55 protein-coding genes, 5 tRNA genes and 2 pseudogenes (1 of these 62 running past the window's edge) are annotated in these 57,671 nt (G+C 42.5%); 17 read left to right on the top strand and 45 right to left on the bottom strand.

The genetic code is table 11. The annotated features are described in order from the left end of the window. The 3 genes from LIZ66_RS07495 to LIZ66_RS07485 form a co-directional block, all read right to left on the bottom strand. A protein-coding gene (locus LIZ66_RS07495) for a HipA domain-containing protein (protein WP_195408913.1) crosses the window boundary here: on the bottom strand, positions 1-630 show its 5' portion. It extends 576 nt beyond the left edge of the window; the window shows 630 of its 1,206 coding nt (coding positions 1-630); its start codon is at positions 628-630; the stop codon falls past the left edge of the window. Between the two features lie 156 nt (positions 631-786). Beyond that, the gene (locus LIZ66_RS07490) at positions 787-1,500 is read right to left on the bottom strand and encodes a LytR/AlgR family response regulator transcription factor (RefSeq protein ID WP_195408914.1); all 714 of its coding nucleotides are present in this window, start codon (positions 1,498-1,500) and stop codon (positions 787-789) included. A gap of 13 nt (positions 1,501-1,513) precedes the next feature. Continuing rightward, complete coding sequence (locus LIZ66_RS07485; RefSeq protein ID WP_227200799.1) at positions 1,514-2,845, bottom strand: sensor histidine kinase; 1,332 nt, start codon at positions 2,843-2,845, stop codon at positions 1,514-1,516. A gap of 231 nt (positions 2,846-3,076) precedes the next feature. Between LIZ66_RS07485 and LIZ66_RS07480 the strand changes: the two genes are divergently transcribed. Together LIZ66_RS07480 and LIZ66_RS07475 are read left to right on the top strand one after the other, a co-directional pair. Next, positions 3,077-3,943: a hypothetical protein gene (locus tag LIZ66_RS07480; protein ID WP_226837850.1), complete on the top strand. Its 867-nt coding sequence runs from the start codon at positions 3,077-3,079 to the stop codon at positions 3,941-3,943. A 3-nt stretch (positions 3,944-3,946) separates the two neighbouring features. Continuing rightward, positions 3,947-4,756 (top strand): zinc metallopeptidase, encoded by an 810-nt coding sequence (locus tag LIZ66_RS07475; RefSeq protein ID WP_195408917.1) that lies wholly within the window; start codon positions 3,947-3,949, stop codon positions 4,754-4,756. Between the two features lie 103 nt (positions 4,757-4,859). On the opposite strand, the gene LIZ66_RS07470 is transcribed toward LIZ66_RS07475, so the two are convergent. The 4 genes from LIZ66_RS07470 to LIZ66_RS07455 form a co-directional block, all read right to left on the bottom strand. Then, positions 4,860-5,873, bottom strand: coding sequence for a glycoside hydrolase family 3 N-terminal domain-containing protein (locus LIZ66_RS07470; RefSeq protein ID WP_226837849.1), 1,014 nt, complete (start codon positions 5,871-5,873; stop codon positions 4,860-4,862). A 147-nt stretch (positions 5,874-6,020) separates the two neighbouring features. Beyond that, positions 6,021-7,193 (bottom strand): ATP-binding protein, encoded by a 1,173-nt coding sequence (locus tag LIZ66_RS07465; RefSeq protein WP_195408918.1) that lies wholly within the window; start codon positions 7,191-7,193, stop codon positions 6,021-6,023. Further along, positions 7,187-7,777, bottom strand: coding sequence for a LytR/AlgR family response regulator transcription factor (locus tag LIZ66_RS07460; RefSeq protein ID WP_195408919.1), 591 nt, complete (start codon positions 7,775-7,777; stop codon positions 7,187-7,189). Before LIZ66_RS07460 ends, LIZ66_RS07465 begins: the two co-directional genes overlap by 7 nt. Positions 7,778-7,868: 91 nt before the next feature. Then, positions 7,869-9,344, bottom strand: a complete 1,476-nt coding sequence (locus tag LIZ66_RS07455; protein ID WP_195408920.1) for a nicotinate phosphoribosyltransferase — start codon at positions 9,342-9,344, stop codon at positions 7,869-7,871. Between the two features lie 435 nt (positions 9,345-9,779). Here LIZ66_RS07455 and LIZ66_RS07450 point away from each other — a divergent pair. Then, positions 9,780-9,851, top strand: a tRNA-Gln gene (locus tag LIZ66_RS07450). A 471-nt stretch (positions 9,852-10,322) separates the two neighbouring features. Here LIZ66_RS07450 and LIZ66_RS07445 read toward each other — a convergent pair. The 3 genes from LIZ66_RS07445 to LIZ66_RS07435 form a co-directional block, all read right to left on the bottom strand. Beyond that, positions 10,323-10,640, bottom strand: a complete 318-nt coding sequence (locus LIZ66_RS07445) for a type II toxin-antitoxin system RelE/ParE family toxin (RefSeq protein ID WP_173716955.1) — start codon at positions 10,638-10,640, stop codon at positions 10,323-10,325. Between the two features lie 2 nt (positions 10,641-10,642). Continuing rightward, complete coding sequence (locus LIZ66_RS07440) at positions 10,643-10,921, bottom strand: type II toxin-antitoxin system Phd/YefM family antitoxin (RefSeq protein ID WP_173719200.1); 279 nt, start codon at positions 10,919-10,921, stop codon at positions 10,643-10,645. Positions 10,922-11,115: 194 nt separating this feature from the next. After that, positions 11,116-11,280, bottom strand: coding sequence for a hypothetical protein (locus LIZ66_RS07435; protein WP_195409987.1), 165 nt, complete (start codon positions 11,278-11,280; stop codon positions 11,116-11,118). Between the two features lie 181 nt (positions 11,281-11,461). On the opposite strand from LIZ66_RS07435, the pseudogene LIZ66_RS07430 reads away from it, so the two are divergent. Then, a pseudogene (locus LIZ66_RS07430) lies at positions 11,462-12,103 on the top strand (transposase); the annotation flags it as partial. A gap of 157 nt (positions 12,104-12,260) precedes the next feature. Here LIZ66_RS07430 and LIZ66_RS07425 read toward each other — a convergent pair. The 7 genes from LIZ66_RS07425 to LIZ66_RS19905 all read right to left on the bottom strand — a co-directional run bounded on the left by LIZ66_RS07425 (position 12,261) and on the right by LIZ66_RS19905 (position 21,307). Further along, a complete protein-coding gene (locus tag LIZ66_RS07425) occupies positions 12,261-14,447 on the bottom strand; it encodes a glycoside hydrolase family 2 protein (protein WP_148463459.1) in 2,187 nt (728 codons plus the stop codon). Positions 14,448-14,461: 14 nt separating this feature from the next. Next, complete coding sequence (locus LIZ66_RS07420; protein ID WP_148463458.1) at positions 14,462-15,304, bottom strand: carbohydrate ABC transporter permease; 843 nt, start codon at positions 15,302-15,304, stop codon at positions 14,462-14,464. Positions 15,305-15,317: 13 nt separating this feature from the next. Then, the gene (locus LIZ66_RS07415; RefSeq protein WP_148463457.1) at positions 15,318-16,184 is read right to left on the bottom strand and encodes a carbohydrate ABC transporter permease; all 867 of its coding nucleotides are present in this window, start codon (positions 16,182-16,184) and stop codon (positions 15,318-15,320) included. A 66-nt stretch (positions 16,185-16,250) separates the two neighbouring features. Beyond that, positions 16,251-17,531, bottom strand: coding sequence for an extracellular solute-binding protein (locus LIZ66_RS07410; protein WP_148463456.1), 1,281 nt, complete (start codon positions 17,529-17,531; stop codon positions 16,251-16,253). A 145-nt stretch (positions 17,532-17,676) separates the two neighbouring features. Then, on the bottom strand, positions 17,677-19,299 hold the full coding sequence (locus LIZ66_RS07405) for a response regulator transcription factor (RefSeq protein WP_148463455.1): 1,623 nt from the start codon (positions 19,297-19,299) through the stop codon (positions 17,677-17,679). Then, complete coding sequence (locus LIZ66_RS07400; RefSeq protein WP_173770242.1) at positions 19,277-21,148, bottom strand: sensor histidine kinase; 1,872 nt, start codon at positions 21,146-21,148, stop codon at positions 19,277-19,279. The genes LIZ66_RS07405 and LIZ66_RS07400 overlap by 23 nt, the downstream gene beginning before the upstream one ends. Positions 21,149-21,217: 69 nt before the next feature. Then, positions 21,218-21,307, bottom strand: a complete 90-nt coding sequence (locus tag LIZ66_RS19905) for a DUF6783 domain-containing protein (RefSeq protein WP_368072576.1) — start codon at positions 21,305-21,307, stop codon at positions 21,218-21,220. Between the two features lie 54 nt (positions 21,308-21,361). Here LIZ66_RS19905 and LIZ66_RS07395 point away from each other — a divergent pair, with 54 nt between their 5' ends. Further along, complete coding sequence (locus LIZ66_RS07395; RefSeq protein ID WP_226822672.1) at positions 21,362-21,616, top strand: hypothetical protein; 255 nt, start codon at positions 21,362-21,364, stop codon at positions 21,614-21,616. A 37-nt stretch (positions 21,617-21,653) separates the two neighbouring features. Here the strand turns inward: LIZ66_RS07395 and LIZ66_RS19165 are convergent. The 6 genes and pseudogenes from LIZ66_RS19165 to LIZ66_RS07365 all read right to left on the bottom strand — a co-directional run. Beyond that, a pseudogene (locus LIZ66_RS19165) lies at positions 21,654-21,863 on the bottom strand (HEPN domain-containing protein); the annotation flags it as partial. 28 nt (positions 21,864-21,891) lie between these two features. Next, positions 21,892-22,227, bottom strand: a complete 336-nt coding sequence (locus LIZ66_RS07385; RefSeq protein ID WP_148463452.1) for a nucleotidyltransferase domain-containing protein — start codon at positions 22,225-22,227, stop codon at positions 21,892-21,894. Positions 22,228-22,778: 551 nt separating this feature from the next. Continuing rightward, entirely contained in the window at positions 22,779-23,393 is a 615-nt protein-coding gene (locus LIZ66_RS07380; RefSeq protein ID WP_148463451.1) for a sugar O-acetyltransferase, read from the bottom strand. 11 nt (positions 23,394-23,404) lie between these two features. After that, positions 23,405-24,007 carry an HDOD domain-containing protein gene (locus tag LIZ66_RS07375; RefSeq protein ID WP_148463450.1) on the bottom strand — a complete coding sequence of 201 codons (603 nt, stop codon included), beginning with the start codon at positions 24,005-24,007 and terminating at the stop codon, positions 23,405-23,407. Positions 24,008-24,095: 88 nt separating this feature from the next. Continuing rightward, positions 24,096-25,007 carry an AraC family transcriptional regulator gene (locus LIZ66_RS07370; RefSeq protein WP_173774279.1) on the bottom strand — a complete coding sequence of 304 codons (912 nt, stop codon included), beginning with the start codon at positions 25,005-25,007 and terminating at the stop codon, positions 24,096-24,098. A gap of 153 nt (positions 25,008-25,160) precedes the next feature. Then, positions 25,161-26,117 (bottom strand): ketopantoate reductase family protein, encoded by a 957-nt coding sequence (locus LIZ66_RS07365; protein WP_227200798.1) that lies wholly within the window; start codon positions 26,115-26,117, stop codon positions 25,161-25,163. 199 nt (positions 26,118-26,316) lie between these two features. Here LIZ66_RS07365 and LIZ66_RS07360 point away from each other — a divergent pair, with 199 nt between their 5' ends. Then, positions 26,317-27,444 carry a glycerate kinase family protein gene (locus LIZ66_RS07360; protein WP_227200797.1) on the top strand — a complete coding sequence of 376 codons (1,128 nt, stop codon included), beginning with the start codon at positions 26,317-26,319 and terminating at the stop codon, positions 27,442-27,444. Between the two features lie 62 nt (positions 27,445-27,506). Here the strand turns inward: LIZ66_RS07360 and LIZ66_RS07355 are convergent, their stop codons facing one another. The 12 genes from LIZ66_RS07355 to nadA form a co-directional block, all read right to left on the bottom strand. After that, positions 27,507-29,192: an AAA family ATPase gene (locus tag LIZ66_RS07355; protein WP_227200796.1), complete on the bottom strand. Its 1,686-nt coding sequence runs from the start codon at positions 29,190-29,192 to the stop codon at positions 27,507-27,509. A gap of 201 nt (positions 29,193-29,393) precedes the next feature. Beyond that, positions 29,394-29,774, bottom strand: a complete 381-nt coding sequence (locus LIZ66_RS07350; RefSeq protein ID WP_195992628.1) for a GGDEF domain-containing protein — start codon at positions 29,772-29,774, stop codon at positions 29,394-29,396. A gap of 189 nt (positions 29,775-29,963) precedes the next feature. Beyond that, a complete protein-coding gene (locus tag LIZ66_RS07345) occupies positions 29,964-31,103 on the bottom strand; it encodes an aminotransferase class V-fold PLP-dependent enzyme (RefSeq protein ID WP_173736469.1) in 1,140 nt (379 codons plus the stop codon). A gap of 2 nt (positions 31,104-31,105) precedes the next feature. Then, complete coding sequence (locus LIZ66_RS07340) at positions 31,106-32,695, bottom strand: N-acyl-D-amino-acid deacylase family protein (protein ID WP_227200795.1); 1,590 nt, start codon at positions 32,693-32,695, stop codon at positions 31,106-31,108. A gap of 36 nt (positions 32,696-32,731) precedes the next feature. Further along, a complete protein-coding gene (locus LIZ66_RS07335; RefSeq protein WP_173736467.1) occupies positions 32,732-33,196 on the bottom strand; it encodes a RidA family protein in 465 nt (154 codons plus the stop codon). A 118-nt stretch (positions 33,197-33,314) separates the two neighbouring features. Continuing rightward, a complete protein-coding gene (locus tag LIZ66_RS07330; protein WP_173736466.1) occupies positions 33,315-34,529 on the bottom strand; it encodes an enolase C-terminal domain-like protein in 1,215 nt (404 codons plus the stop codon). Positions 34,530-34,551: 22 nt separating this feature from the next. Further along, positions 34,552-35,391, bottom strand: coding sequence for a carbohydrate ABC transporter permease (locus LIZ66_RS07325; protein WP_173736465.1), 840 nt, complete (start codon positions 35,389-35,391; stop codon positions 34,552-34,554). Next, entirely contained in the window at positions 35,384-36,277 is an 894-nt protein-coding gene (locus LIZ66_RS07320) for a carbohydrate ABC transporter permease (protein ID WP_195478386.1), read from the bottom strand. Before LIZ66_RS07320 ends, LIZ66_RS07325 begins: the two co-directional genes overlap by 8 nt. Positions 36,278-36,411: 134 nt before the next feature. Then, a complete protein-coding gene (locus LIZ66_RS07315) occupies positions 36,412-37,704 on the bottom strand; it encodes an ABC transporter substrate-binding protein (RefSeq protein WP_173736464.1) in 1,293 nt (430 codons plus the stop codon). A 196-nt stretch (positions 37,705-37,900) separates the two neighbouring features. Then, positions 37,901-38,830 (bottom strand): AraC family transcriptional regulator, encoded by a 930-nt coding sequence (locus tag LIZ66_RS07310; protein ID WP_195992630.1) that lies wholly within the window; start codon positions 38,828-38,830, stop codon positions 37,901-37,903. Beyond that, positions 38,818-39,753 carry an AraC family transcriptional regulator gene (locus LIZ66_RS07305; protein WP_173736462.1) on the bottom strand — a complete coding sequence of 312 codons (936 nt, stop codon included), beginning with the start codon at positions 39,751-39,753 and terminating at the stop codon, positions 38,818-38,820. Before LIZ66_RS07305 ends, LIZ66_RS07310 begins: the two co-directional genes overlap by 13 nt. Positions 39,754-40,203: 450 nt before the next feature. Continuing rightward, entirely contained in the window at positions 40,204-41,124 is a 921-nt protein-coding gene (gene nadA, locus LIZ66_RS07300; RefSeq protein ID WP_173719528.1) for a quinolinate synthase NadA, read from the bottom strand. Between the two features lie 354 nt (positions 41,125-41,478). Between nadA and LIZ66_RS07295 the strand changes: the two genes are divergently transcribed. From LIZ66_RS07295 to LIZ66_RS07285, 3 genes are all read left to right on the top strand, one after another. Continuing rightward, entirely contained in the window at positions 41,479-42,816 is a 1,338-nt protein-coding gene (locus LIZ66_RS07295; protein WP_227201129.1) for an L-aspartate oxidase, read from the top strand. Further along, a complete protein-coding gene (gene nadC / locus LIZ66_RS07290) occupies positions 42,809-43,666 on the top strand; it encodes a carboxylating nicotinate-nucleotide diphosphorylase (protein ID WP_227201130.1) in 858 nt (285 codons plus the stop codon). Before LIZ66_RS07295 ends, nadC begins: the two co-directional genes overlap by 8 nt. 151 nt (positions 43,667-43,817) lie before the next feature. Beyond that, positions 43,818-44,366 carry a transcription repressor NadR gene (locus tag LIZ66_RS07285; RefSeq protein ID WP_227201131.1) on the top strand — a complete coding sequence of 183 codons (549 nt, stop codon included), beginning with the start codon at positions 43,818-43,820 and terminating at the stop codon, positions 44,364-44,366. A 124-nt stretch (positions 44,367-44,490) separates the two neighbouring features. On the opposite strand, the gene LIZ66_RS07280 is transcribed toward LIZ66_RS07285, so the two are convergent. Beyond that, positions 44,491-45,915, bottom strand: coding sequence for a GGDEF domain-containing protein (locus LIZ66_RS07280; RefSeq protein WP_227201132.1), 1,425 nt, complete (start codon positions 45,913-45,915; stop codon positions 44,491-44,493). 582 nt (positions 45,916-46,497) lie between these two features. Here LIZ66_RS07280 and spoVT point away from each other — a divergent pair. Then, positions 46,498-47,046, top strand: coding sequence for a stage V sporulation protein T (gene spoVT / locus LIZ66_RS07275; RefSeq protein WP_173772838.1), 549 nt, complete (start codon positions 46,498-46,500; stop codon positions 47,044-47,046). A 153-nt stretch (positions 47,047-47,199) separates the two neighbouring features. Here the strand turns inward: spoVT and LIZ66_RS07270 are convergent, their stop codons facing one another. After that, positions 47,200-47,607, bottom strand: a complete 408-nt coding sequence (locus tag LIZ66_RS07270) for a hypothetical protein (RefSeq protein ID WP_226837975.1) — start codon at positions 47,605-47,607, stop codon at positions 47,200-47,202. A 192-nt stretch (positions 47,608-47,799) separates the two neighbouring features. Between LIZ66_RS07270 and LIZ66_RS07265 the strand changes: the two genes are divergently transcribed. Continuing rightward, positions 47,800-48,657 (top strand): M23 family metallopeptidase, encoded by an 858-nt coding sequence (locus tag LIZ66_RS07265; RefSeq protein ID WP_118583191.1) that lies wholly within the window; start codon positions 47,800-47,802, stop codon positions 48,655-48,657. A gap of 535 nt (positions 48,658-49,192) precedes the next feature. Beyond that, entirely contained in the window at positions 49,193-49,435 is a 243-nt protein-coding gene (locus LIZ66_RS07260; protein ID WP_148463437.1) for a GIY-YIG nuclease family protein, read from the top strand. A 74-nt stretch (positions 49,436-49,509) separates the two neighbouring features. On the opposite strand, the gene trhA is transcribed toward LIZ66_RS07260, so the two are convergent. Continuing rightward, entirely contained in the window at positions 49,510-50,172 is a 663-nt protein-coding gene (gene trhA, locus LIZ66_RS07255) for a PAQR family membrane homeostasis protein TrhA (protein WP_118583187.1), read from the bottom strand. Positions 50,173-50,379: 207 nt separating this feature from the next. Then, the gene (locus LIZ66_RS07250; protein ID WP_226837976.1) at positions 50,380-51,345 is read right to left on the bottom strand and encodes a SpoIID/LytB domain-containing protein; all 966 of its coding nucleotides are present in this window, start codon (positions 51,343-51,345) and stop codon (positions 50,380-50,382) included. Between the two features lie 238 nt (positions 51,346-51,583). On the opposite strand from LIZ66_RS07250, the gene LIZ66_RS07245 reads away from it, so the two are divergent. After that, positions 51,584-52,774: a metallophosphoesterase gene (locus LIZ66_RS07245; RefSeq protein WP_226837977.1), complete on the top strand. Its 1,191-nt coding sequence runs from the start codon at positions 51,584-51,586 to the stop codon at positions 52,772-52,774. 82 nt (positions 52,775-52,856) lie between these two features. On the opposite strand, the gene LIZ66_RS07240 is transcribed toward LIZ66_RS07245, so the two are convergent. Continuing rightward, on the bottom strand, positions 52,857-53,282 hold the full coding sequence (locus LIZ66_RS07240; RefSeq protein ID WP_173736484.1) for a hypothetical protein: 426 nt from the start codon (positions 53,280-53,282) through the stop codon (positions 52,857-52,859). A 45-nt stretch (positions 53,283-53,327) separates the two neighbouring features. Next, positions 53,328-53,597: a DUF6783 domain-containing protein gene (locus LIZ66_RS19160; RefSeq protein ID WP_308768452.1), complete on the bottom strand. Its 270-nt coding sequence runs from the start codon at positions 53,595-53,597 to the stop codon at positions 53,328-53,330. Between LIZ66_RS19160 and LIZ66_RS19155 the strand changes: the two genes are divergently transcribed. From LIZ66_RS19155 to yedF, 4 genes are all read left to right on the top strand, one after another. Next, positions 53,529-53,681, top strand: coding sequence for a DUF6783 domain-containing protein (locus tag LIZ66_RS19155; protein ID WP_308768453.1), 153 nt, complete (start codon positions 53,529-53,531; stop codon positions 53,679-53,681). The two genes, LIZ66_RS19160 and LIZ66_RS19155, sit on opposite strands and share 69 nt — an antisense overlap. A 113-nt stretch (positions 53,682-53,794) precedes the next feature. Beyond that, positions 53,795-55,738 carry a serine hydrolase domain-containing protein gene (locus tag LIZ66_RS07235; RefSeq protein WP_227201133.1) on the top strand — a complete coding sequence of 648 codons (1,944 nt, stop codon included), beginning with the start codon at positions 53,795-53,797 and terminating at the stop codon, positions 55,736-55,738. Between the two features lie 72 nt (positions 55,739-55,810). After that, the gene (locus LIZ66_RS07230) at positions 55,811-56,047 is read left to right on the top strand and encodes a putative Se/S carrier protein (RefSeq protein WP_118583176.1); all 237 of its coding nucleotides are present in this window, start codon (positions 55,811-55,813) and stop codon (positions 56,045-56,047) included. A gap of 169 nt (positions 56,048-56,216) precedes the next feature. Beyond that, complete coding sequence (gene yedF / locus LIZ66_RS07225; protein WP_148463431.1) at positions 56,217-56,843, top strand: sulfurtransferase-like selenium metabolism protein YedF; 627 nt, start codon at positions 56,217-56,219, stop codon at positions 56,841-56,843. Positions 56,844-57,185: 342 nt separating this feature from the next. Here yedF and LIZ66_RS07220 read toward each other — a convergent pair. From LIZ66_RS07220 to LIZ66_RS07205, 4 genes are all read right to left on the bottom strand, one after another. Next, a tRNA-Lys gene (locus LIZ66_RS07220) sits at positions 57,186-57,258 on the bottom strand. Positions 57,259-57,329: 71 nt separating this feature from the next. Next, positions 57,330-57,402: transfer RNA gene (locus LIZ66_RS07215), tRNA-Phe, on the bottom strand. Between the two features lie 5 nt (positions 57,403-57,407). Then, a tRNA-Met gene (locus LIZ66_RS07210) sits at positions 57,408-57,481 on the bottom strand. 21 nt (positions 57,482-57,502) lie between these two features. Further along, positions 57,503-57,575: transfer RNA gene (locus tag LIZ66_RS07205), tRNA-Thr, on the bottom strand. Positions 57,576-57,671: the final 96 nt, after the last annotated feature.

Genomic DNA, 57,671 nt, shown 5'->3' with positions numbered 1-57,671 from the left:
ACTGCCTGGAACCTGCAGCCCATCAATCCGTGTCATCTCAATTTCATATGGAACATAGTTCTTCCAGCCCAGTCTTTCATGGAGTCTGCACGCAATTTTCTCGTTTACAGCCTGCTGCCCATAATTATTTGTATTAATCTTCATAAGAAAACGGGTATGATCTCGAATCACCCATTTCTTTTTCATCTCGCCATTTACAGAAGACGCCGGGGAAAAGCAGGAAATATGACCTTCCACATCAATCTTGCCTGTATCGGTCAGTAAATTTCCAAGTTCATCGGAGAATTCATTTTCAAAGAAATTTATGTTCTTCCAGTATAATTCCTTCGAAACAGGCTGCATCCAATAATGATCCGTCAAACTCAGACCGTACGCCGCCAGCATAAGGGACTGGCTTGTCTCTTCCCCCAATAGTTTAAGCTGCTGCTGAATTCCTTTTCTTGTATCCGGAACAGCACGCATATTCCACCACTGGGCAAGCCCGGATCCCTCCTCCGCACATCCTACTGGCAATTCCTCTGGCATGTACACTTCAAGGACATATTCGATCCTTCCCGAAAAAGGATTTATTTTCACCATCGCAACATCTAAATCCTTATGTTTCAATATATATATTTCGTCTCTGCCCATAGTTTACACGCTCCCTAAATAAAAAGTCCCATGATATCAACTAATTTTGCTAAAATTAATGATACCATGGAACTTTTGGGGACTCAAGTGGGTTTTACTGCTGATTATTAGTCCTTTACGCTAGAACATCTTTAAAAAACCTCTAAACTTTTCCCCTCAAAACCATTTCGCCGCATACTGCTGCAATTGTTCCTGTACCTCTTTATAACTGTACTTGCTGACCGGAATGGTTTCGTGGTTTTTCAGGGTGATCTCGAAGCGTTTGATGGAGCGGACTGCATATAGGGAAACGATATAGCATCTGTGACACTGTACAAATATATCCTTAGGCAAGATTTCTTTCATAGAAGAAAGGGTTTTATAGATTCTCGTGACAGTTCCGTCCTGGAGATGGATCAACAGCTCTTTATTAATTACCTCAATAAACGTAATATCCCGAATATGAAATGACACCGTAGCAGATGGAGTATCTACCACGATCGATTTTGGTGTCAGATGCCGAATTGCTCGGTTCAGGGCTTCTGCCAGCTTTTGCCTGCTGACCGGTTTCAGAATATAGCCAACCGGCTCAGCGGAATATGCATCAAATACAAATTTTTCGCTGCTTGAAATAAATATGACAGGAACACAGTTTCCGTGATCCCGAAGATATTCCATAAAACTGACTCCGTTAATCTCCCCAAGCATAATATCAAGGATCAGAATATCATAAGCACCAGAATCCTCCTGCAACGCACTCTCCAATCCCAAAGCGGAAGTATACTTCCAGATTTCACAGGATTCTCCTATGGATGATAAAATGTCAACTGTCATTTCTGAAATATATTTTAAAAAAATCGGTTCATCCTCGCAGACCGCGATACGGTACATAATAAAAATTCTCCTATTCTTCGTTTTTTTCATCAAGGCAAAGAGTTGTTGTTACAGAAAAGAGGCCATTGTGAACCTGCACGCTGAGAATGCCATTATATTTTTCCACAATCTCTCCCATGATCTTAAGACCATAGCCATGTTTGCTAATATCACGCTTCGTAGATCTATACTTTCCATTTGCAACTCTCAGGCTTCCCTCATCACAGCCATTCTCACATTTCACAAACAGAAAGTTCTCTTTTGAATGAAGATTCAGCCTGATAAACCGCCGTTCGCCTGAAACCTTTTTGCATCCCTCTACTGCATTTTCCAATATATTGTTCAGCATCCGGCACAGATCAATATCTTCCATATTCAATTGACTGCCGATAATAATGCTGTAATCCACTTTCACCTTACATCTCTTCGCCTTTTCGGAAAACTCCGAAAGAATAGAATTAACCAGCGTATTCGCCGTATATGTAACAAATGGAAGCTGTCCTGCGTCATCTGCAAACTTGTGAATATATTCCTCCGCTCCCATATAGTCCCTTTCCTTAAGATAAGCGGACAAAGCATTCATATGATGCCGGATCTCATGATGCGCTTCAAGGATATATTCGTTGTTTTCCGCCTGCTTCCGGTATCCTTCCAGCATACACTCAGAAACCCGCTCTTCCTCTTTTTTACGGCAAATGTACCCCATAACGCCAAAAAACACGCCATACACAATAAATGCAAATATAGCAAAAAGAACGAACAGCATATGGACAATAACATTCCGGTCAATATCTATTGTAGTTAAAAACTGTGCAATGCTGGCGATCAGCATAAACAATGCAGGAAGTGAACAAAGGATCCCCCAGATACGTGTTTCCAGATCTATTTCGATCATAACACGAATCCTTTCCATCAGCAAGAGAAAAGGCTTTGCCAGAACCAGATTGATTCCAAGCGTTAAAGCAAGGGCAACTGGCGGATACATAAAATCATCTGATTCAAATTTAAAGCTGCGAAACAAAAAAGTCACCGAACTTGTGACAAAAAATCCGTAACTCATAACCACAAAAAATATAAACAATTTCTCGGGTATTTTCGCCCGAACCACCAGACAGTACATCACCCCGAACAACAGCAATGCAATATAAAAAATAATATTCCAGATAGTTTCTTTATAAGCACCGCCCACATTCAGCTGCGCCACAGTGCAAAACGGGATAACCATCAAGGCGAAAATAGAAAGTGCAATAAACACAGCCCTTTTCCTGCTTCCCCGAAAACGGTCCCGGAATGGAAACATACAGAAAAACGCATATGGAAAAATCTGAAGAAAAAAGCCGCAGAAATAACGCAATGCTATCATAAAAAGCCCCCTTCTGACATGTCAAAATCAAAGAAAAACAGCTCCGAATACTTGATAAAAAGTATATCATTTATAGATGTTGAAATCAAATTTCCCCCATGTCTTTTTGCGCCGTATTTTGTCCACTCACGCAAAAATATAGACAATAAAATCAATTTCAAATAGCATAGATATAAAGACAAGGGCGCTGTTTTTTACAATGTAAATTTTAAATTTAAGGAGGATAACAACATGAAAAAAATTCACTCAATACTTTTAGGAATGGGACTAATTACAGGAGGCCTGATGCTTGCTGGCTGGACCAGCGGGGAAACCGTCACGCTTGAAGAAATCGATACGGCGACGCAGACAGAACAGCTGCTGAAAAACCATTCTTCTTTTCAGATTACTTCGGTCTATGTTGACGATGACTTTACCTATTCGCAGTATGTGGACAAGGATCTGCTGTTAGTCTCATATCCCGACAGCACTGAACTGTATCTGGATGGACAACTGAACTATCTTTCTGAAGAGGATTCCCTTAGCGGAATCTTGTACATTTTACAGGATCCTGTAGCATATCCCGCAACGGATAATGTGATTTTTTCCTCGAGCGCCGCTGAAACCATAACAAGCTGTGAAGAAAAAGATGGCAAAATTTACGTCTCCAGCGATGCTTCCCCGGAAGATACCGAAAAACAGGTAACAGGAGAAGGCTTCCCCTATAACGAAGGCGAGTATTTTATCACTGACTACGTTCTGGATGCAGAAACCTTCACACTTCTGTCCCTTGATGAAACCTTAGTCGCACCGGACGGCTCAACACGTCCCTATGTAACTGCTACTATTGAATATGATGTGGAAAGACCAGAGCTGGCACAGACAATGTACGAACACAGCACAGCCATAGAGAATCTTCGCCAGGTAACCCTCACAACAGATCCGGATACTGAAAACGAAGAGACCTTTTCCGTACAGGTACCCAAAGGGGATGGCGTAGTTATTTACTTACCAGAAGGTTATGATGGCATCTTTACAGACCGGGCTTGTACCAAGGAAGAAGAATCCCCTATAGACCGCAATGCAGACGCTACATTATATATGGCAAAGGGAAAGTAGAAGATGCAAAATATAAGAGACTTATTAACTGAACTTACAGACATCAATATGAACAATGTTTCAGATCAGATTGTTGTAACAATGGCGATCATTGTGGGGCTCCTGGTCGTTGCGTCCTTTTTTTCCCTTTTTGTATCCATCTACCTCGCTATTGCATACGCCAAATACAACCGCACGAAAAACACCTGCGGAAAAAACGGCGAAGAAGCAGCACGACTGGTTCTTGACAATAACGAGCTAGAGCACATTAAAGTTTCCAAAAACGGCTCCATCCTGTTTGGAAACAGCTACAGCCACTTTTTCAAGAAAGTACGTCTCAGAAGACTTACCTGGAAAAAGGACAGCATAACTTCTCTTTCAATAGCTGTGCAGAAGGCTTCCCTTGCCATTCTTGACAAAGAGGGGGATCCAGACATGGCAGCAAGAATCCGGATGACTCCTGTCATTTATTTCGGACCACTGGCTTTCATACCACTGATACTCATCGGACTTCTGCTTGACCTTTTTGTTTTCAGAAATGTAACTGGTCTGGGATTAATGTTTTTTACTCTCCTTGGTCTTATTATTTACATTATTTCCTTTGTCATGTCTGTTAAAGTGCTGAAAACCGAGAAAAAAGCCCAGGAAATGACTCTGAAGATAATGAAAAAAGAACATCTTGCGACAGCTGAAGAAATCGAAATGAGTAAAAAACTTTTCCAGCTTTACAACATTGAATATATAAACAATATGATTATTGCTCTTTTGGAGCTGGTTTACAGAGTTCTTCAGATCATCGCATACTTTGAGAGCAGTCTTCCGTCGAAAGACTGAGTTACTTTGCTTGGCTCCGGAGAAATATCAGCAGCTTCAGCGTAAACCCAAAAGGCACTGGCAGATGTGATTTTACACACATCTGCCAGTGCCCTTTTATGATTTACGCCTCTTCAGCCACATTCTTCTTTCTCTTCTTAAAGAATCTCACCAGCACAATCGCCATCACAGCTACCAGTACCACACCACTTGTAATGTCGATCTCCAGGAACAGTTTTGTCATGTTGGACATTTTGCCTGCGTCTGGATCCGGAACGGTGTAGTTGCCGCTGTTTACGGTAGTGTACAGAATATTCTTGCAAGCCTGGCGCATCGCTTTTACCAGAGTTGCGGAGGAAGTATTAGTGATCTTGTTGGACTCTTTGCTTGCAAAGCCAAGCATTGCGTCATTGCCGTTTCTTACCGCATCATCTGTATTCTGATAGCCATAGGAACCGTTCCAGTCAGTAAGAACCATTCCACGGAAGCCCCACTCGTCACGGAGAACATTGTTCAGAAGGTTCGGGTTTGCGCCGGTCCATCTGTCTCCAACGAAGTTGAAGGAGCTCATAACTGCCAGTGACTGTCCTTCAAAATTCTTTACACAGATTTCGAAAGGTTTCAGGTAAATCTCACGGATCGCCTGCTCATCAGAGTAGGTGAGGAGCATAGTACAACGGTTTGTTTCCTGATCGTTCATTACGAAATGCTTGATATACGGATAAACACCCTTTGTGGAAAGTCCGTTGATGGTATTCAGTGCGATCATACCGCCAAGAACACCGTCCTCAGAATAGTACTCAAAGTTACGTCCGGTAAATGCACTTCTGTGAATATTCATAGCCGGGGAATAGGTTCCGAAAATACGGCAGTCCGCATACTCAGCACCCTCAGCCTCACCAACTTTTTCCGCCAGCTCCTTATTCCAGGTCTGTGCGATCAGAAGCTCGGTGGGATAAGCAGTACCATAAACACCAATGTACCAGTCATTCAGTCCGGAAGTACCGTCGGAATCCTGTGTGCCAACTTTTCCAATAGAATCAACGCCAACCGTTTGGAAACCGCCAAGGTTTACCATGTTGATCATATCATCCACGGAAAGCTGATCCAGAAGGTCCTCCCACATTGCAAAATTCACAAACAGACTCGTCAATTGCCAAACGCTCGTACCAATACAGATTTTGGCTTATTTTGCGAAAAAAACAGCCAGCACTTATGAGTTCTTCAAATGCTGACTGTCTCCTTATTAGAATATGCAAATTGCAGGAATGATTAAGGGCACCCTCTAATTACTAATCTGAGAACTTCTCGAAAACATAATATCCAGCAGATACTTCCCGTCCTCCGCCTTCATAAACACCTGTCCATCATATTTTTCCGCAATATACACAATGCTTCTCACGCCAAAACCATGGCGGGTTTTATCTTTTTTATGGGTAACCGGGAGCCCGTCCTGAAACTGGACTTCCCGGCTGCAGCGGTTCTCCACATGCACGATCACCATCTCGCCCCGTCTTGTAAGATGAAGGCTGATAAACCGCTCTTCCTCTTTTTCCTCCTGCACGCACTCCAATGCATTGTCCAGCGCATTTCCAAACAGCGCATACACATCTGCTGCAGTCATGAAATCAATGCACTCTCCCTCTGCCATACAGCTGAATTCCACCTGGTATTCATTGAACAGAAGGGATTTTTCCCTCAACACATAGTCCAGCGGGCGGCAGCCTGTATTGTAAGTGGCATCGTAAATGGAGATGGCTCCTGTAATCTCTTTCAGATAACCAGACCTGGTTTCCTCATCCTCCACCCGCTCCAGGGCGCGGAGCTGGTGCTTCAGGTCGTGGCATTTGATGTTGATAATGTCAATGGCCTCCTTGGAGCTCTTCTGCTGAATATCCGCCATCCGCAGCATTTCCTCCATTTTTTCATGCTCACGCTTCATGCTGTTTTCCCAAAGTACCCGGTAAAACAGAACCAGAACAAAGGCACTGCAAATGAAACTGTAAGCCGGGCAGATCATTCCTCCAATTTTCGTTCCATCCAGGCTATGGTCATAAGACCAGTACACGCTTATGGTGATGGCAGTTAACATAAGTATGGCTGCCAGTGCTGCGATCCGCAGATCCCCATTGCCAAATTCCGTTTTCTTTTTGTTTCCTTTTACCGCCAGGAAATAAATTGCCAGAGCTGCCAGCGGGAAAATACCGAATCTGGTGACCAGCGCATGTCCCAGATGCTCCGGCGAAGTTTCATATGGAAGATTCAGCAGATAAAGTCCCATTCTGGACAACGCGAAACACATATGCTCGGTAGCATAACCTGCCGCTACAACAAACACAATTTCCAGCCACGCCGCGTCAAAAGCCAGCCAGATTGCCAGCCCCACAGCCAGCGCATATCCTATATAAACAAACACATAGGGCAGCATAAACGTTTCATTGCCATAAGGCGTCAGCAATCTGCACCATCCCCAGGACAAAAGCAGCTGTACCAGTACCGCCGCCGCACGCAGCGGAAAATACTGCCCCGCATCTGGAAATCCCCCTGCACCGTGTGAAACAGCAGGTCATCCCTGGACTTTTCTATATAATACACATAGGCTGCTGCAATGCGGTGGATTCCATCTTTCCCGTTGATCAGAATTTCCTTGGTCTGACGTTTCCGGAAAAACTGGATGGCTTTTTCCAGTTTTACCGCAAAATTGTAATAGCCCACAGGCTTTACAATGAAATCAATGGCGTGGACGGCATAGCCCTCCACTGCATATTTCGCCATTCCGGTGACAAAGATGATTCCAACAGCTTCATCCTTGGTTCGGATTTCTCTGGCAACCTCCAGGCCGTCGCTTCCCGGCATCTCGATATCCAGAAAAATAACATCGTAGTTGCCGTGATATTTTTCCAGAAATTCAAAGCTGGCGTTGTACACGTCCATTTTGATCTCCATATTGTGCTCCCTCTGGAACTGCTCCAGATAATCCGCCAGCCGCTGGGAGTCCTCGGTGAGATCATCCACGATTGCTACTCTTAAACTCTTTTCCATAAAAACCTTCCCATATCAAGAAACAACACTACCCTCTAACAAAACGATAGAGGGTATGCCGCTTTATTTATATTTTGTTGTTCTTACTAATTTATTCTTCCTCAAACTCCAGATCCTTACGGCTCATCTCCTCGATCAGCTCTTTTTTCACCTGATAAAGCTTCGGGGAAAGATCCACGTAAACCTTCTGCGGGTTGGAGAATCGTCTGGACTCATCCCAGAGAGTGCTCTGCTCCTGCTGGCAGATTGCGCGAAGCTCCATGACGGATGGAGATGTGTAGACACGTTTTCCTTCTTTAATAACTGGAACCAGAAGTTCACGAACCTCATAGGTACCACCCAGGATCTTGGTCTTCTTCCAGGTGTCAACCGGGTCAAATACTACCATAGTTTCATCTGGGTTCAGCTTCTCGTCAGCAAGACAGATCAAATCAGCTTTAATCTTGCCTGTGGACTTGCTGTAAATACGATATACTGTCTTATTTCCAGGGTTTGTTACCTTAGCTGTGTTCTCAGAAAGCTTGATCTTCGGAACAAATTCACCTGTCTCAGGATTTTTCACTGCCGCCAGCTTGTATACACCACCAAATGCCGGATTATCATTGGAAGTGATCAGACGTGTTCCAACGCCCCAGGAATTAATCTTAGCATCCTGTGCTTTCAGGCTCTCGATGAGATACTCATCAAGGTCACTGGAAGCGGAAATGGTAGCGTCATCAAATCCGGCTGCAGCCAGCATCTTATATGCTTCCTTGGAAAGATAAGCAAGGTCACCGCTGTCAATACGGATACCATATTTTTTCAGCTGGATTCCCTCCTCACGCATTTCCTCAAATACGCGGATTGCATTGGGAACACCAGATTTCAGCACATCATAAGTATCTACCAGAAGGATGCATGCCTCAGGATACATTCTTGCATATGTCTTAAACGCAGTATACTCATCCGGGAAGCTCATGATCCAGGAATGTGCATGGGTTCCAAGTACCGGCACGTCAAACATCTGACCGGTCAGCACACAGGAGGTTCCGACACAACCACCGATCACAGCTGCACGAGCTCCAAAAATACCGGCATCCGGTCCCTGGGCACGACGAAGACCGAACTCCATGATTCCATCTCCCTTCGCTGCATAGCAGACACGGGCCGCCTTAGTAGCGATCAGGCTCTGATGGTTCATAATGTTCAAAATCGCAGTTTCCACAAGCTGAGCTTCCATAATCGGTGCTACCACTTTCACCATTGGCTCTCTTGGGAAAATAACAGTCCCCTCCGGGATGGCATAAATATCTCCGGTGAAATGGAAAGAACTGAGATATTCCAGGAAATCCTCTTCAAATATGGAAAGGCTGCGCAGATACTCAATATCTGCGTCTGTAAATCTCAGATTCTCAATATATTCAATTACCTGCTCCAGTCCTGCACAGATAGCAAAACCGCCTCCGCATGGGTTATCACGGTAAAACATGTCGAATACGACAGTCTGGTCAGTTGGGTTCTTAAAATACCCCTGCATCATGGTAAGTTCATAGAGATCCGTGAGCAGAGTCAGGTTATTTGCTCTCATGTTTATTCTCCTTATTAATGAGGCCAGTCTGAGACTCAATTACCTGAATAATTTTAAACAGGCTCCAGACAGGCTGTTTAATTATAAAAATTTTATACGGTAACCATAAATTCACAGGAACAAAGCGAAGTAATTTCCTATAAAGTAAAAAAGTTTCTGGCACTACTACCTTAGAGTGTGTCTGAAAAAAAACTCCAAAAGCTTCCCGCCAGCGACCTATGCGATTCCGTATATTTTGCTTGATTATAACACATTCATCCAGAAATGCACAGGGAAAAGGCACTGGAAATCTTAATTTTTTCCAGTAAAATCAAGGCTTTGCACGAATTGAATAAATTTTTTTAAAAAATTTGAAAAAAGGGGGTTGACTTTTATATGGGTGTTGATATATAATACAACATGTCGCAAGCGAGAAAACAACTTGCTAAAGCGCATAGGGCTATCGCCAAATGGTAAGGCAACGGACTCTGACTCCGTCATTTCAAGGTTCGAATCCTTGTAGCCCTGCTAAGTGGAGCACCTCAGATGAGGTGCTTTTTTCGTATTATGAAATTTCCGGAAGCCGCGTATTTACTGGCTTTGCGGGACTTTTAAAATTTTTTCTGAAACGCTTTTTCGTGGCTCTGAAAGGTGATTTTTTCCTTATTTGGCTTACTGATTTTTACTACATTTTCGGTGGTTTTCAGATGTGATAGGTCAATTTGGGATCGATTATAGGTCAATTTAAAATGACGTTGCTGCCAAAAGGTACTGAAAACAGGAAAAATGAAGAAAATCGGCTAAAAATCGACAAAATTCTACTTTTTCTACCTTTTGCACAAAAAATTATGTTTACTTTTGTGATATTTTCGCCTCATAATCAAGACAGTTTCCACGCTTCAAGTGCACAAATCCATTTTAGTACTCCCACCGCTTATTCTTCTGTCCGAAGGCGAACCTTAATTGACTTACTTGGTCAGTTATATTTCGGCGTTTGCCTCACAGCCCTCGGATAATGTTCAAATAATCCTGTCTCTGGTCTACGACAGCATATATAATAACTTCCTTTCGGGCTTCATTAACTTTATAAAATACAAGGTCTTTTTCAAGAATCAATACCTTATAGCCCTGACGCTTTAATACCAGGTATCTTGGATCAATTCCAAGATCTGGATTTTCTCCCAGCTGTCGTATACGATCTTCTATTTCGTCTAACTTTTTCAATGCCACATCATTGCCGAAATTTTGTGCAATATATAATACAATCTTTCGCAGACCAGCATCTGCGGTATCAGTACGAACAACATTGTATTTCAAACTCAGCCCTCCTGCAGCATAGCACGTAAATCATCAAAGGTTTCACTGATCGGCGCAACACGACCATTCTTTACATCGTCTTCAGCTTCAGCAAGGACTTCAAGCAATTCGATTCTTGATTTCATATTCTTATACTCTTCATAGGACAAAGACACCGTATCACCTCTTCCATTTACAGTTATGATAACAGCTTCTTTTCCCTCACGGCACTGCTTTGAGATTTCATTATAATGATTTCTTAAATCCGCCGATGGTCTGATAGTTTCCTGCATAGCAAACATAATACGCACCTCCTGTTGTTATATATGAAAATTATATCATTTAATGTCTATACTTTCAACTTCTTAGTCAATTCCATTCATAAATTTTAGAATTCTTCATTTGTTCTAGCACCCCAAAAGGGGATGTCGATTAATACCTCATTTCGACATCCCCAGTAGTAATTGAACATAACTTCTCTTGATCTGTAATTAACTTAACTAATCGTATAGCCTTTCACATTCCTTAACAAGCAATTGTCTAGTTCCTCCTCGAACTCTTTGTCTGCCTTACTATTTTTCCTCTTTTCCAATATATCTATTATCTCTTTAACTTCAATTTCATCTCCATTTTTAAGATGCACTTCTGCATCTTCTTCCAATCCAGAAATATCAATACATTCTATTTCGTAATACTCCCCTCCCCATTATACACAGCCTGAAAATTTGCCTCTTCTGTGTCATCTTCTATTAGATCACCTATTCCTTGTTCATCCAAATCTCTTTGCAAATCCGCAGTCTCTTTATTATCTTTGTACCATTCCGCAGCTTCCCTTGTTTCAAATGGATTGTTTCGTTCCTTTGATGGAGCACTTCAAACAAACTTATGGATTCTATCCCAAATATCCTGTGGCAGATGCTGGATATGGCTCATACAACAATTATATTTTCTGTGAACAGAACGGAATTGAAAAGTACATGAAATTTCCAATGTTTAAAAAGGAAACTAAAGATGAGAAATATCATGAAGATCCATTTCGTGCAGTTAACTTCAGAATTGATGAGCAAGGTGTCATGAGATGTCCTAACGATAAAGCATTCCATTTTTTATACAGAAAAAATGTGAGGGGAAATCAATACGGACGTAAGGAAGAATTGTATGAATGCGAAGACTGTAGTGGATGTCCATATGCAGAGAAATGTAAGAAGACAGATAAGAATCGAACCGTTCGGATCAATCAGGAATTAACTTCCATGCATCAGGAAGTAATCGAAAACCTAGAAAGTATCCACGGTGCATTATTACGAATGAACCGTTCGATACAAGCAGAAGGCACTTTCGGAATTATGAAAAACGACCGTTGGTACAAGAGAATTGTCCGAAGAGGTATTCATTCAGTCAAACTGGAAGTTTTACTTGTGGCGATAGGCCACAATCTATATAAATATCAGAAAAAAAAGATGAGAAACAGAACTGCCGCATAGATTCAAAAAAAGAATTTCTATGGGGTAGGGGAAGTGCGCTTTCTTTGCGCATGATTTCAATCATTTATACACAACAGGTACAAAAAGGGAGATGCGAAAAAACTCAATCGAGTTTTTTCACATCCCCTTTTTCCCTATACCACGTTACGTTCCATCATTACGCCCAGTAAATTCTGCATCCAGTTTCATGGCTCATATGAACCGGATGGCCAGGTGTATGCTCTGGCATATAAAATACATCATGGTATTCGTTTCTGGCCAGAAGCTTTCCATCCTGCTCTATCCACAGTGCAACATTATAGACGTTTCCACTGTGAATCGTTCCGTCAAAATCCCAGAGCTTTGTGAGAGAATCCTCTGCTATGACAATGCTTTTCACATCCTCAGCTACTACTTTGCCTGTTTCGTCAGTAATGCTGTAGCCTACCTGGCAGGTTCCAAGCGGATAACTGTAATCGTTTACTGCATAAATTGCATCCAGCTTGTCTTTAAATTTTAAAAATATTCCAATTGGCATATTGCTTTCCAGCACAGCCTGCAGACCCTTTTTCGGAAGCCCCCAGTAATCATAAATTCCGTAAAATGTTTGCGGACACATATCATTAAATAAGAACTGTACATAGCCTGCGTTTGGTTTATACTTCTGCATACGGTAATGTTCAATAAAATATTTCAGTAAATAATATTGATACTGTCCGATTGAATCCAAATTTTCCAGTATTGGCTGTAAACGGCGGTAAACGGGTGGCATTTTTTTCAGGTTATCGATACATGGCGGTGCATCAAAGCCGAACTCTGTATTCATTTTTTCTGTTGTTCCATAGATATCACTGTAATGCCCCTCTGCACCGTCCAGTGAACCGGTATAGTTATGACTGTCTCCGCTGTCTGGATCATTTACGCAGAAGGAACCTTTAATGACCGGACGACTTGGATCATGCTCGCATACTGCTGCAAACAGCTTTGGACCTGGGCTTACCTTCATTGCATCACAGTCAGCCCGATCCATATCCGGAGTTGGATTTAATGTAAGATTACCTGGTTCATTCATGCAGATCCAGCAAAACAGAGAAGGATGTTTTTTTAGCATATCGACAGTTTCCAGGTAAATATGGATAAAACGGTCTGCAAATGCTTCGTCCACCGGATGCATCCAGTTATATTCAGAATCATGCATAATTCCAAGGCCAAGTTCATCACATAGCTCATAGAAAACTGGAAGGTCTACGTGTACGTGTACACGAAGCATATTAAAGCCGCTGTTTTTTATTTGCAGCAAGTCTCTGCGATAACGTTCTTCGTTCATTGCAGAAACATATGCATCTGGAAAATAGGCTGTTCCTCTCATGTAGAAATCTTTTCCATTTAAAATAAATTTTGTCATTTCCGGTGTGCGATGCATCTCAATTTTCCGGAAACCAGTTGTCTCCTCGTAAGATTCCATTACTGAGCCATCTTTTGCACAGAGAGCAACTTTTACCCGGTAGACAAAAGGCGTTCCTTTATCCCATGTATTCCAGAGACGGACATGAGAGAGTATTCCATCCAGGCTGGCAACGGTCGGTTCAGGGTCATTGCATGACTGTGTGCCGACCAGATCCTCATTCTTTAAAAAGACTACTGCTCCGGTAAAGCAGTCTGTAATACTCCACTTCAAAGACGCAGTTTCCAGATTCTTTATCTTAACTTTCAAATGCAGACTGGCATTCTCCAGCGTATCATCCAGCTGATAAGAAAATTCCGGGTTTTCTGCAAAGCCAGCTCCCTTTTGTATTTTCAGGCTGACGCTTCCATAAATGCCGACCGGATTTACATCTCTTTGAATGAACGTGTCAGAATGCTCATAAGTACCTTTTACCATATTTCGGTAGATTAAAAAGGTACGCCGTTCCTGTCGGTTTGCTGCAACCTCGTCATCCCATGGTGACCAGACTTTTACGATCAGTCGGTTCTTTCCGTTTCTCTGTACTGCCTCGTCTAGTGAAAAAGAAAATGGAGCTGAATATCCTTCATGACTACCAAGGTATACACCATTCAGCCAAACTTTGCAGTAATAATCCACATTTGTAAAACAAAGTTCTATATGTTCTTCTGCTCCAAGTGCCAGTTCAAACTCTTTTTTATACCACCATGGGGCATCATTAAAATATCGCAGTTCTCTTCCCCAGTACGGATGCTCCGAAAAAAGGAGCTGTAGGTGCTTTAATTCTGGCAGTGGCTCCCATTCTGAAATTTGTGGCCCCTGCAGTGTCATAAAATCCTCACGTTCTGGCAGGCCAAGCTGCTCACACGTATCATGTACATCCTGTAAAATATTCCAGTTCTTTGATAAATCCAGTTTCATATATCCTCCTGTATTCAGCTCTTGACAGCACCTGCTGCCATGCCCTCCATTACCTGTTTATTTAAAAAGAAATATACTATAATTGTCGGAAGAATTGCAATTACGATTGCTGAAAAGGTAGCACCCCAGTCTCTGCGTCCCATTTCACCAACAAAAGCGTTTAGTCCGATTGGAAGAGTTTTCATCTCGTCTTTTGTCATAAACGTATTTGCATAAGTAAACTCATTCCAGATTGACACAAAGTTATAGATAACCACTGTGACAGTGGAATTTTTTGCCATTGGAAATACTATCTGCCTGAAAATCCTAAAATTACCTGCTCCGTCAATTGCTCCCGCCTCCAGCAGTTCATTCGGTATGTATTTCATGAATCCAACATACAGGAAAATACACATTGGCAGACTGAAGCCTATCTGTGGCAGAATAACGGCAGCATAGGTATTACGCAATCCCAACGTATTATAAGTCTGGAACATTGGGATCAGACATGAAAATGTGGGAATCATCATGCCAAGTAAAAAAAAGGTTAATACCTTTTCGCTCTGTTTGAAGCGAATTTTGCTGATCGCATAGGCCGCCGGTGCACTTAGTACTACGATACCAAACAGTGTACATATAGCTACAACCACACTGTTAAGAAAATAGCGCACGAGACTGGACTGCGTAAACGCTTTGATATAATTTCCAAGATAAAAGCTACCAGGAAGCGCATATGGCGCAGAACCGGCAATTTCCTCTGGTGTTTTTAAGCTCGCTATAAGAACCCAAAATACCGGGTAACTTTGCAGCACTACAAAAAAGATAATGAAGATTAGAAATATTATTTTTGTTTTCTTACCTGCCTGTAACGTTTCCATCTAATCCCCCCCATCAATCACTGAATTTTTTCTGAATCAGTTTAACGATTCCTACGGCTATTAATGATTCAATCAAAATAAATACCGCAAGCGTACTTCCATAGCCGAAGTTTGACATACTGAATGCCGTTTTATACATATAGGTTGCCACAAGTTCTGTTGCATTACCAGGACCACCTCCGGTCAGGATGTAAGATACATCAAATCCCTTCAGACAGCCGTTTACAAGAATGACCAGAACCACAAAAAACATATTTTTAATTGCCGGAAGTTTGACAAAGAAATATGCCTGTATCCAGTTGCATCCATCAATATACGCAGCCTCTATGGTGTCTTTGGAAACATTCATCAGTGCGGCATAAAAAATAACCATATATAATCCACAGAATTTGTATCCATCAATCAGAGTCACCCATGTTAGTGCATATTTAAAATCAGATAAAAAAGCTATTGGTTTGAGATGCATCAGCTTCATCAGTGCCGGTATTACACCGAGTGGCTGAACTGACAGCAGTTTTTCAAAGATCTTGCAGACCGCCATAGATGAAATAATACAGGGAATGAAGTACAATACCCGGAATAGATTGGACCCCTTTTTAATTCCGGAAAGAAGGGTAGCCATTAAAAGTCCCATAAACATCTGAAAGACTGTGCCGAGCAACAGGAAAAACATATTATTCAAAAAAGCAGTTCGCAAATTTTTATCTGACAGCATTCGGCTGTAATTTTTCAAGCCTGCAAATGTTTTTTCTCCGATTCCATTCCAGTCCATAAAGCTGTAGCCAATAGTTTGAAGCATTGGGAAAAGAACAATCGACACATAAACCACAAGTGCGGGCAATAAAAAAAGCCATGGTTCTATTTTTCTTTTTGGCTTCATATTTGTCTTCCTTTCTGATATCCAGGGCTTTTGATTTTCAAAAGCCCCGAATGCTGTTTCTCTGTCTTATTTCTGATTTTTTACATATTCATCCATATTTGCAGCCCACTCTTCAGGAGTTTCCTGACCAAGTGCAAGGATGACGGTCTCTTTTTCCAGCGGCTCTACAAGTGCAGAATCAATAACTACATCCCAGCATTTTGCATACTCCTTCACATTGGACACATCCTCAATGATCTGCTGATATACCTTTGGAAGACTCTGCATTGTTTCTTCATCTGGCATTACGGATGGAAGCTGATTGTAAGAAAGACTTGCATCTGCATAATGTTCAAGAAGGTATTTCATCCACGCTTTCATCTCGTCATCCACAGCATCGGTGCGAATCGCAGTTCCAATACCGGAGTTTGCAAAGAAGTCGGTTGCTGTTGTCACATCTGCATCTGAATATGTTGGCATAGTGAAGTATCCAATATTATCTTTAATGTTTTCGTCCTCACCAATCATATCTGCCTGATCAAGTGCCCATGTACCATTATACATAATTGCTGCCTGTCCGGAAGCAAAGAGATCAATCATTGTATCGTAATCTGCACTGCTCCAGCCTTCCTGGAAGTACTGTGCAATATCCTGAATAAACTGTGCTCCTTTCAGTCCTGCTTCTTCACCAAAAGATCCTTCTCCGGATACTGCATTTTCAATATATTCATTTCCTGTCAGTCGGAATGGAACCTGTGCAAAGTAGCGGAGGATTGGCCAGTCACCACCCATTGCAATCGGAATAATTTCCTGATCCTGTAACAGCTTGCAATCTGCAAGTAACTCATCAAATGTTTTGGGAGTTTCCGTAATTCCAGCCTGCTCAAACAGATCTTTGTTGTAGAAGAAATATTCGGTGTTGCACTGCAGCGTCATCAGATTCAGACTGCCATCTGAAAGTCTTGCGTATTCCTTCGAGATTGGGAAAATCTGGTCATACATTCCAAGCTCTTTGTACAAATCTTCAAAGGAATAGGCTTTTCCGTCTGCAACAATATCTGCGAACCAGGTATCCGGATCGGAGTCAAACCACTCAGGCAATTCATCGCTTGCTGCCAGAATTTTCAGTTTCTGCAGATATGCAGTACGATCTGAAATATTCTCAATTTCAAAATTAAAGTCCAGATCAGGATTCTCTTCCTGGTACTGCTTGGCAATATCCTGTATTGCCAAAATTGCTGATTCAGATGCACTTCTGGATGACAGCCAGTTAATATTCAGTTCACGTTCTGCTGCATTTACTGTTACTCCAAATATAGAAGATGCCATGGCAGCTGTTAATGCTGCGATAAGTATTCTTTTTTTCATTACGATTTCTCCCTTTTAATTTAATTTTTTGTTCCTGAATATACTTCAAACCGGTTTAATTTTTTTCTGGAACTCTTTGTTGTCTTAATTATAATAAAATACGAATCTCTCCGGAATGGAGAAAATTCGTATTATTGGTAAAATCTTAAGTTGTCTTTAGATAGTTGCTGCTCACATTCTGATACTGTTTCGGTGATACACCGAAATATTTTTTGAAGCACTTACTGAAGTAACTGACATCGAAAAATCCGACTCTTTGAGCTACTTCTGTCACATTGTAATTCGTTCTTTGGAAAAGCCTGCCGGCCATTTCCATTCGTGTCTGTAAAATATATGCTCCAATCGTTGTATCTGTCTGTTTCTTAAAAAGAAAGCACATATACTGAAGATTGACATCCAGTGCATCCGCAATCTGCTCAAGGCACAATTCATCATCCTGATAATGTGCCTTGATGTATTCCTTTGTTCTTCTCACAATGGCAGAATTGCTGCTATTCTTTGAAAGATGTACCTGCTGTAAAATCTGTTCTCCATAGCGAATGAGTTCCGTCTGAATTTCTGAGACAGAACTGATTTCTATATAATCACTGGAAAAAAGCTTGCTGTTTTTTTCAACCGTTTCTGTCACTCCGTATTCCATAGCGAAATCCAGCAACGCAGACGACACCTGGTTGATCTGCAGCAAAAACTGTTCCCGAGATGGCTGGAGCAATGCAAGAGAGTCTGCAAATGTCCGCAGCATTTCTTTTACTAGGCTCCTCTGATTTTGTCGCATAGCAGCAACCAGCCGTTGGATAAAATCATCATTTTGCAGCAGATAGCCGTTTTCCTGCTGCTCTTCAGTGGCATCCTCTACGTAAAAAACGCCGGAATATTCATAAAAACACCGTTTTCGTTCCAACGCAAACGCTTCAATATAGGAGTCATAAAGCTGATTGGCTTCTGTATAAAATCCTCCAATTACAGCAGTGGTTCCAAGATCGCCCTCCGGGTCACATACCTCAATCGTTTTTTTCAGCAGCGACCGAATCCACTCTGCATCATAAGGTGATTCACATATTCCTACAAGAAGGCAGAGCGATTTCTGGAAATTAATGTAACTGATGCAGCAGTTTTTTTCTCCAAGTAGTTCACAAAACACATTTTCTACCGTAAAGTAGTAAAGCTCATAATCTGTTTTTTTCCAGTTGCCCGGTAAATGATTAACCCGGTAAAGTATGGCGACATGGCGCTTGGCATCCAGTCGATAGCCCACCTCAGAAGCAAGCTTCTGCATTCCCTCCTGATCCTTATCTTTTCTTACAAACTGTGATGCTGCAAAATGTCTCATATAATTTTGATAGTTTCGCTTTTTTTTATCCAGCACCTCCAGATTTTGATCCTTTTTCACTTCCTGATCGATTCGTTCACTGGTTTGCCTGAGACTCTTATGCAGACTCTCGACTGTCACAGGCTTCAGCAGAAAATCCTGTACTCCCATCTGAATGGCTTTCTGCGCATACTCAAACTTGTCATAACCGGAAATGATAATAAAGCGGGTCTGAAGTGCTTGTTTCTGTATATATGAAATTACATCAAAGCCTGTCATCTGTGGCATACTGATGTCGATCAAAATAATTTCCGGATGATACTGTTCAATCAGCTCGATACCAAGCTTTCCGTTTCCGGCGTCACCTACCACAGTAAATTCATCCTTAAAGCTCCTGACATATTTTATTAACGCCTGTCTGAAAAAATACTCATCATCAATAATAACGATTTTCTTCATATTGCTTTCTCCCCGCTGTTTCTTGGTCTCTTTCCAGTATAGACGATGCTGTTTCGTCTAAATGTTCCAGTTTCGGAATCCGTAATATCACGATTGTCCCTTTCCCTGGTTCACTTTCCAAGCGGATGCCGTATTCGGTTCCATATAAAAGTCGCACACGCCTGTTGATGCTGAATAATCCGAAAGAACCCTTTTCCTCTCCACGGGCTTCGTCAAGATTCTTATTCAGCTGACAGAGTTTTTCCGGTTCAATTCCGTTTCCATCATCCTTTACGGTAATTACAACAGTATCCGCTGCATTTTTTATGCTCAGTGAGACGAAACACATACGACCATCTGATGCTGTTCCGTGAACAATCGCATTCTCCAGAATCGGTTGCAGAGTCAATTTTGGAATTACGTACTGTTCCGTTCCCTTTTCACATACGATTTCGTAATCAAAATACTCCATGTGGCGTAATTTTTCAATGTATAAATACTGTTTTACCATATCAATTTCTGTAGCAATGGTTATAATATTGGATCCCTTGCTTAACGAATTGCGATAGAATCTGGCAAGTGTAGAAATTGCTTCGCCTGCCTCATCATAAATACCAAGATCTATCATAGATTTGATCATTTCAAGCGTATTGTACAGAAAATGAGGTTTAATCTGCTCCTGTATCAACCGAAACTGATAGTCATTTTTTTCACGTTCTTCTTCATAAATGGTTTGTAAAAGCTGTTGTGTCTGTTCGGCAAATGTATTATACCCACGGTATAAAATCTGGATTTCTTCGGAAGTTCCAGGCACTTCTACCGGTGCATAGGCTTCTTTTACTACATTCTTCATGACCTCACTCAGATCCAGGATTGGCCCAGATATGGCTCTGGCATTCCACCAGGATAAAAGTGCAAAAAACAGAATCACCAGTAAATTACAGATAAAAAAGATCCTTGCAAACAAATGCTGTTCTTTCATCAGCTCATCCATTGGAATCACATGAATGAGCTTCCAGTCTGGCAGTGACATTTGTGTTGAGCAATAGACAACATTTTCCTTGGTTAAATAGTCCTGTGTTTCCAGATTCTCTACATCCCTCTTGGAAAAGGGAAAGGCTTCCCGTATGGTTTTTCCTGTGTAATTCAGGTCCGATGCAAGTAAAATAGTATTTTCCTGATCCGTTATGTAAAACGTAACCTCGCTGTTATTTGGCCTGTAGTTTACAAATGGCGAGGCTATAGTTGATGCTTCGATGAAAAACATAAGGTATCCATAAGTTTCTCTTGTATTTAAATCAACAATCGGCTTTGATATCAAAAAAACATATTTTCCGTTTTCCTTTAATGTTTCTCTTGCAGGCAAATAAAAATAAGGACCTGTTATCATCGCCTGTCTTGCATTTTGATGCTGTTTCATTATCTGTTCTTTATCAAACGAATCCAGTTCCGACAGATTATATCCGCCAGCCTGAAAAAAACTTCCGTCTTTCGCCATAATATCCCACATTGCAATATTAGGGCTCAGGGCAATAATGGCATTAATAATGGTATTGATTTTTTTGCGGACAGCATATTGTTCTGCTTCAGATCCCGGCAGTGTTGGATACGTTCGGGCGATACGGATAATTCCATCATTGATCGATGCTGATATGCTGAAATTGATGACGTGCTGTAGTGTACTTTCCAGATTATCTGTGATAGAAGCAAGCTCTCGCCTGGTACTGCTTACTGCAAGCTGCGAAAAATGTTTTTGTGAAGAAAACTGAAACACCCCCATAATGAGCAACATAATTCCTAAAAAACATCCAACAAAAGAGAAAAAAATCCGGTTTCTCAATTTTGCAAACCATTTTTGTACTTTTGTCATAATTTCCTCCATTTTCATGATCTGTACTGCTTTTCTTAATTTTTATTATAACCAGTTTATATCTGTTTCTCAATCAATAATTTCCCACAAACTAGGGTGTGTTTGGAAAATGCTTTCTGCAAGATGTGCGTCACAGCTTGTGGAACCTTTGTCCCGCAAAGTGAGGAATGCAGATTCCAGAAAGGAGCAGATGTTTCATGGATGAAGTGTTAGATGAGCGCAAAAGAAAAATGTGAAGATAAAAAAGATGAAAGCGAAGAGTGTAAAGAAACAGATGGTATTCAATATAGCGATAATGATATAAATAATTTTATAAATAAAGCAAAGAAGATTATGCTGGAAAGATATTGTGAATTAGAAAATGGGTCATTAAGAAAGGATGATGAGGAAAGAGATAACATACGTCGTTATATATTACAAAAATATCCAACGGTTGTAGAGAAATATAAAAGTCATCATAATCGCTAGTTTCACGCTCTTGTTTCAATCTTCCCAGCTTTTTTCCGATTTCTCTTGGAAAAATATCTGTTGCAACATATGTCTTATTAAAATATGCAACAGCATCTTTATGTCTCTTAAAATCTACCTCTTCTAAAGCCAAAACCGCCTTCACCGCATAAAAAGCGGCATAATAGCTACGGTTTATTGAATCCTTATAATGTTGACTTTCCAGACATAACGCAGATACCCCCAACGTCTCGATTGCGCTTCTCATGCGATATATACACAAATCAACTTTCTTTTCACTCACTGACTACTACCCCCTCATCTCTCACATTTCGATAAAAAGGTAACGTATCTACCCAATATTCATACTGTTCTTCATTTTTGATAACCGGAGATATTTCAATTCCTGTGCTCATCTCGACATCAAAAGCCAGATCGTAAATATCATTTTTAATAGCTCTGATTTCCTCGTCAGACAATTTTACCAGTATCATAATATCTACGTCAGAATTATCTCGATAATCACCCCTGGCATATGAACCATATACAATAACTTTTGTCAGCTTTTCACCCAGCATACGCTTCACTTCCTGGGAAAATTTATATATAATACTACTTACATTTTCTGGCATACAATCACTTCCTTACTGATAAATGGTTCCCGTGTTCTCTTTTTCTCAGTATAGCATATTTTTCTATAATATTTCCACTTATTTTGCTTTTAATGCAATTACACTGAAACAGATAAAAACAGGTCAATCCATAGGTCAATTTTATCTGGACACCTCCGCCAGCCCTTATTTTATGGGCATTCCATCCTAAAAGTATAGCGGACTCTGACTCCGTCATTTCAAGGTTCGAATCCTTGTAGCCCTGCTAAGTGGAGCACCTCAGATGAGGTGCTTTTTTCGTATTATGAAAGTCCCGGAAGCCGCGTAGTTACTGGCTTTCTGGGACTTTTAAAATTTTTTCTGAAATTGAACTAATCCATTTTTAAAGGATTATCTAATACATAGTACAAAGAAATATACTCATCACCATTTCATTCCATTCTCTAATGATTAGTCTATCTGTTTCAAGAACAACACCTGTTAAATCAACATTTGCATTCATAAATCTATCACTCCTCAATCAAATTGCTCGGTCAGTTATATTTCGGTATTTCCAGGCTCTAATCAATCTTCTATAATTCCCCAATTACTTCATGCTGCCACCTTTCCCTGTCCGTATCAAAATAACGTATCACCTTGCATGGATTCCCTACTGCAACACAATTAGGAGGGATAGGGCGGGTAACTACGCTTCCAGCCCCTATCACGCTGTTTTCTCCTATAGTGACTCCGGGAAGAAGAATACAGCCACCGCCAATCCAGACATTGTTTTCTATCTCTATCGGACGTGCATAGGTTCTGAAAAATGTTGTCTTGCGTTCCCTCCAATCCGGCACAAGCCTTTCCTGTGGCAATACAGGGTGCGAAGATGTATACATCTGCACATTTGACGCGATCAATACCCTGTCACCAATCCGGATAGTTTTGTTATCCACAAAGGTACAATTCATATTGATTATCACATCATTTCCCAAAAATATATTTTTCCCATAGTCACAATGAAAAGGCGTGTCGATTACCACGTTTTCTCCTATTCCACCCAACAGCTCCCGAAGAATGGAAGTGCGTTTTTCTATATCTCCATAATCAGAAAAATAATATTCCCTTGTTAATTCCCTTGTGCGGGCAATCTGCTTTAACGTATCACTGTCCGCAGTTTCCAAAAAATCACTGGATTCGTAATACACAATATCCCTCCTTAACGAAAACTGTTTTCCACAATACCTGGAAGCAGAGAATAGATAGAACAGCCGATCTGATTTTCAAACTGTTCTTTAATCTCTAAAATCTTTTTCCACCTGTCTATTGTCGCTGTGTGAACACCGTACCGTATTGTCACGTCTACAAATCTCTTTTCCAAAAGACAGAACCCCGTCGGCATAGCCAATGCGTCACATAACTGTACAAGACGGTCATAATCATCATATACCGCATTTGCAACAAATTCTTTCATAAACAGGTAATCCTGATCACTGACATCAAACTCACCAATAGATGTAGCAATATCCTGTATCATAAATGCGTGGGATATACATATCTGTGCAGCTTTTTCCCATCCGCGCTCCATACAGTACCGATAGCCGTCTATCAGATGCCTTTCCGAACTCACTCCGGCATAGCGTCCAATATCATGCAACAGCCCGAAAATATATGCCTGTTCAGAAGATAAATCTTTACAATGTGATGCGATGTTTTTACAGGCTTCGGCTACAAACCGGGAATGATCTGCCCATGCTCCCGGATTGGATTCTGACGCTTCCCTTAATGCCAATTCTGCGGTCTGAATATTTAGTTTTACCACTTTGCGCTCACCTCCTGTAAATTGCTGATTTACTTTACAGGTATCATTATAATGCAAAAGACATAGGAAAAATATTTCTATTTCGCCATTACCTATCACTATTCTGCCATTTTTTTCTATATTCTATAGGTGAACAATGTGCATATTCTCGAAAAACCTTTCCAAAATAACTGCTACTACCTAAACCACACTCATGACTGATAACAGTAACAGCTTCCTGCCCCTTTGCCAACCTCTGACAGGCAACTTGTAAACGGTAAGTTGTTATATACTCGACGGGTGTCATGTGCAGACAGTCATGGAACACTCTATAGCATTCCCTTTCGCTTAAATATGCTGCCGCAGCAAGTTCCGGAATAGATATTTTTTCTCTGTAATGTTCATGAATGTATATCATCAGCAGCTTTATTTTATCGTTGCTTTTGTTATGTTCCCCTTTCTTTTCACGCATAGAACGAGAAAGTTCAAAAAACATGAGCCATATTTCCGTTAGGGCTTCCCGCAGTTTTATTTCATATCCAAATTCATCACTGGATAAACGAAATGAGGCAGCAAGCAGTTTCAAAATCCTTTCTTCTTCTGCATTGCCTGGAAAAAGCGGGATTACCTCGATCTGCGGGGCTGTTATGACAGGTGCAATATATTTTTGTTCAATCCTGCTTCCCTGTTCTCCGGCAAGTAAGGAAACATCGAAAATATGAAGTAGCTGTATATTCTTTTCTCTCTGCGATATTGCTTTTGTCATATGGAGTACATTGGGATTTATCATGCCACCGCTTCCAGCCGGAAACAATATTTTTCCTCCTGGCGTATCATATTCAATGCTGCCGCTTTCCATATAAAAAAGTTCCACTGTCCTGTGCCAGTGCCACGGTACATAACCCCCTATATACTTGTCGAGTTCTGCCCTCGAAGCGATATAGGGAAAATCTTTTTCAAAACCGGGAAGCAATTCTTCCTTGCTTCCAGTATAAAATTCAATGCTATGGATATTTTTCATGTCTGTTCACCTACACATCCGGGATTTTGTATCTGTTTTATGGATTAAATATACTGGTGTGGATACAAGAGAGTGCAGCCGATGCTTTGAATACGGATTGCAAAATCAAGCCATTTATCGTTCATTTTTACGCCTCTCAATAGCTGTAATTCTTTACCTGGAACAGGTTACTTCTCCATCCTCTTTGCTATAGTCAAACTTCCCATCATTTTTCTCTTCCAAAGCTTTTATCATATGGTAGGTATATTCATTATACGGCGTAGGAATCCCAAGTTCCCGCCCCATGCGGACCAACGCGCCTGAGAACATATCAATCTCCGTATGGCGTCCCGCATCCAGATCCTGCAGTGTGGAATATCTGGCTGATAGGGGAACGACACTTCCATGTCCAGAGGATGCAACAGCCTTACTTATATCGATTCCTTTTGCAGAAGCAATGGCTTCCAGTTCTCTTCTAAGTCCGTCGCTGATTGCTTTCATATGAACGCTGTCCTGGTAACAGCCAACTCCTGCCCCTAGAATTGCCTGGGGCAGATTATTGCATACATTCAGTCGGAATTTGCTCCACATTTCTTCCCTGATATATTCTGTAGAGCGATAATGCAGTCCGGTATCTGCAAAAAGAGCCTCAATGGCCTGCACACGTTCACTGTCATAGGGTGCGCAAGGCTCTCCGAAAATAATGCCAATGGTGGTTTCCGGGTTAAAACAATATCCATTTTCCTCTTTATGGGAAGCAACTTTTATTACCGAATAGATCACATGGGAAGCTCCAATTTCATCGGAAATCAATTTCTCACTGTCCACGCCGTTCATAAGACTCATGACCGTGGTATTCTCTCCTGTAACCTGGCGGATGCTGTCCATTGCACCTGGCAGCGCTCCATATTTCAAAGACACGATCAGCAGGTCTATCCCTTTTGCTTCCTGGGGTGTCCATACTTCCGGATGATAAACCTCATCATTGATCGTGCAGCCTTTTTTCAATTTCTCCGCACGCTTACCCTCTGCAAGAACTCCCAGCCGGATATCCTTCCGCCTGGAAAGCCCCCATATCACATAAGACCCAACCGCACCTGCGCCAAGAACTGCAACTGTTTTTATCTTCATTGTCTTAACCTCCCATGTATATTTTCCCTTCTAGACAGATATTACTATTTTATCATTATCTGATAAAAACTCCATACAAAAATTCTTGCTTTTTTCTACTTGACTCCACAATCCAGGCGGTCTATTCTTTAAACAGACATAAGATTGAGAATCTTTTCGCAACATATTTTACCATTTATTTTTTGGGGGATTTTTTCATATGAAGGTTGTCATCGCAATTGATTCTTTAAAAGGAAGCTTAAGCTCAATAGAAGCCGGAATGGCCATCAGGGAAGGAGTTCTTCGGGCAAAACCGGATGCAGAAGTCATCGTAAAACCTCTCGCAGACGGCGGAGAGGGCACTACGGACGCCTTGATCGAAGGCATGAACGGAGAGCGGATCGATCTGACCGTCACCGGACCCATGCATGCTCCAGTCAATGCTTATTATGGATATCTGAAAGACAGCAATACCGCTGTCATGGAAATGGCTTCCGCTGCCGGGATCACACTGGTTCCAGATGATGCAAAGGATCCTCTTCTTGCTACCAGCTATGGTGTGGGCGAAATGATAAACCATGCCCTCCAGAAGGGTTGCCGCAATTTTATCATTGGAATCGGCGGAAGCGCCACCAACGACGGCGGCATCGGTATGTTAAAAGCTCTTGGCGTACGTTTTTTGGATGAAAATAATGTGGAGGCAGGCGAAGGCGGACAGGCACTGGCGAAGGTTTCCAGAATCGACATTTCCGGCCTGAATCCGCTTTTAAGAGAAGCTCATATTCAGGTGGCATGCGATGTGAATAACCCTCTTTGCGGTGAAATTGGTTCCACATATGTTTACGGTCCGCAAAAAGGTGTGACAGAAAATCAGAAAAAGCAATTAGATGAAGATATGGCACATTTTGCGCAAATCACTTCCCAAGCTCTGGGAACGGATTACTGCAATACCCCTGGTGCCGGTGCTGCCGGAGGGCTTGGCTTCGCCTTTCTCTCCTACCTGGGGGCGACGCTGACGCCTGGGATTGAACTGATTCTGAATGCTGTAGGACTGAAGCAGGAACTTTCTGATGCGGACGTGGTAGTCACCGGTGAAGGCCGCCTGGATTTTCAGACAGCCATGGGAAAAGCACCTGTAGGCGTGGCAAAGCTGGCAAAAAAGCACCATGCAAAGGTTATCGCATTTGCCGGAAGTGTCACAAAGGAAGCCGCCGCCTGCAATAAAGAGGGAATTGATGCTTTTTTCCCAATTTTACGAAATGTCTGCACACTTGCGGAGGCTATGGATCCTGCCACTGCAAAAGCCAATATGACTGCCACTGCCGAGCAGGTGTTCCGGCTGCTTTAAGCGATATAATGGTTTAATTCTGGCTGTAAACCGAATTAAACCATTATATCGCCTTTCTCCATTTATCCTATTAAAACTTTCTTCCCCTCAAACGCAAACCCATAATGCCTGATCCGCTCCTGTGTAATCCCCAGTCCCAGAAGCTCTGCATCGTATTTTTTCTCTATTATCTGATCGAGTGCAGATTCCACAGTATCTTCAAGTGTTTTTTCCGAATCTGGCTCACGCACCTTAAATTCCAAAATAATTGCATTATCCCGCTTGCTCTTGGGAAGCAGCATTACATCATATCTTCCAAAACCACTTTCTCTGTTAGAACGAACATCATAACGATCTCTGATTTCTATCAGAAGCCCCAGCACAAATCCATGGTAAAAACGTTCCGGTTGTGTTCTCTCAGAGACATATTTTCCAACATCAAAGCTGCTGAACGTTGCAAGTGCAACATCATTCATATACAGATTCATAGCCTTAACATTTCCCTCAAGTAAGGCTCTGATAAATTCATTATAATTTGATGCTACCGGAGCAAACCATCCTTTAAACATATTAGAAAACATGCTTACCGTTTCCAGATTTGTTATATCCAGATGATACCATGGCTCCAGCGTCATTCCCCGATATTCCACGTCCTCCACTTTCAAATACCCACTTGCCACAAGCAGACTCCATATTGCACTTTCATCCTGCTCTAACTGGCTGAATACAACCTGCTCATCAAAGCTGACAGTAATCAGTTCTCCATTTAAAAGCCTTTCCATCTGCTTTTTCATATCAGCCGAAGCCGTCTGGATTAATTTGCTGATAAGTGCATTAGAACTTGTTGCCGCCCAATATGGCTTTAGTTTCTTTTCCTTCAGATAATTCGTAATTGACCAGGGATTGTAAATATCCCGCCTCTGACCAAAAATAAATCCATCATACCACTGTTTTACTATCTGTTTTTTCTCAGACATTCCAAACGCATCTAAGGCTGAAAAGACCTCTTCTTCTGTAAAACCGAAGCAATCTGCATACTGCTCTGATGTAGTCGTAATCACCGCAAGATTATTTAAGTCCGAAAATACGGATTCTTTTGACACATGGGTAATCCCAGTCATCACCGCTCTTTCCAGATAAGGATTTGTTTTAAAGGCTGCATTAAAAAGCCCCCTCATAAATCCGATAAATTCATCCCAATATCCATGTATATACGCTTCCTGCATGGGCGTATCATATTCATCCAGAAAAATCAAAACCTTTTTTCCATATAATAATTTTAAGTATTTGGAGAGATTTTTCAGCGCATCCTGTGCTGTCACATCATTCATTTCTTCCGTGACAGACAATATATTCTGCTTCTCGCTTTCAGAAAAGCACTCCTGCTGTTCCAAATAGCGATGCTGTCTATACACATCCACAATAATATTTTTAATCTTCTGAACCGCATCCTCATAATTATTCTGCTTCACATCTGCAAAGCTAATAAAAATCACCGGATAGGTTCCCTGCAGCTCGCGATATTTCTCCTCTTCCCAAATGGAAAGTCCCTCAAAAAGGTCTCCTCTTTCTGCATACTGTCTTGAAAAAAAACAGTTCAGCATACTCATATTCAGTGTTTTTCCAAATCTCCTCGGACGGGTAATAAGGGTAATATCATCTGCATTTTTCCACCACTGCCTGATGAAATCCGTTTTATCAATATAAAAATAGTGGTTTTCTCTTAAAGAAACATAATCCTGTTTTCCAATACTGATAACCTGTCCCATACCTCACCCTCGCTTTCAAATGCTACGTCTCAAATTAATTCTCGTGGAACCGCGAACTCCGCCTGCGGCTACGTTTGCGTAGCGTAATAATTTGATGCTACGCCTTAAATTATTACTTCATTATACACTATCATCTGAATGCTTTACAAGAACAAGACCACCGGTAGCCACAAAATATTGCCAACCGATGGTCTCCTCCATTTACTCTCTCCCGACCCGGGATGCCATCTTCTCCTTATACATCTCCTGATCCGCTTCCTCGAAGGTCGCTTCCCCATTCTCCACAGTGCTGATGCCAAAGGAAACACTCACCTGCAGTATCTCATCACTGCGCTTCACCATCTGCTCCTTCATTTTCTGAACCAGCACCTCCGCTTTTTCCTTGGAAGTATGTGGACAAACCATAAAAATTTCATCTCCACCAACACGCATGGCAATGCATTTTTCCGGCAATACTGCCTTAATTCCATCTGCCACGCTCTGCAACAGCATATCTCCAAATTCATGCCCCTTTGTATCGTTCGTCTGTTTCAGATAATTGCAATCTGCCATGATCACAGCTTGCACATTTCCCAGATGCATTTTCTATCACTCTCTCAATAGTGCAAAAACATAAGTTTATTATACGCCTCCAGATAGTTTTATCAATTTATCCGCATAAATTCAGACTTTTATACTCCGATTCTCGTAAACAATAACCCAAAATGAGCAACACAAAACAGCCGGAAGAATTCTCTCATCCCCTTCCGGCTATTGTCAATTTACATAATTTTATTTTCCAAGATATCCAAGTACACCCTCTGCAACCAAATCTTCCTCACCCGGTTTCAGATTATAGGCATTTAAAAATATCACATTCTCCGGCATGCGGAATTCTGGCGGATAAACACCGATATCAATGGGCTGCGGCAACGCTCTGGTGTATTTGTTGCAGGCCTCGGCAGTCTTTCCCTCTGGAAGTGTCACCAGAAGCAGCGGCTGATAAGTTCCCAGACGTCCTTCATTTCGGAATTCCATTTTCAATTCAGGTTCTCGGCTCACAAGCTTGTCCTCCAGCTTCTTCAAAAGAGCTTCCTGACGGGCAAATCCGTCTTCTGGCTTCTCTGTGACAAACAATTCAAGTGCCGTAATAAAACCAGCCAGTTCTTCTTTTCCAGTCTTAAATGCACGTCCGATCCTTGCATTGGGGCTTGCAGCCATACGGCAGGCCTCAGTCAGATCCTTTCGTCCCACGATCAGGCCCGTACTCTGTGGTCCACGAATATGCTTTCCACCACTGAATACACACAAATCAGCACCAAGTTCCTTCGTATAATACCAGAGATTAGAGCTTGGCGGAAGCTGTGCAGCTGCGTCCACAACAATGGTAACTCCGGTCTTTTTCAATTCCGGGATCACTTCCTCGCAGGTGGGGATTCCCTCCTCATATAGTGTTGCCGGGAAAAGAAATACCGCAGCTGTTTTCTCATTTACCGCATTCACCATAGCTTCAACAGTTGGCTCAACAGAAACAATTTTTGCTCCTGTCAGACCTGTAAGTCTCCAATAAGGAATAATCTCCCGAAACTTTCCATCAAACATGAGAATCTCATTTTTCTCAAAACTCTCCACATGAGGCAACTGATCCAGCTTCTTTTCATCTGGTCCACACATTGCAGCAGCAGCGGAAAGAATTACTCCGCCTGCTGCCCCAGTTGTCACAAAAGCGGACTCATTATTGGTAAGCTCCGCTGCTCGCTCACTTACTTTCTGAAGAAGCAACGGATAATCCACGAAATGCTCTCCCGCCTGGCGCATAGCTTCTACGGTTCTTTCATCCATCAGTGATCCGCCAAGATTCGTATATGTCTCACTGGCGTTGATCAGAGGAGTGATCCCTATTTTTTCATAAAAAGATGTATGCTCACTCATTTTTATTTTTCCCCTCTTCTTAAGGCATGGCCTGCCAGAATTCCTGTAATATTGCCATGCTCAAGAGCCGGAAGACCATTGATATACAGAGCCTCCACACCTGTCGCACGCTGTCTGGGATCCTCGAAGGTCGCCTGATCTTTCACATTTTCATAATCCATAAGACAAATATCTGCCTTCATTCCAGCCTTCAGAACTCCACGTCCTTCCAAACGGTACATTTCTACCGGCATAGATGTTAATTTCTTCACGATATACTCAACCGGTACATTTCTTTCCCTCATATAGGCAATGATCCTTGCAAAAGAACCAAATCCACGTGGATGGCAAAGCATTCCAGCAGGAATCGTATCACTTCCGATGGTGTAGCGGTCATCCATAAACAGCTTGTACTGGTCGTCATAAAGCTTTTTCTTCAGCTCTTCGGACTGATTTTCCACACCAGCGAAACCAACCTGCAGTTCATTCTCCACCAGAAGACGAATGATTGTCTCAGAAAATGTCTCATGGTTTTCTTCAGAAATCCGGGCAAAAGTCTTGCCAAGATCGCGGCTATACGGATCCTTTGTGAGAATAACAGTTGCAGTCTGATCTGGTCCAAAGAAATATTTATGTCTCTCATCCATATCTTTCAGAAGTTTGCCTCGCAGTTCTTTGGATGTAAGTCTTTCCATAATCTCTGCATAGCTCCCCTGCTGTGCCCATCCAGGTACCAGCGCAAGTACAAGTCCTGCACCAACCATATATGGATAATATTCGTAATAAACTTTGTTTCCAGCAGCCTCAATGTCCTTAAATGGCTCAAACAGAGTACGGTAATCTTCCTCCATACTGCCAGTACGATAGTGGAGCATGTTCAGCCTTACCCCTGTTTTTCTCGCAATTTCAGCCGCTTCATATCTTGGACGAAGGGGAACCTGTCCGTCATCCAGTCTCTGATGTACGCAGAAAAGCCCATCATATTCCTGTACAATCTGGCACAATGCAATCAGTTCCTCCGTATCGCTGTATCCACCTGGATAGTAAGATAAGCCGACGGAAAATCCCACTGCACCTTCCTTCATAGTCTGGCGAATCACTTCCTGGGCTTCACGACGCTCTTTTTCACTCCATACTACATTTTTAAATCCGGTTACCATCTGACGGATAGCATTGTGGGATACGTTTGCTGCCACATTTACACCGGAACCATCCAGCTGGTCCAGGAATTCCCCGAAGGTTGTCCAGCCTTTCAGATAATGTCTGTAATCTCCAAAAATACCGGAATTAATTTTGATGGAATCTTCAAACTGCTCTGGTTTCATCGGTGCAAAACCAAGACCGCATTGACCTGTCACTACAGTTGAGATCCCCTGATAAAGAGCATTGGGATGCTGTCTGTTCTTCAAAATATTTAATTCCGAATGTGTATGTCCGTCAATAAATCCCGGTGTCACGGTAAGTCCTTTGGCATCCACAACTTTTCTTGCCTTGGATGCATCCAGGTTTTCTCCTATTTCAGTGATCATATCACGATCGATTGCAATGTCCCCATAGAAAGGCTTTTCCCCAGTTCCATCAACGATCAGACCACCTTTGATCAGTATATCCATAATTCCGCCATCCTCTCTGATTACTGGAAAAAGTATTTAGTCCTCCATCTGTACAATGCCTTCAATCTCTACAGGAGTATTTCCCGGCAGAGCTACTGCTCCGATTGCAGAACGTGAAGGCGCTCCGATTTCCTCTCCAAACAGATCAACCAAAAGCTGTGTTGCTCCGTTTGCTACCTGCGGCTGCTCGTAAAAATCAGGTGTACAGCCAACAAAAACAAGTACTTTTACAAAAGATTTTACTTTGTCAAGGCTTCCGATGTGTGCCTTGATCACGGAAAGATAATTTAAAATAGTTCTCTTTGCAGCTTCCTGGCCTTCCTCGATTGTAAGATCCTGTCCAAGTTTTCCCTGCGGACCTTCTCCCTCAATGTAGGAGCCACAGCCTGAAATATAATAAAAGTTATTTCCAAGAGATTTTACGCTTGCATAAACACCACCTTTTCCAGGTGCAGGTGGAAGTGTTAAACCCATTTTTTCCAGTTTTTCTTCGATTGTCATGATTTTTATTCTCCTTTTCGTTTTGGTGATGCCACCAGCTGACAACATCTTTGTTTGAATATAACCACATGAAGCCGCCAGTCTCTGCCATAGCAGAAACCCGGCGGCTTAAATCACTTTACGGTCTTACAGCTGTTCCATCTTCCAGACGGCTGAAGAGCCAGCTGAAATCCATATCGATTGCCGGATATTTTGCCGCAGCTTTTTCATCGAAATCTACGCCGATTCCCGGTTTATCATTTAAGTATGCATAGCCATTACGAACCTGTGGGCATCCTGGGAATACTTCTTCCTCTGCCTCATTAAATCCGGCAAACTCCTGAATACCGAAGTTCGGGCTGCAAAGATCCAGATGCATCTGTGCTGCCATACCAATCGGAGAAAGATCGTTCGGACCATGCCATGCGGTACGAACCTGATACTGCTCGCAGAATGCAGCAACTTTTCTTGCTGGTGTTAATCCACCGATGTCACTGAGATGACAGCGGATAAAATCAATCCATTGATTCTGTACAATTGTCTTCCACTCAAGCGGATGTGTAAATAACTCACCCATTGCCAGCGGAACTGCGGTCTGCTCTCTCAAATATTTGAAGTAGCCAACCTGATCAGGAGCAAGTGCATCCTCAATGAAAAACGGTTTAAACTGCTCCAGCTCTTTTGTAAAACTCAGTGTATCTGCCAGAGAAAGTCTCTCATGGATATCATGCATAATTTCCAGATTCCAGCCAATATCTGTACGGATTCTGTCAAACAATTTGACAACGCTCTGCATATAAGTTCTGGATGAATAGTAAGCACCTTTCGGTGCATTCTCCGGATGAACCATGTTCTGGATAGTTCCGTCGAAGTTTCCACCATAAGTTCCCATGTGACAGCGGATATAGCGGAATCCCTGTTCCATAAATGCATGAATCTTCTCCTCAACTTCTTCCGGACTGTTTCCATCTGCATGACGGTAAAGAGCGATTCCCTCTCTGCACTTTCCGCCAAATAAGCTGTACAGCGGCATTCCTGCAAGTTTACCTTTGATATCCCAAAGTGCTTCATCTACACCGGATAATGCGTTGTTCAAAACCGGACCGTTTCTCCAATAAGAACTTCCCATCATGGACTGCCAGATATCTTCTATATCATGTACAGAACGTCCGATCAGGAATGGACGAAGGTACTCTTCGATTGCAGTTACAACTGCTTTGTAGCGCCATGTAAAAGTGGCACAGCCAACTCCGTATAATTCCGGCTCTGAAGTTTCTACTTTTACTACTACAAGATTATTTCCATGAGGTGCTGTTACAAATGCTTTAATGTCTCTGATTGTAATGGCTTTCATAATCTCTTTCCTCCTAAATTTATCAACTCTTAACTGCGCCGCTTGTCATGCCGGCGATAAAGTATTTCTGGAAACACAGGAATAAAATGATAAGTGGAAGACATGACATAGAAGAAGCAGCCATCATATCATTCCAGTGCACCTGGTTCTGTGTATTCAAGGACACGATTCCTACTGTAAGTGTTTTTAATGCATCTTTTGAAATCAAAACGGAAGAATACATATACTCGTTCCATCCATTGATCAATACGAAAATCGCAACTGCAGCAATTCCCGGAACTACCAGCGGAAGAATGATCTTCCAGAAAATCGTGAAGCTGTTTGCTCCATCAACTCGTGCTGCCTCATCAAGCTCCGTTGGAATTGTTTTGAAATAAGAAGTCATCATCCAGGTACTGAACGCAATATTTGTTGCAGCATAAACAATGATCAAACCAAACAAAGTATTGGTCATATGATATTTTGTTAACATAGAATAGAACGGAACTACCAGCATAACACTTGGGAACATCTGAGTTACCAGAAGGAATCCAAGGAAAGATTTTTTTCCTTTGAAGTTAAATCTGGTTACACCGTAACCTGCAAGACAGGAAAATACAGTACAGATGATCATGGAACCAAGACAGGTAACAAGGCTGTTCATTGTCATTGACCCGAAATTGTAGATTCCGAAGAATTTTTTAAAGGAAGCCAGTGAAATCTCACTTGGAATCCAGATTGGTGTAGGAGAATATGTCTCCGCCTCTGTCTTAAATGCTGTAGAAACCATCCACAGAACCGGCACCAGAACGAACAGTGCCATAATTATCAGGAACACATATCGTAATGTTCCATTTAAGATTTTTCTCTTTTCATTAGTCATCTTTCAACACCATCCTATAGAGCTTACTGATCAGGTAACAAATTACAAATACAATGATTCCCCAGGCTGCAGCTTTTCCAAATCGAAGATCGTTGAACGCTGTACCATAAATGTTCAAACTGATCAGATTGGTTGCTGTACCAGGTCCGCCACCGGTCATTGTGTAAACCAGTGTATACTGTTTGAACCACCATACACTATCCAAGATCAAGGTTGTTGTCATAACCGGTTTCAATCCTGGAACAGTTACATGCAGGAACTGCTGCCATTTGTTTGCGCCATCAATTTCAGCAGCCTCATATAAATCATGTGAAATACTCTGAAGTCCGGAAAGGATCATAGTCATTACAAGAGGATAACCTTTCCAGATGCAAACTGCTACTACAGCCGGGAATGCGAATTTCGCGGATCCAAGCCAGGATACGTTAGAAGAAATGATTCCCAAGCTTTTCAGGATACTATTCAGTACACCATACATTGGGTTCATTATCCAGGTAAACAGCAGAGCAATTACGGTTTCCGGGAAAAGCCATGGAAGCATGAAAATTACTCGAAAAATTGTTCTGCCATGAAATTTCTTATTTAATGTAGATGCCAGTAAAAATCCAATGACGAAGTGTCCGGCAACTACAAGGATCATAAACCAGAAGGTTAAAAGTACGGAAGTATAGAATTCAGGCTTTGTAAAAGCTTCCAGATAATATTTAAATCCTACAAACTTCCATTTGTTTACAAGGTTCGTATTATAAAAACTTAAGTATGCCCCGTATAACATCGGATAAATAATCAGCAGCACCATCATGAGAAGGCCCGGCGCTATAAACTTGTAGCCTGTGCGCTGATATTTTTCGGTTCTTTTAAACGAGGTCTTCTTTTTGTTTGTCATCGACGCCATTTTATGCACCTCTCCTTAAAAAGTATTAAAAATTCAGTAAAATTGAGTATAGAAAAACTGAGGGGGGATATTTTCTCCCCTCAGCCCAAATTCAAGGTTCTATCTGACTGATCAGATAAGTCTTTTTAGTTGTAGTCCTCAAGCAGGTTATCAAGCTCGCTTGCAAATGTGTCAGCTGCTTCTTCGTTAGTAGCCTCACCACTGAATACAGATGAGTAAGCGTCACCAAGAAGGCTCTTCAGACCGCTGATACCAGCAAATGTAGTAGGTGCGATACAACCATTCTCAATTGTCTGAAGGTATCCTTTGTAGTCATCGCCTGTGATGTATTCTGCTTTCTGAGCTTCTGTTGTAGCCGGGATCTTTCCACTGGACTGCCAGAACATCAGGTCAGAATCATTATTTGTGAAGAATTTCAGGAAATCAACTGCTGCTGTTTTCTGCTCGTCAGAAGCGGAACTGCAAAGTGCATATCCTTCAGCATTTAACATTGTTCCAGCTGCATCTCCAGGAATCGGGAAGGAACCGATTTTTCCTTTCAGTTCTTCGTTGTTTGCATAAGCAACACCAATTGCGTTACTTCCTGTAAGCATCATGCTTGTGTATCCCATTGCGAAGTAGTTAGCTGCTGTAGCATAGTCAACTTCTGTGATACCTGTAGGAACAACACCGTACTCATTGTTCATATCTGTCCAGAATTTAAGCAGATCTGTGAAATTATCCCCAAGATCAGCAACCCATTCTCCATCATTGTCTGTTACAAGGTTGCATCCGTTGCTCCACAGATAAGACATGAAACGGCTCTGTCCTGAACTATTGTTGGAACCAACCATTGAAAATCCCCACTGATCAACTTCACCATCACCGTCAGAATCTTCTGTAAGAGCTTTTGCACACTCTAAGAATTCATCCCATGTTTTCGGAACTTCAAGTCCTTTTTCCTCAAATCTGTCTGTACGATAAAGCATCGCCAGCGGCTGTACGTCGATGGGGTAGAACGCCATTGTATCATCATATGTGCAGGCATCTACAACACCATTTGCAAATGCTCCAAGAGTTTCATCATCAAGATATCCCTTCAGGTCTTCCATAAGTCCCAGATCATATAATGTAGGCGCCTGGTCAGCACTTGTGAAGAACAGTGTTGGAAGATCATCTGGAGAAGTAGCCATAGCTGCCAGTTTAGTGTAAATATCGTTTGAGCTGACTGCCTGGATCTCAATATTTACGTTTGGGTTCTCTTCCATGAATTTGTCAGCATACTGATATACGTACTGTCCGTGCGGGTCCTCACTAGCATATGCACACATAACTGTAAGGTTAACTTTATCACCATTTTCTTCCGCCATAACATTCATCGGGAAAGCAGATACTGCCATAAAGCCAGCCATAGCAAGTGCAATTTTTCTCTTTAACATATAAAAATCCTCCTTATTGTTTTTGCTTTTTGTACAAATTTTCGTGATTTTTTAGTTTTTTTCGAAACATTTTGCTGCAGCTAATCATGTTTCCTTGTGTCCGTCTTGTTTATGTTGATGATGTTATTATAGCAAGATTATCACCATTTTTCTCACCATTTTTCGAATAAAAATCATCATTTTTTGGATATGTATATCAATACTTCTTTTTTTCCCGAATATCCCATGTTAGCCGTGTTTTACCCGCGTCCTCTTTATATTGCTCAAACTGCTTTTTATACTGCAGTGGTGAAATTCCAAGACTCTCCCGGAACTGCCGCAAAAAAGTATTTACGCTGGCGTATCCCACCACTTCTGACAATTCTGTAATGCTGATATCATTCTTCTCCAGAACCCTTACTGCATTACTTACTCTCACAGAGTGGATATAGCTGTTGATGTTTTTTTCAAAAGTCTTACGAAAATTCTTACTGATGGTATTTGGCTGGAGATAAAAAATACGGCTTAATTCTTCAAGACTGAGATTTTCCGCATAATGAAAATCAATATAATTCTTAATATCACTCATGGTTTTGTACATACCGCTGATATCCTGTTTTTCTAACTGAAGCAGTCGATTCAGGATTATGGTCATCTCCAGAAGAAGAGCGTAGACCATATCTCCTTTTCCCTGTCCGTTGTCCTTTGTTTCCTCTCGCAGTTGCCAGATAATAGAAACCATACGGTTAAAGGTCACATCATCAATTCCCCGAAGCTTGTTTGCTTCCTCCGGGCTGTGGGTCCGATATACATTCATATAACTGTTTATAACCGGCAGACTCTGGAGAAATGCCGGAAGAACTGTAAGTCCGTAGCGGATGCACGGCACCTGGGTAAACCTTCTGCTGTGAGGATCAGTTCCGCCTATGATCAGAACTCCGTTTTTCTCAATATGATACTGCTGATCACGGATCTTGTATTCGCCGCCTCCTTGTTCGATAAACAGAAGCTCACAGGAATTATGCACGTGATTAATGGGATTTCCCTTGTAATCTCCACTATAGCTCACATAAATATTCCGATTGTTTAATGCTATAGAATGGTCTTTTTCATTATAACAGTTCAAAAACTCGTTTAAATTTTCCAATTTTCCTCACCCCTCTCTTTTCTCGAAAACATTTCTCTGGTATGCATTCTTTCCATTGCCTGCTGCCTACGTTTCCTGTACTGCAGAGGCGACACATCCATTTTTTCCTTAAACTGGCGTAAAAATGTATTTACATTTTCGTATCCCACCATTTCTGCCAGTTCTGTAATACTTATATCTGACTTATCCAGAATGTGCACTGCGTTGGTAATCCTCACGGAATTAATATAACGGTTTATATTTTTCCCCCATATCTGGCGGAAATTCTTGCTGATGGTGCCTGGCTGCAGATAAAAGATCTTGCTGAGATTGCTAAGACTTAAGTCCTCCTGGTAATGCGTGTCAATGTAATGTTTCAGCTCATTCATGGCCTTGTAAGTTCCGCTGCTTTCCTGGCTTTTCATCTGCAGCTGCCGTTTCAAAAGAATGGTCAGTTCCATCACCAAGGCGCAGACCATATCACTGCCTTCTTCACCAGATTCCCACTCATCCCGCAGTTCCCAGAGGATTTTTATCATTCTCTGAAAAACGGAAGGTTCTAAATTCACAAGCTTAGCTGCATTTTCCGGAATCTGGGTTTGGTAAACATTCATATAGCCGCTCACTATGGGCAGACTCTGGAGAAATGATGGCATTAAAGTCAACCCGTAGCGAATATATGGCAGTTTTGTAAACGTAAACTTATGCCGGTCAGTGGCACCTATGATTAAAACTGTATTTTTTTCCACATGATATACAGTATCGTTAACCTGATACTCCGCTTCCCCTTCTTCTACAAAAAGAATTTCGCAGGAATTATGAACCTGATTCAAAGTTTCCGGTTCATAATCTCCACTGTAACTGATACATACATCTTCTTTATCGAAAGCTGCTCTTAATTCATCAGCAATGTAATTATTTAAGTAAAAATCAGGAGCTTTCATAAATTCCTCCCTTTCTGACTCATATAAACTTTCTATTCATGAGCTTCACAGCAATGTATTCCTCGAATCATTACCTGCAAACAACATACATAAAATCGTTTTCTGTAATTTAGACCTACGAAAAAAAGAGCCGACAGATACAGCCAGCCCTTTTACCGGGGCGGCTATTTTTGTGGCTTATTAGTATCTTTGCCGAATGTGTATCCGGCACAAAAGCAAGTAATGCCAAAACTCATTACTGCAATAAAGTCCAAAATACTCATTGGCTTAGCCCTCCTTTCCGTTTGATTCCCTTCCGGGTTTCTATGTAATCAGAGGGTCACAGTCCCTCTGCCGAAGGACTAACCGCCTACCGTTATGGTAGCACCCAAATATAATTATATCAGTTGTATTCTTTTTTTACAATTAGTAATTGTCTCTAATTTCTGCTTATCTTAAAAGATAAATTTTCTATTCCCCCATCGTCAACATCGTATCAATACAAGCCTTCGCCTTCACTCTCACATTCTCATCCAGCTTGATCTCTTCTCCGCCCTGACCGCAGACGCAATTATAAACATCCATCAATGTAGTCAGTTTCATATTGTGGCATACGCAGTCCTTTGACAGCGGATAAAATTTCTTGTCCGGGCACTCGTACTGGAGATGCTGGACAATGCTGTTCTCGGTGCCGATAATAAATTCTTTAGCATCGCTTTCCTCGGCATATTTCATAATTCCGGTAGTACTTCCAATATAATCTGCCATTGCAGAAACCTCTGGCAGACACTCTGGATGAACCAGTAACTTCGCTTCCGGATGAGCGGCTCTGGCTTTTTTCACATCTCTTACAGACATTCTAAGATGAGTTGGACATCCCCCGTGAACGAACTTGAACGTTTTTTGCGGAACCTGCTTCTCCACCCATGCGCCAAGGTTGCAGTCCGGGATAAACAGGATCTTGTCATTGTCGATATTGTTCACAATCTTCAACGCAGAAGAAGAAGTTACGCACACATCACAGATTGTTTTCAGTTCGGAAGTGGTATTAATATAAGCCACAACTGTGTAGTCCGGATTGGACTCTTTCAGTGCGGAAAGCATCTCCACATCCAGCTGCTCTGCCATTGGACATCCTGCGCCGCTATTGGAAAGGTAAACCTTTTTCTCCGGAGAAAGAATTTTTACTGTTTCTGCCATAAATCTTACACCACACATCAGCACGTTCTTCTGCGGAGCCTTAGCCGCCTGCTGGCTCAGTCCATAAGAATCACCTGTGTAATCTGCTACCTCCAGAATCTCATGGCTCTGGTATGCATGCGCCAGAATGCAGATATCTTTTTCCTTCTTTAAACGCAGAATTTCATCCTGCAGCTGTCTTGTTGTCATCATAATCGTTTTTCACTCCTGTGTTTTCATTTATTCCGGAACTTTAATTTTCCATGTATACCCGAATGTGTTCTTAAATATCTTCTTACCCTCATTGGCTGCTAATAGTTCCACTCTTTTCGGACATTTTCTTAGGATTATATTACCTGCCGTCCTCACTGTCAACAAAAAAGTTTACAGCTATCTTGTCAATTGTAAAGTTTAGTGATATACTACAGGGCATGTCGTTCGGAAAATTTGAATCCGCGCGCACAATTGTAATCATTCACAGAGAAATTTCATAAGCCTGCGCTTCAGATTACTTTTGCAAAATTTCTCTGTACACCAAATTTATCCGTAAAAAAAGGACCATCAATTATGAAAACAGATATCCTCATCGCAGGAAGCGGCTGCTCCGGTCTTTACTGTGCCCTCCAGCTTCCCCGCGACAAAAAAATCACCGTCATCACCAAATCCGACCTTACCAGTAACGATTCCTTTCTCGCCCAAGGCGGCATGTGCATGCTGAAAGAACAGTCCGACTATGACAGCTTTTTCGAAGACACCATGAAAGCCGGACACTACGAAAATGACAAAAAATCCGTAGAGATCATGATTAAAACCTCCCCGGAGGTTGTCAGGGATCTTGTCTCTTACGGTGCCCAGTTCGAGCGAAACGAAGATGGCAGCCTTGCTTACACCAAAGAAGGTGCCCATTCCACCAACCGTATTATTTTCCACGAGGATGTAACCGGAAAAGAGATCACCAGCACCCTGCTCCGCGAAGTCCAGAAGCTTTCCAATGTAGAACTTCTGGAATACACCACCCTGGTTGATATTCTGGAAAAAGACAACCACTGCTACGGCGCTGTGATCCGCCGTCCAGATGGTTCCCTTGACACCGTTACTGCAACCTATACCGTTCTGGCCAGCGGAGGTGTAGGTGGACTTTACAGACATTCCACCAACTTCCGCCACCTTACCGGCGACGCACTTGCTATTGCAGGTAAGCATAATATTGAACTGCAGAACCCGGATTACGTGCAGATTCACCCTACCACCTTCTACACCAGACATCCGGAAGACCGCAGCTTTCTGATTTCCGAATCTGTCCGTGGCGAAGGTGCCAGACTTTACGACAAAAACATGAACCGTTTCGTAAACGAGCTGCTGCCCCGTGATCTTCTTTCCCAGAAAATTCACGAACAGATGGCAAAAGACGACACCGACTTTGTCTGGGAAGACCTACGCACCATCCCGGCAGAAACTCTTCGCCACCATTTTCCAAACATTGTTGAGCACTGCAGGGAAATGGGCTATGATGTTTTCAAGGAATGTATCCCGGTTGTTCCGGCACAGCATTATTTCATGGGCGGCGTAAAAGTGGATTATCAGAGCCGTTCTTCCATGGAAAATCTCTATGTAGTAGGAGAAGCTGCCTGCAACGGTGTCCATGGCAAAAATCGCCTGGCAAGCAACTCCCTGCTGGAAAGCCTTGTTTTCGCAAGACGGGCAGCGCAGGATATGGCAGAGCAGGATCTTAAGAATGCTTTACCTCAGAATGCCAGCAAAATTGCTGATTACCTTGCTTCCCACGTAGACTTCACCCCATACCAGGACATTCAGACCCTGGCCGAAACTTATCACCATCTTGCCACACAGGCCATCACCCTTGGCCAAAATCCAGAAGGCAGAAAGGAATTTTTATATGTATGATCAGGTAACTCTCGGATTAAATGTTGATCCGTTCATTTTAAGCGCATTAAAAGAAGATATCACAAGCGAAGACGTATCCACCAACAGCGTAATGCCAGATTCCACTCCAGGCGTTGTAGATCTTATCTGCAAAGAAGATGGAATCATCTGCGGACTCCAGGTTTTTGAGCGTGTTTTCACACTTCTGGATCCATCCACCAGAGCTGAATTCTATATAAAAGACGGAGACCATGTAGAAAATAAACAGCTTGTGGGAAAAATTTACGGAGATATCCGTGTGCTCCTTTGCGGGGAAAGAACCGCCCTTAACTATCTCCAGAGAATGAGCGGAATCGCCACCTACACCAGCCAGGTTGCAGCTCTTCTTGAGGGAACCGGGATCAAGCTTCTGGACACCAGAAAAACCACCCCGAACAACCGTATTTTTGAGAAATATTCCGTTCGCGTAGGCGGCGGCAATAACCACCGCTATAATCTTTCCGACGGCGTTCTTCTCAAGGACAATCACATCGGTGCCGCAGGAGGCGTAAAACAGGCCATCTCCATGGCAAAAGCCTACGCTCCTTTTGTTCGCAAAATTGAAATAGAGGTAGAAAATCTGGATATGGTAAAAGAGGCAGTAGAAGCTGGTGCGGACATTATCATGCTGGATAATATGACCACTGAACAGCTGAAAGAATCCATCGACTACATTGCCGGACGTGCCGAAATTGAAGTTTCCGGAAATGTAACAAAAGAAAATATTGCCAGACTCACTGGTTTGGGTGTAAATTATGTATCAAGCGGAGCACTTACACATTCCGCTCCTATTATGGATTTATCAATGAAAAATCTACATCCGGTGGAGTAAGCCCTATTCGGCTGAACTCCCCCACCGACAGCAATTATCAGAATGGAAGTCATCTGTTTCCCGCCATCAACACGTCCCAAAACGTGTTTGACAAAGGCTCTACACGGTAACAGGTAACTTTCATCACAAACCAGCAGACAGGAGATAAAAAATGAAAGGCGAAAAAAGACGAAAACAACTTCTGAATATCCTATCTTCCAGCAATAATCCCGTTTCCGGCGGTACCTTATCTAAGGAATTAAATGTAAGCCGCCAGATTATTGTCCAGGATATTTCTCTCCTGCGTGCCAACGGAGCCACCATTTTTTCCACCAACAAAGGCTATCTGCTCCAGGAGGACAGGAAATATTCCAGAGTTTTTAAGGTTTATCACACAGATGATCAGGTTGAAGAGGAATTAAGCACCATCGTAGACGCCGGCGGCCAGATTCGCGACGTATTCGTTTATCATAAGGTTTACGGCGTACTGAAGGCAGAAATGGGAATTAAATCACGCCGGGATGTACGCAGCTATATGGAAGAAATCAGCACCGGAAAATCCAGCCTTTTGAAAAATGTAACCTCCGGCTACCACTACCACACCATCGACGCCGAAAGTGAAGAAATCCTGGATGCCATTCAGGAAGAACTTCAGCAGAAGGGGTTCCTTGCGAAATTACAGGACTACGAACCCGTAGATTTCTGGGGCGGTCAGGAATAAAAACGAAAAAAGTTCAAGAACCAGGCTGAGCACAAGTCTCATCCTGGTTCTTGTTATTCCAAAAGAATTTCAATCAACTCTATTGTATTTAGAATATTTGAAAATATAAGAAAAAAGCAATCTGTTACCTTCGTCTGACTATTTTGCTTTCCTGGTAATAGCGTTCCTTGTTCTTATACATTCTTTCATCTGCTTCTTTGGCAATATCATAGATGTTATCCCATTCTTTCTCAGAACTGAAAACATATCCCCATGAGATCGTCATAGAATCCACCAGTTTCCCATGCCATTGTGCAACACGCCGATCAAAGCTTTCTATTATGCTTTGAAATTCCTTTGTATTTCCGGTGATGATCACAACAAACTCATCTCCTCCGATTCTGTAGACATTTCCATACTTTCCAAAACTTTCCCTCATACAATCGGCCGCTGCACATATAAGTTCATCACCTGCAGCATGTCCAAGAGAATCATTTGTATATTTCAGGTTATTAAGATCCATGGAAATATATATCCATTCCTCGCGGAAATCAAGGTTGTTTATCCTTTCTTCGTATGCATGTCGGTTAAAGCATCTTGTAAGTTCATCTGTGTTTGATATGTACAGCAGTTTTTCTTTTTCATATTTTTCTTTCATAACTCTTGAAAGCATGTATAACATACAGCAGGAAGCCAATACAAGATACACGCCAACTATGAGAACCGCAAAAATATTTCCTTGCCGATAAAAGGAACTGTCTATAGTTACAGCTACAATATAGTCATCATACTGACTGAGTAAACATTTGCAGCGTTTTCCACCTATCCTTATGAGTCGGACATCTGTCTCGCCGCTTTTTTTATCAGATGATACAACAAGCCCTTCCAGTTTCACGCCTATCTGTCTGGAATCCGTAGCACCTTTTACAATTTTGGTCTCAGAGTCTGCCACAAAAATTTCTATTCCCTTATAAACAGGCATATCACTTACTACAGCGGAGATTTCATTTTGCTTTAGTTCTTTAAGCAGACGCTTTGGTTCGATGCCGATCTGGATCATTCTGGTACCGGCTTCGTTCCATGTAATGGCATACATCAGTTCCTTTCCTTCAGCGGTATTCGGAGTAACATCCTGACACATGGTAAGATTTTTATTTTTAAGCATGGGCTTAAAATATTCCATCTGCTCTCCGGAGTCAAAACTGAAGCCATAGTATTTTGGCAAAGTACCACTGTAGATATATCCGTTTTTATCAAACAGATGAATTTCGTCTACTAATATCAAATCTGCTATTTTCTGCAATTCTTCTACATCATATTCCACCTGTGGTTTTGCATCTATAATATAGGATACAGCCTTTGCTCTTACTATATAATCGTCCTTTAGCGATTCGATGAGTCCATTTTCACTATCATCATTTTTATTGAGCACGGTGATAACACGATCCAGCAGTACTTTTGACATCCTGTATGTATTACTGTCATTGACATACTTTAAAATTCCGGCTTCAAGCAATAATGCAATCGCAATGGTTGCAAACGCTAAAAAAACAAGCTTTTTTTTCTTCATAAATATATTTTATCATAATTTCCATATGTAAACCATACATAATTTGCATGAATTTTCTCCGAAATTACCGTTCGGTTACTGTTCACTCCGTTCACAGTAACGCGCTTCGCGATGCACAGAAATCATGCATTCGCATGATTTCGCGCCGCAATTCTCGGGTTTTCTGTGAACTTTGTTCACAAAAAACGCCTCGCGGAATGCTACCAGTGAACAGTAACACCGTTCGTTACTGCTCACTCCATTCACAGTAATGCGCTTTGCGATGCACAAAAAGACGAACCTTCTTGTGACAAGCACAAGAAGTAGCGTTCACAACCTGGCCGGCAACTCATAAGATTTTTTTGTTATGTAAACCAATCATACTCGCCTAATTGCCTTTCAAAAACTGTTGAATATGATACCTTCTTATTGTCACGAGCAAAAAAATTACCTCATCTCGTGCGCATAATTCCCCCATATTTTCACATACTATCCATACACTACAAAATATGGAAACCCACAAAACAAACAAGCTCTATAGTGTGTTTAAAAAAGTCAATTGTTTCCCACAATTGCATCATAAAGTACAGGAGGAACAGATAAATGAAAGCCACAGGAATCGTAAGAAGAATAGATGATCTGGGCCGGGTGGTCATCCCAAAAGAAATCCGTCGGACCCTGCGAATCAAAGAAGGTACCCCACTTGAAATTTTCACCGACCGTGAAGGTGAAATCATTCTGAAAAAATACTCCCCAATCGGAGAGCTTAGCCTTTTTGCAAAAGAATACGCCGAGTCCCTCTCCCATTCCACCGGCATGCTTTCCTGCATCACCGACCACGACCAGGTAGTAGCTGCTGCCGGTCCGGGAAGTAAGGAATTCATTGGAAAATTGATCAGCAGCCAGCTGGAAGCTGTTATCAATGACAGAGAAGCCAAATGTCTTAGTGCCAGAGACCGTGGCAAAGTCCCTGTGGTGGATGAACAGCCGGCTCCATCCACATCCCAGGTCATCCAGCCCATCATAGCCGCCGGAGATGCTATCGGCAGTGTCATCCTCATGGGAAAAACCGACAAAGACATTCCCGGCGCCAGCGAAAAGCTTCTGGCGCAGACCGCCGCCGGGTTTCTTGGACGACAGATGGAACAATAATTTTGTTATCGCTGCAGTCAACGTCTCGATAGAGCCTGTTTGAAAAATCATTCCCGCAATCTGCCAGTGAACAGAAACAAAAAAACTGCTGTATCCATTTAACCCCTCTTCAAAGTCCATTAAATGGTACAGCAGTTTTCGAATTTATATACCTCAACAATCCTGTTCTGTTTTCTCTTCAGATACAGTACTACCCTGCTTGCCCTGATCCCGCATCTTCTGCCTCTGCCTGGTAATATCAAAATACTCCGGCGAAATAATCCCACGGGCAACCAGTGCATCAAAAACTTCCTTCTGCGACCGCGTCATCACCATACCCACAGTTGAATTATAATCTGTAAGCACACATCCTGTCTTCTCGATCATCCAGAACAGTGCCGAATCATTCTCCGGGATCATCTTCCAAATCTCCTTCTCCGGATATGGCAAAAGCGCCATCATGGTCTGAAGATGGCCCTTCTCCTCAATCAATCTGTAATCCCCATCCGGCATAATAACTCCATCTGAGAAATTCGGAATCTGATCAGCTTTCTGCAAAAGCTCCTCTGTAATCTTCACCACAAGTTACCCCCTGTAAATTATTTCTAAACGGACATGTTTTCCCCTATTATACCATGCCGCTTATATAAGTGCCACCAATTTAAATTTTCTCATTTTCATGAATTAATGAATAACCTCCAATTTTCTGGACACCCTATAAATACAGACAGGTACAACAGCTGTGAACAGAATGTATGTAGAGGTGAAAAGAATATGAGGAAAAACAGAACAGCAAAATTTATTTTCAACGGCGCTCTCCTTGCAGTTATGGCAGTTCTCGGAGTGACCGCTTACCAGGTTGCAAACAAACCAGAACATATTCAGGAAGTGCTTCCATTGGAAAGCACCAAGGAAAATGACACTGCCAAAGCAGATGGAGCCAACTCAACTGATGATTCGTCCCTTGCAGAAGCAGGTACTAACATGGTAGAAGCAGATCTGGACGGAATTTCCGATACCGGAATCCTAGACAGTGAGTCTTTGATAAACGAATCAGATAATTCATCCGCAACAGACATGGCAAGCCTTGACAATACCGTGGACTTAACCAATTCTGCTGACATTAACGATACCGCTGATATTTCCAGTTCCTCTGACATTGGAGAAAGTACCAGCGTAAACGCCCAGATCTCCCTGCACAAAGGACCGGAAATCAACTTCTCGGAAGATACATTAATGGAGTGGCCGGTAAACGGACATGTTCTCATTGATTACAGCATGGATCAGAGTGTTTACTTCCCAACTCTGGATCAGTATAAACTGAGCCCTGCGATTTCCGTACAAGCAGTGGAAGGTGCCCCTGTAGTTTCCGCAGTAAACGGAACCGTATATTCGATTGAAAATAATGCCCAAACTGGCACTACCGTCACCATGGAGCTTGGAAACGGCTACCAGGCAATCTATGGTCAGCTTACTGATCTGGACGTTGCTGAAGGCGATACCGTCACCAAAGGTTCCATCATAGGCTATGTCGCAGCTCCTACCATTTATTACAGCGAAGAAGGCAGTAACCTGTACTTCGCCATGAAAAAAGACGGAGAACCAATCGACCCGATCACGTATCTGCCGTAAAAAAAATTCAGTCCATGAAATATCAACATTCACAAAAGTAAAAAAACAACGTATAATAAAGCAGGTGGGAAAATCCGCAGTCGGTACCTAAATCCTACCTGCTTTTTCCAGTCCTTCCAGGCAGCTAAGAGCCCGGAACCCGCCATGGTAGCCATTCTGACACGCTATAGTATTCTTTTGGACTGCAAATAATATACCAGCTTACCGATTGCTTTTTATAAAAATAAGGAGCATTGTCAGCCAGTTAACAGCATGACGATACTCCTTTACATAAATATTTATTTAATTCCTAAACGGACATGTCGCCTGTTGGCGACATCACCATATATGAAAGTCAGCTGTTCCGCGCCTATAGCGCTCCCACAGCTGCCGACCGCATTCGTAATCCGGGCTATCACCCTACTTACTCATACGCTCTAGCCCGTCCGATATCCAATAATTCGCACATGCAAGCATGGCTCATTCTTGGCTGCCGTCCGGGACTTTCATAGTAAAACATTAAGAAATTTCACCTTACAGCCAAAAAAGGAGCCCCATGAATTACACCTACATCGTCCAGTGCGCCGACGGTACTCTTTACACCGGATGGACAAACTGTCTGGAAAAGCGCCTGAAAGCCCACAACAGCGGCAAAAACGGAGCCAAATACACCAAAACCAAACGTCCGGTAACCCTTGTCTACTACGAAGGCTACGCCACCAAAGAAGAAGCCATGAGCCGGGAATATGCAATCAAACAATTAACCCGGGCGAAAAAATTAGCCCTGATGGAATTTTAAAGGAGGTCACAGTTCCCTCTAAATATTAAAAGTTATTAAAAAACTTGTCTAAAATATTTTACCTTACCATATCATCAAATCGGCATATTCGCCACAAAACAATACATCACAATAAAATGACACGCGCTTCCCAGCATAATAAATACGTGGAAAATCTCATGTGACCCAAAATTCTTATGTTTCGCATTAAAGATGGGAAGCTTCAATGCATAGATCACACCGCCAATCGTATAAATAATTCCCCCCGCCAGCAGCCAGCCAAATCCAGCCTTAGGCAATGCATGAATAATTGGCATGAACGCAAGCACACACAACCAGCCCATTCCAATATACAGCACAGAAGAAATCCATTTCGGACAAGTCACCCAGAATGCCTTAAATACAATTCCCAGAATTGCTGTCGCCCACACAAGTGCGCAAAGTATATATCCAATCTTGTTATGAAGAACAATCAGGCACACCGGCGTATAACTTCCAGCGATCATTACAAAGATCATCATATGATCCAGCTTCTTCAGTCTGCGGTTCACCTTCGCCGTAGAATCAACGGAATGATAAAGAGTACTTGCCGCATAAAGCAGCATCATCGTAAGAATAAACACTCCCAGTGCCACAATATGAATATGATCGCTCCACTCTGACGAGCGAATCAATAAAGGCGCTGCTCCCACTGCTGCCAGAAGAAAAGCAATCCCATGTGTAATCGCACTTCCCGGATCTTTTAATTTAAATTTCATGATAGCACCTCCTAGAACTTTTCCAAAGCAACTTTGCAAGCAATCAGTTTGATCCCTGAGCCGCAATGTTTTTACAAACTTTATCATGTAGTTTTAATTACTATGTCATCAAGTATGTGTTATACTATAACACTTTTTTTGAAAAATTCAAGGGGTTTTATAAAACTTTTATAATAAAAGTAATTTTTCGATTTTCAGCAACATTTTTCACCTCTCCATCTCCATCACTGCCTCAACCTCCATCTCCGGAAAATATGTCTCCAATATCTCCTCCCAGCTACTCCCTTTCTTCGCCATCTCATTCCCCCCATACTGGGAAAATCCAATTCCATGTCCTTTTCCTTTGCATAAAAAGCGCACCATTTTTCCTACTTTCTGCACTGAAAAATCTGCGGAAGCCAGATGCATGCCCTGGCAAAAAGTCTCACCCTCAAGCCAGTTTCCATCAGCTGTCAGCGCAGTCACATAACCGGCACTATCTCGCTTTTTGACCACCAGCTTCGCAGGAAGCTGACTGGCAGGCACATATGCACTGTTTACATAGTCTGGAGCCTCCCTGTCCTGACTGCTTTCCACTGATTTCAGATAGCCATATTCTGCACTGTGAAAAACCTCTTTCCCATCCCTGGTTTTACCGCTGCTGATCTCATGATACGGAACTAATTTCAGCTTTCCATTATATGTAAGAACCTGCCCGGCCGTTACCTCTGCCGCTGCTCCATACTGCTGCAGCTTATCCACCGCACTCAGTAATTTCCAGACGCCTCCATACCTAACAACAAAACTCCTGCCACTATTTAATTCTGCTATTCGGAAGGATAACACCTCTTCATCTTCTGTCGCAGCTGTCATTTGCTCAACTCTTCTTTCCCTGTTTTTCCCTGCGATACTTTCACTTACTTCATCCAGAATTTCTCCTTCACTTTCCCCCTCCTCCAGCCGCCTGTACACCTCCGACCTTGCAATCACCGCCTGAGCTTTCACCGCTTCCTCCGCATAATCCCCTTTCATCTGTACCATCAACATCAGCGGAACCATATCCTCCACCCCCGGAGAATGCAGTAAAAGTGCTTTATCCGCCCCATTCAAGGCGATTGTACACATATACGGCAATAATAAAATGAATGGAATAAACAGCCCTGAAGAATAAAAGCTCCGAAACCATTTTCTCATATATTTCCTGCACTTTGCCATTGCTTAAAAATAATCGGCATACCTGATGTTCCCGGTTTCAGGAATCTTTCTCGCTTTGCCGCATAAGCAACAGCTCTCCTGACTCTCTCATTTCTCCCTATTATATGCACAATTGCAAAAACTTATTAACCGTAGTATACTGTACCCATTATTGCACAGACACGGTAACAAAGCGTGTAACTGCTAATTTTCAAAGTAAATATAACGGAGGTTTTTCATGGCCGCACTCTTTCTTGCACCCCTATACATCCTGATCAATGCATACGTTGTCCGTTGGATGATACGATGGATGGGCGCCTGTCACAGACTTTTTCAGACAATGGCATTTCGCGCTTCCTTTATAGGAGTTTACATAATATTAGCAACAGCCCTGCTCACCGGCTTTCTCATCAAAAAGCCGGCCAACCTGCACCGTATTCTCAAGCATACAGGTAACTATTTTCTCGGAACTTTTATCTATATTCTGCTGGTAATCGCTGTCGTTGATTTTGGCCGTCTGATACTGAAATACATATTCCATGCCCCGTTTATCGGGCACCGCAGCACTTTCGTCATCACAGGCCTGATCTGCACCATACTGATCATTAGCCTCAGTGTTTACGGAATCCTTCATGTAACCCATGTGAAAACTACCCCTTATGAGATAAACGTTGAAAAAACAGTTGACGGCATGGATTCCCTGAAAATAGTCCTTCTCGCTGATACCCATTTCGGCTACAGCATGGGAACCGCCCAGGCAAAACGAATTGTGAAAAAGATTAATGCAGAAAATCCAGATGTAGTCTGTATCGCAGGTGATATTTTCGATAATGAATATGACGCCATTTCCAAACCAGATAAATTAAAAGAAATTTTAAAAGGAATTAAGTCCAAATATGGAGTTTACGCCTGCTGGGGCAATCATGACCTGAACGAACCAATCCTGGCAGGTTTCACCTTCAACGGAACAGAAGATAACTACAATGATCCCAGAATGGAAGAATTTCTTACAGACGCAGGAATTCACCTGCTAGACGATGAATCTGTTCTGATCGACAACAAATTTTATATTGTCGGCCGCCGGGATGCCTCCCGATGCGAAAAAGTGGAGGGCTCCAGAGCCACTCCGGCCCAGCTTACCGAATCGCTGGACCAGAGAAAACCAATTATTTTCATTGACCATCAGCCAAAAGAATTAGACGAGACAGCTGCTGTCGGTGTTGACCTTGACCTTTGTGGTCACACCCATGACGGCCAGATTTTCCCCGGAAACCTGATTATCCATCTATTCTGGGAAAATTCCTGTGGCTACCTTCGAAAAGGAAATATGCACAACATTGTCACTTCCGGAGCCGGAATCTGGGGGCCGAACATGAGAGTCGGCACCAACAGCGAAATCTGTCCGATTACAGTTCATTTTAACAATTAATGTAACTTTTCCGCAGATACTATACCGCGAGATGTTTTCGTGAACATAGTTCACAGTTACATTAAATCAACCGATTATGCCCCTACGGACTGCCTCTGCACACCCATCGTTCCATGCAAGGCAGTCCCTTCTCATGTGAAACATCCCGTATCCGATTTCCCCTTCTTCCTCGCAGCCCAGCCCTTTCCACTAAAGCCTGTCCACGCTTCACCACATCTATTCCTTCCAGCATCTTTCCCTGGAAAAATCTTCCCACTATACCTTTTTCATATATTCCATGTGCTTCATGCGCGCCCAACTCCCAGCCAGTCACCACACTCAGCCATCCATTCATCCTTACAGCCAGTCCGCCGATTCCACCAATCAGTCCCTTTATTCCCTGCATACCCCGTCCATTTTCACCCATCACTCCCATGAAAAAGCAAGTCACCACAGTCATCACCATATTGAAACGTTCTTTCAAACTGAATTTATTTTCCCGGTTGAAATATTTTTTCAATAATCTCATAAAGGTCCTCCTTCTTGTCATGCCTGTCCAAAATCCAAAAGCTCATCACCGCCGCTGTCTCCTAATGCAATTAACTTTGTACCATTTCAGGCACTTTTTCTGCCTCCGGCAGACTGCACGAACAGCTAACAGCAAACAGCCGCCAGAATATGCCTGAAAAAACTCATCTGCGAACTGCGCACTTTTCATGATTGTGCAGGGTCTAGAGCATGTTTGAAAAGGGCTTTCTGCAAGATGTGCGTCACAATTTGTGGGAGATTTTGCCCGGATGAGGGCGCCGTAGCGGGCTACGGCAACCGAATTCGGGTGAAATATACCGCAAAGTGGGGCGTGCAGATTGCGGGAATGATTTTTCAAACAGACTCTAGTTATATTTATGTCTGCCAATACAACCTATAGAACCATTTTTTATAAATTTTCCCTATTTCACACCTTATTGACACACTTGTCCCCCACTGCTACAATAACCCTAACAACAACTTTTACCGCTTTCCCAAAGAAAGGAGCACCTTATGGCAAAAGAACAGATTGCAGTTGCAGAACTGATTACAAACATTATCCTGGGAAAAACGGACGGAGCCAGCCGGGTAGATTTCTTCCCGCAAAAGCCTAAATTTCCATTTGACAAACCATACGAGCAGCCATTTCCCCGCGCCACGCCGGAGAGTCAGGGTATTTCCTCTGACATGCTGGCCGACCTGCTGCGGGATCTGGACACTTCACACTATACAGATATGCACCATTTCATGGTTCTCCGAAATGGAAAGGTCATCTGCGAGGCCAATTTCGCCCCCTACCGCAGCCGAATCTGGCATGTGACCCATTCCATGTGCAAAAGCATCACCGGCATGGCAATTGGTCTTCTGGTAGAGGAAGGCAAGCTTTCCCTGGACGAGAACATTTACGACATTTTCCAGAAAAAGCTGAACACCTTTAACAAGATTTTCCGCCCTAAAGTCACTGTAGAAAATCTTCTCACAATGACCAGCGGCGTCACTTTCAACGAATCCGGGATCGTCTCTGGAAACGACTGGCTCACCAGCTACCTGAATTCTTCCATCACCGGCACCCCCGGGGAAAATTTCCAGTACAACAGCCTGAATACCTACGTTCTGTCCGCCATCGTCACGGAACGCACCGGCCAGTCACTTACCGAGTACCTGGAACCACGGCTTTTTGCTCCCCTTGGAATCACCCGCTATTTCTGGGAAACCTGCCCTAAAGGCATTACCAAGGGCGGCTGGGGACTTTTCCTCTGCACTGAGGACATGGCTAAATTAGGTCAGCTTTATCTTCAGAAGGGTAAATGGAACGATCAGCAGATTATCCCGGAATTCTGGGTTGAAGTCTCCACTGCTAAGCATAAGGAAAGCATCGAAGGTACTTTCGGCTATGGCTACCAGCTGTGGATGGAGGCTCGCCCGGGCAGCTTTGAATTCAATGGAATGCTTGGTCAGAATGTGATCGTTTACCCTGACATGAACATGGTTGTAGTCACAAATGCCGGAAATAACGAACTTTTCCAGAACTGCGTCATGCTGAACATTATCCGCAAGCACTTTCCGCGCAACTTTCATCCTGCAGATATTCTGCCTGAAAACCCATGCTCCCAGACACTCCTGAACCGCCTGACTGCAGAGCTTGAAAACGGCATTCACGCGCCTCAGACACTTCCTGCTCTCCGAAAGGGCGGCTGGAAAAAGAATCCGCCCGGACTCCGCCGCAGCACCAATACACGACCTAATACCTGGAATTACGTGAAGGGACTTCCTGCGCCGAATCCTTACCAGTTCACCCAACAGCTTAATGGCAAAGTTTTTGAGCTTTCTCCACAGAGCATTGGTCTTTTCCCGCTGTTTATCCAGATTTTCCACAATAATATGACGGAAGGTGTGCAAAAGATTTCATTCACCTGTGAAAAAGGCAATTTCTCCGTAAACTTTCTGGAATCCGGCGAATGGCATAACATCCCGACAGGATTTGGAAAATTCAAAGAATCCTGGCTTACCCTCCACGAGGAAAGCTATCTGATTGCAGCCTCCGGAGAATTCACTACAGATGAAAACGGAACCGCCGTCCTGAAGCTGGACTTCACCTTCCTTGAAGAATGTGTTCGAAGAAAAATCAACATTTTCTTCCTTCCCGAAGATGAAATTCTCATCCGCTGGTACGAAACACCAGGCAAAGGCATGATCATGGAAGGCCTGGAATCCATCACCGAAGAAATCTCCAACAACTTTCTCTATGGAGCCTTCAAGGGCACAGGCGGCCTGGAGCTCCTTCACAGGGTAATGGAACAGACTATTGAACCGGTTTCGCATGGGTATCTGGTGACACCTGCTGAAGTGGCTCCGGAACAGAGATCAGTTTCATTCTTAAATGAATCAGATTGCGGAGAACTTTCAGCAGAACCCAGTGAAACAACGACCACTTCCTATTCTGCAGAAAGTTTGTAATGCACCATATATCGCACTTTAATAGCAAGAAAATTTTTACGACCAAATATGCGGTCAATCAGGAGGTACCCCATGATTTCCCAGGAAAAACGCTTAATCATCACCTTTCGCTGCACCACCGACGCCATCGCCATGGAGAAATCCTGCAAAGCCACTGGTGCTCCAGGAAGACTGATTCCGGTTCCAAGAAGTATCTCTGCCAGCTGCGGACTTTCCTGGTGTGCGCCCCCAACAAGCCGCACTGCCCTTGAGAAACTACTTCAGGAGCAAGACCTGGATCCTGAGGGCATATATGAGTGTATAATTTAATTATTAAACAGGCTCTAATGCAGTACAAATTAATTTTCAGCATTACTTACGCAATATATTAAAAATTTACTGTGTCAGAGTATCCATTACTTAATATATGCTGTATTATAGAGTCTGTTAAAAAATGTCAATTAAAAAAATACAATATAGATAGTAGGAGAAATTACACATGGAAAACAAAACATTTGATGCGAGAGGAATGGCCTGCCCACTCCCAGTTGTAAACGCAAAGAAAGAATCCGAAGAAATGACAAATGGCGGTACCCTTATCATTCTCGTTGACAATGAAATTGCCGTCCAGAACCTTACCAAATTTGGCAACAGCAAAGGCTTTACAGTCTCTTCTGAGAAAAAAACAGAGAAAGATTTCACCGTAACCTTCCAGATTCCGGAAAACAGCACAACCTCAACACCAGCAGCTGAATCCGCCGCTCCCGCCTGCACCCCGGATTCCAAGAAACATGGTCTTGTAGCCGTCCTTTCCGCCAATACCATGGGAAATGGTGAAGAACAGCTTGGAAAGATTCTTATGAAATCCTTCATTTTCGCTCTCACTAAACAGGATCAGCTCCCAGAGATCATTCTGTGCTACAACTCCGGAGCATCCCTTACCTGCGAAGACTCCGATTCCCTGGAAGATCTGAAATCTTTAGAAGCAGAAGGAGTAAAAATCCTCACCTGCGGTACCTGCCTTGACTTCTACGGCCTGAAAGAAAGCCTGGCAGTCGGCAGCGTTACCAACATGTACGAAATCGTAGAAATTATGGAAAACGCAGGCACTATCATACGTCCATAATGCTTTGACACATTAAAAAAGTACTCAAAAATTCCGTCCGATATCCATGAATGAACCATGCTTGCATAAGCGAATTCATGGATAACGGATAGGACTTTCATAGCAAATAACTTCTAAATAAATAAAATCCACGCTTTAAAATCAACTCAATTTTCTTTGTAATCAAATTTTGATTTAAAGAAAATAAAAAGATAAAAGCGTGGATTTCATTTTTATCTGAGACAAATTTGAGACATCTTGTTTTCAATGGGACATTTACTCACGATTACTTGGTGTTATTTAGGAGTTATAAAAAAAGACCGGAAACCCTTACAAATAAAGGATTTCCAGCATTCTGTGAAGTGAAGCATCGGGGATTCGAACCCCGGACAACTTGATTAAAAGTCAAGTGCTCTACCAACTGAGCTAATGCTCCATGTTAAATTTGTCATATATTTCACATCTTAAACGCCAAGTTTTTTCCTAAACAACCTTCGGCATTTAAAATGCCCAGAGCCGGAATCGAACCAGCGACACGAGGATTTTCAGTCCTCTGCTCTACCAACTGAGCTATCTGGGCATAAGTAGCGGGAATAGGATTTGAACCTATGACCTTCGGGTTATGAGCCCGACGAGCTTCCAGACTGCTCCATCCCGCGATATATTCTTTTAAAACCAAAAGCCGATGATCGGACTCGAACCGATAACCTGCTGATTACAAATCAGCTGCTCTGCCAATTGAGCCACATCGGCACGTAACCACTGGCTACAACAGATGAATTATATTCATCAAATGGATGGAGAAGGATTCGAACCTTCGAAGGCATCGCCAGCAGATTTACAGTCTGT

It is taken from the genome of Blautia faecis, from assembly GCF_020554845.1.
In the GTDB taxonomy this organism is placed as follows: domain Bacteria; phylum Bacillota; class Clostridia; order Lachnospirales; family Lachnospiraceae; genus Blautia_A; species Blautia_A faecis.
Note: the sequence above shows the minus strand (reverse complement) of the source record. Positions and strands in the feature narration are given on the sequence as shown.

Coding starts and splice junctions, on each gene's coding strand:
- LIZ66_RS07410 (WP_148463456.1), bottom strand. CDS start 17,531: ATGAAAAAAAGAATACTTATCGCAGCATTAACAGCTGCCATGGCATCT.
- LIZ66_RS07340 (WP_227200795.1), bottom strand. CDS start 32,695: ATGGATATACTGATCAAAGGTGGTCTGATCGTTGATGGAACTGGGGAA.
- LIZ66_RS07455 (WP_195408920.1), bottom strand. CDS start 9,344: ATGAGAGCAAATAACCTGACTCTGCTCACGGATCTCTATGAACTTACC.
- LIZ66_RS07325 (WP_173736465.1), bottom strand. CDS start 35,391: ATGACTAATGAAAAGAGAAAAATCTTAAATGGAACATTACGATATGTG.
- LIZ66_RS07260 (WP_148463437.1), top strand. CDS start 49,193: ATGAATTACACCTACATCGTCCAGTGCGCCGACGGTACTCTTTACACC.
- LIZ66_RS07305 (WP_173736462.1), bottom strand. CDS start 39,753: ATGAAAGCTCCTGATTTTTACTTAAATAATTACATTGCTGATGAATTA.
- LIZ66_RS07330 (WP_173736466.1), bottom strand. CDS start 34,529: ATGAAAGCCATTACAATCAGAGACATTAAAGCATTTGTAACAGCACCT.
- LIZ66_RS07475 (WP_195408917.1), top strand. CDS start 3,947: ATGCAAAATATAAGAGACTTATTAACTGAACTTACAGACATCAATATG.
- LIZ66_RS07250 (WP_226837976.1), bottom strand. CDS start 51,345: ATGAGAAAATGGTTTCGGAGCTTTTATTCTTCAGGGCTGTTTATTCCA.
- LIZ66_RS07415 (WP_148463457.1), bottom strand. CDS start 16,184: ATGAAGCCAAAAAGAAAAATAGAACCATGGCTTTTTTTATTGCCCGCA.
- LIZ66_RS07440 (WP_173719200.1), bottom strand. CDS start 10,921: ATGTTTGCTATGCAGGAAACTATCAGACCATCGGCGGATTTAAGAAAT.
- LIZ66_RS07240 (WP_173736484.1), bottom strand. CDS start 53,282: ATGAGATTATTGAAAAAATATTTCAACCGGGAAAATAAATTCAGTTTG.
- trhA (WP_118583187.1), bottom strand. CDS start 50,172: ATGAAATTTAAATTAAAAGATCCGGGAAGTGCGATTACACATGGGATT.
- LIZ66_RS07335 (WP_173736467.1), bottom strand. CDS start 33,196: ATGACAATCGAAGAAAAACTGGAAAAAATGGGTTTAACACTTCCACCT.
- LIZ66_RS07235 (WP_227201133.1), top strand. CDS start 53,795: ATGGCAAAAGAACAGATTGCAGTTGCAGAACTGATTACAAACATTATC.
- LIZ66_RS07480 (WP_226837850.1), top strand. CDS start 3,077: ATGAAAAAAATTCACTCAATACTTTTAGGAATGGGACTAATTACAGGA.
- LIZ66_RS07265 (WP_118583191.1), top strand. CDS start 47,800: ATGAGGAAAAACAGAACAGCAAAATTTATTTTCAACGGCGCTCTCCTT.
- LIZ66_RS07355 (WP_227200796.1), bottom strand. CDS start 29,192: ATGGGACAGGTTATCAGTATTGGAAAACAGGATTATGTTTCTTTAAGA.
- LIZ66_RS07360 (WP_227200797.1), top strand. CDS start 26,317: ATGAAGGTTGTCATCGCAATTGATTCTTTAAAAGGAAGCTTAAGCTCA.
- spoVT (WP_173772838.1), top strand. CDS start 46,498: ATGAAAGCCACAGGAATCGTAAGAAGAATAGATGATCTGGGCCGGGTG.
- LIZ66_RS07230 (WP_118583176.1), top strand. CDS start 55,811: ATGATTTCCCAGGAAAAACGCTTAATCATCACCTTTCGCTGCACCACC.
- LIZ66_RS07385 (WP_148463452.1), bottom strand. CDS start 22,227: ATGCCAGAAAATGTAAGTAGTATTATATATAAATTTTCCCAGGAAGTG.
- LIZ66_RS07460 (WP_195408919.1), bottom strand. CDS start 7,777: ATGGAAAAGAGTTTAAGAGTAGCAATCGTGGATGATCTCACCGAGGAC.
- LIZ66_RS07345 (WP_173736469.1), bottom strand. CDS start 31,103: ATGAGTGAGCATACATCTTTTTATGAAAAAATAGGGATCACTCCTCTG.
- LIZ66_RS07280 (WP_227201132.1), bottom strand. CDS start 45,915: ATGAAGAAAAAAAAGCTTGTTTTTTTAGCGTTTGCAACCATTGCGATT.
- yedF (WP_148463431.1), top strand. CDS start 56,217: ATGGAAAACAAAACATTTGATGCGAGAGGAATGGCCTGCCCACTCCCA.
- LIZ66_RS07370 (WP_173774279.1), bottom strand. CDS start 25,007: ATGAAAAATATCCATAGCATTGAATTTTATACTGGAAGCAAGGAAGAA.
- nadA (WP_173719528.1), bottom strand. CDS start 41,124: ATGATGACAACAAGACAGCTGCAGGATGAAATTCTGCGTTTAAAGAAG.
- LIZ66_RS07350 (WP_195992628.1), bottom strand. CDS start 29,774: ATGCATCTGGGAAATGTGCAAGCTGTGATCATGGCAGATTGCAATTAT.
- LIZ66_RS07365 (WP_227200798.1), bottom strand. CDS start 26,117: ATGAAGATAAAAACAGTTGCAGTTCTTGGCGCAGGTGCGGTTGGGTCT.
- LIZ66_RS07320 (WP_195478386.1), bottom strand. CDS start 36,277: ATGACAAACAAAAAGAAGACCTCGTTTAAAAGAACCGAAAAATATCAG.
- LIZ66_RS07490 (WP_195408914.1), bottom strand. CDS start 1,500: ATGTACCGTATCGCGGTCTGCGAGGATGAACCGATTTTTTTAAAATAT.
- LIZ66_RS07405 (WP_148463455.1), bottom strand. CDS start 19,299: ATGAAGAAAATCGTTATTATTGATGATGAGTATTTTTTCAGACAGGCG.
- LIZ66_RS07295 (WP_227201129.1), top strand. CDS start 41,479: ATGAAAACAGATATCCTCATCGCAGGAAGCGGCTGCTCCGGTCTTTAC.
- LIZ66_RS07395 (WP_226822672.1), top strand. CDS start 21,362: ATGAGCGCAAAAGAAAAATGTGAAGATAAAAAAGATGAAAGCGAAGAG.
- LIZ66_RS07245 (WP_226837977.1), top strand. CDS start 51,584: ATGGCCGCACTCTTTCTTGCACCCCTATACATCCTGATCAATGCATAC.
- LIZ66_RS07485 (WP_227200799.1), bottom strand. CDS start 2,845: ATGATAGCATTGCGTTATTTCTGCGGCTTTTTTCTTCAGATTTTTCCA.
- LIZ66_RS07420 (WP_148463458.1), bottom strand. CDS start 15,304: ATGGAAACGTTACAGGCAGGTAAGAAAACAAAAATAATATTTCTAATC.
- nadC (WP_227201130.1), top strand. CDS start 42,809: ATGTATGATCAGGTAACTCTCGGATTAAATGTTGATCCGTTCATTTTA.
- LIZ66_RS07315 (WP_173736464.1), bottom strand. CDS start 37,704: ATGTTAAAGAGAAAAATTGCACTTGCTATGGCTGGCTTTATGGCAGTA.
- LIZ66_RS07400 (WP_173770242.1), bottom strand. CDS start 21,148: ATGACAAAAGTACAAAAATGGTTTGCAAAATTGAGAAACCGGATTTTT.
- LIZ66_RS07285 (WP_227201131.1), top strand. CDS start 43,818: ATGAAAGGCGAAAAAAGACGAAAACAACTTCTGAATATCCTATCTTCC.
- LIZ66_RS07425 (WP_148463459.1), bottom strand. CDS start 14,447: ATGAAACTGGATTTATCAAAGAACTGGAATATTTTACAGGATGTACAT.